The sequence below is a fragment of the Agrobacterium sp. Ap1 genome (assembly GCF_017313375.1).
GTDB classification, from domain to species: Bacteria; Pseudomonadota; Alphaproteobacteria; order Rhizobiales; family Rhizobiaceae; genus Neorhizobium; species Neorhizobium cellulosilyticum.
Map to the genome: position 1 here is coordinate 1 of NZ_JAFLMY010000022.1, position 57,182 is coordinate 57,182.

Here is a 57,182-nt window from a genome sequence, read left to right on the forward strand (position 1 = left end):
GCACGATCCGTCTGGGCGATGATGACGAAGAAGGAGAATTACAAAGATTCCGGTCTCGTAACCGCGTAAGCAAAGCTAGCGATATAGCGAGACCGGATCGTCGGCGTGTGAGGAGATCAGCGAACGGTAAGGACAAGAGATTGGAAAGAGGGGTGGGAAATGCCGCCGGCTCAGTGAGCCTCGAGCTCGTAGAACTGATTTGCGCCAGCCCCGCTTAGCTCCATACCGGCCAGCAGTAATATCCAGACTGCATCAAAGGCCTGATACATGACCGCATCCAATCACACGTTCAAACCGCTCAAAGAAAAACTTGCATGAACGGGGGCATCCATACATGAGCCGGTTAGGCGCATAATTTCCATTGAGAATTGAGCCATGTGAACCTTCCCCCAACGCGGTGAGCGACGGGGGCAACGGAGTGATCCACATGGGACTTTTAAACATCATCCGTCGGATGAAGCTGCGCGAGAAGCAGTCGATCCGCGAGATCAGTCGGCATACCGGTTTGTCGCGCAACACGATTGCGAAGTATTTGAACGCTGGTACGATCGAGCCGACGTTCACGGTACCGGAGCGGCCGAGCAAGCTTGATCCTTTTTCCGACAAGCTGGCGGCCTGGCTGAAGACCGAGGCTGGGAGGTCGCGCAAGCAGCGCCGAACGCTGAAGCAGCTTCATGCCGATCTGGTGGTTCTCGGCTTTACCGGCTCCTACGGTCGGGTTGCCGCCTTTGCCCGTGAGTGGCGGGTTGAGCAGCAGACGACTGGCCGCGGCATATTCGTTCCGCTGTCTTTCCGTGCAGGCGAAGCATTCCAATTCGATTGGAGTGAAGATTATGCCGTGATCGGCGGCGAGCGCACCAAGCTTCAGGTCGCACACATCAAGCTATCGCACAGTCGGGCGTTTCTGGTCAGAGCCTACCTGCTGCAGACGCACGAGATGCTGTTCGATGCCCACTGGCACGGGTTCCGGGTGTTCGGCGGCGTACCTGGTCGCGGCATCTACGACAACATGAAGACGGCGGTCGACCGCGTCGGTCGCGGCAAGGAGCGGCAGGTTAACGTCCGCTTCCAGGCGATGACGAACCACTACGTTTTTGCGCCAGAGTTCTGCAATCCTGCCGCAGGCTGGGAGAAGGGACAGGTCGAGAAGAACGTTCAGGATGCCCGACCACGTTTGTGGCAACAGATGCCGGACTTTCAAGATCTGGCGGCGTTGAATGACTGGCTGGAACAGCATTGCCAGGACCTGTGGCGAGAGACGGCGCATGGCACCTTGTCCGGTACGATTGCAGATGTCTGGGCTGATGAGCGGGCAGCATTGATGGCATTGCCTAACGCATTTGACGGCTTTGTCGAGCAGAGCAAGCGCGTCTCGCCGACATGCCTGATCACCTTCGAGCGGAACCGCTACAGCGTGCCGGCATCTTTTGCGAATAGGCCTGTCAGCCTGCGGATTTATCCCGAACGGCTGGTTGTTGCAGCCGAGGGCAATATCCTCTGCGAACATCCGCGGATCATAGAACGCAGCCACGACAAACCACCGAGGACGATTTATGACTGGCGGCATTACCTTGCGGTTATCCAGCGCAAACCCGGAGCCCTGCGCAATGGTGCGCCTTTCCTGGAATTGCCGCTGGCGTTTCGACAGTTGCAGGACCAGATGCTGCGTCGCCTGGGCGGCGATCGTGAGATGGCCGATATCCTGGCTCTGGTGCTTCATCACGACGAACAGGTTGTCGTCAGGGCTGTGGAGCTGGCTCTGGATCAAGGCGTCGCGACCAAGACGCATGTGCTGAACCTGCTGCATCGTCTGATCGATGGGAAGACGACTGACGGCCCTGACATCGACACGCCACAGGCGCTGACCTTGTTGCGTGAACCCAAGGCCGACGTCGAACGCTACGATGGCTTGCGTGTCCGGATCGTGGGAGGTCGCCATGCGTCATGATCCCGCAAGTGCCGCCGTCGTCATCATGCTGCGGAGCCTGAAGATGTATGGCATGGCCCAAGCCGTCACAGATCTGATCGAGCAAGGGGCTCCAGCTTTTGATGCGGCCGTGCCGATCCTGTCCCAGTTGCTGAAAGCCGAGATGGCCGAACGTGAGGTTCGCTCGATCGCCTATCACATGAAGGCTGCTCGCTTCCCGGCCTATAAGGACATCTCCGGGTTCGACTTCGCCGCCAGCGAAATCAACGAAGCGACGGTGCGCCAACTGCACCGATGCGAGTTCATGGACGGGGCGCAGAATATCGTTCTCGTCGGTGGGCCGGGCACAGGAAAAACACATGTCGCGACTGCCCTTGGGGTCCAGGCGATCGAGCATCACCGCCGGAAGGTCCGCTTCTTCTCGACCATCGAATTGGTCAATGCGCTCGAACAGGAGAAGGCCAAAGGCAAGGCAGGACAGATCGCTGAGACCCTGGTTCGCCTCGATCTCCTGATCCTCGATGAGTTGGGATACCTTCCGTTCAGTGCCTCAGGCGGAGCGCTGCTCTTCCACCTGCTAAGCAAGCTCTACGAGCGCACCAGCGTCATTATCACGACCAACCTCAGCTTCAGCGAATGGGCAACCGTCTTCGGTGATGCCAAGATGACCACGGCTTTGCTCGACCGCCTGACCCACCGTTGCCATATCCTGGAAACAGGAAACGACAGCTTCCGCTTCAAGGCCAGCTCGGCCGCAGCAGCTCAGAAGAGAGGAGAAAAGGCCAATCCCTTGACCAAAGCCTGATCAAAAAACCATACTCAGAGGTGGCTCACTTCTCGGTGGAAAAACCGGCTCAGTTCCGCGTGGAAACCAACAGCGAACGACTAATCGCGTCCGGTGTCGACAAGTTTGCGCGTGGCTGGGAGCACACCAGCGACCATGCGCCGGTCTGGATTGAACTCGATGACGGATGACTTATCTCAGCTGGGTATCTACTCGACAAGCCTTCCCCGGCCGATCTCGTGCTGTGTCCGTGAGCCGACCATCTCGCACCGAAGGTCCGCGCCTTCATGGCGTTTCTGGGTCCTCAACGAGCGACCATAAGCGAAATTTACGAGAGGTTGTCTCGGTAGAAAACCAATATCATGGCGAGAGTGATGATCCCAATCGCTATCAGGATCAGAGCTTGCCTTGACGATGCGCGGTCTCGGTACACCAACGCGGCCGCGCAGACGCAGAGCGACCAGAGACCTGTGACGATTACCAGCAGCCAGGAATACAAAAACGGACCAAGATCGTAGCCTCCACCGCCGATTGACGGTCCGGAGGTCGTGTCGATCTGAGCGCCGATCAGGGTAATCACCGGTATGGCGAGCGCCGACAACCATACCGCTATCGTTCTGTTTTTCATTATCGGTCACCTGATCCAGCTGCGGACCGCTCCGTCAGATTCGACGTATCTCCGTTCCGGCGGCAGTAGGCTGTTCAACTCGACCACCTCGGAAAGCCTGGGCGCCGAAGTATGTAAAAAGGGCCGGAGACGATGTCTCGCTCATACGGCAACTCCCGGAAGCCGGGCACCTCTGTCCACGCCGCCTGGCCGGTGGACGAAGTCAGAGCTGACAGTGCCAACTAATCCAACAGTGGACGCATGAAGGACCTCTCGTAGCTGACGATGCTACGATTGCGCTTGTCCAGTTCGTATGCTGCAATGCACTCGGCGTCACTAGCCATCCTGATCCGGTAGTCCTCATAGGCCGCCAGACTTGGGAAGCTGAACAGAGCCAGCGCGATATTGCTGGCGCCCTCGCTCGGCAGGAAGTAGCCATGATGCGTCCCTCCCATGCGATTGACGAGCGGGATCCAGAGCCGCGCGTATTCCTCGAACTCGGGGAGCTTATGGGGGTCAATAACGTATCTGATGTAGCAGGTAATCAATCGAAAATGTCCTTAGGTTGCGGGTTTGCGACTGCATATGGGTCCTTCTTCTCACATGCGTGGGATACCTCCGGCTAACATGGTAGGGATCGGCTGTCTCGGACTAAAGCCAACCGATTTCATCAGCACTTATCACTGCGCCGCGTCCGGCGAGCTGTAAGCCGCGCGATTGTTGGCTGGAGCAGGAAAGACGGAAGGCATCACAGGCATGCTGCGGACCGAGCGCCGCCGAAAACAACTGCTGCGGATAAGTCTCGCGCGCCCGGCATCAATACCGAGAGGCCTCGGCCTCGAGCGGAATTAATCCTGACAGGAGCTTTGCCGGTATCGCGGGGTTGTCCGCATCGGTAACGAGAAGGAGGTTCAGCGTGTCATTTTTCATTTGAGCGCTGATGCCTTCCACCTTGTATGGCTGTTCGAGTTGGTACGACGAGAGCAACCGCCCGTGTTTGTCAGCGATCCCAATTGCAGCCCCTACGCAGTTGCCATCAAGATATGCATCGCCGGTATCTTCCGCCACGGCGCAGAACACCACGTCGCCATTGGGTAGAGCCGCCGCATCGGTGAAGCAGAGTGGAACGCCCTCGATCATACCAAGATTCACTGGCGTGATGGCGGATGGCGCAAATGTATCTGCATCCAGACCTCGCAAAGCTTTGAGAGCCGGCAGCAGCGGGTAACGGATGATCGCGTTTTCATTATGTTTCTTGTTGCCGCGCTGAAACAGAAGAAGCTCATCGCCAACCACGGCTGCTCCCTCGATGTTGAGATCGGCGAACGCTTGATGAAGCGGGCCAAGCATCGGAGCCATATCTATCTGCTCAGGTGAACCGCTGATCCCACCCAGAGGATCAAGGCCAAGGAGAATACCGCGTCCGCGGTTTGGCCGCGATGCCGAACCTAGAGCCAGCAGAGCACCGTACGAAAAGCCCTCGAAGGGTGGGACGAAGACGATTGCCTCCAGGTCCGGTTTTTGGCGCTTTCGCTCGGGTTTGGCTATGGGCAAGTCGCCCGCAAACAAGCGGATCCGATGACCTGGCTCATTGTCACCCGCGGAAAACACACCAAGACATAGCTCGTCATCAGCAACGACGTAGATATGCGAGCCAACGCAGACCAGACCGCTCGCAGCGCTGATGTAAGGCGGCTGCAGGTCCGATCTCTCCGGAGAGACGTCTAGTTCTCGAAGTTCGTTCGTTACGATCATCGGTCTTTGCTATCACCATGAAGGCCCGGGCTCCATGGGCTGCGATGCGTTATCGAACCGATCATTCATCCGAGGGTGCTATTCTCATATCCATCTTGCCCGCGGCCACAGCCCTGTCACGTCCATCCGCTTTGGCGTACAGCAAGGCCGCATCTGCGCGAGACACGAGCGTTTCAATCGAACCGCCGTGTGGCGATGACGCGATGCCCAGTGACACGGTTACGGTTCCTAACGTGCGGCCCGCGTGGGCGAGTGTGACGCTGCTGATTGCCCGTCTCAGGGTTCCAGCGAGTGCCTCTCCTTCGTCTTCGCTTTGGCGCGGGAGTAGCACCGTGAATTCTTCGCCGCCGTAGCGGCATGAGATGCCGTTATCGCCAATGATGTCGCGGATGGTTTGACCGACATACTGCATGACCATGTCGCCCGCGTCGTGACCATATTCGTCGTTGAAGCGCTTGAAATAGTCGATGTCGATCATCAGACAAGTCAGCGAATCCAACCCATGTTCATCTGCCCACCGCTGTAGCGTCTCGTCCAGATGGCGGCGATTGAACAGGCCGGTCAATGGGTCGCGGATAGCCAGAGATCGGAGGTTCTCCCGCAGCTGGAGGTTGGCAATGGCAAGCCCGACATTCTCGGCAATCAGCTCGAGATAGAGCCTAGATTGTTCGAGGTGGATGGCTGCTCCTTTACCCTCCTCCAGGTAGATCAGGCCGATCATGTCGCCCTGAGCAGTGAGCGGAACGCACAAAGCAGCCGTGCGTTCACCTTCCATGTGCTGGCAGGGAACGTCGCCGTCGGACAGGCCGCTTGCATGGGGTCGCCCGCGCCGCAGGCCCCAGCACTCTGACGCCGGAAAACTATCTGGCGAATAATGCGGTGCCAGCCATTCTGCGGCCCGATCAAGCACGGTCTTGCTGTTGTTCAAGACGTAAAGGCCGCCGGCGATGCTCGGAAAGATCTGGGGTGCGAAGCGCGCAACGATATCGGCGAGTTCGCTTTGGTTCTGGCACGCCTGAAGGCGGTGCATCATCTGCAGGATCAGATCTTTTGTACGCTGATCAGCTTGCCGTTCCGCATCAAGCCGGTTCCTTTCGATGCCATTGGCGCGAAAGATTTCGATGGCGGTGTTCATTTCGCCGATTTCGTCACGACGGCTGTCGGCTGGGACCTCGACCGTGTAATCCTGTTTCGCTAGTCGTCCGACGATGCCCGTCATCCTTATGAGCGGCATGGCGACGCGTCGTCTCAATACGAAATATAGCACCGCGAGGAAAAGAGCGCCGGTCAGACCGAGCATGGTCTTGGCGACCAAACTCCACCAGTCGCTACGCTCCCGCACAGCATCCAGTTGAGCACCAGTGCGGGCCGCGGTCAGGTCTCGCAGGTGAGAGACCGTGCTGAGCAATTCCGATTGGAGTCTTTCATGTTCAGGCCCGAATATCATCGCTTGAGCGGAACCTCTTTCGCCGCGCTGATACGCCTCCACTGCCTCGATCTCGATCTTATCGAGTTCCTCGGCACCAGCCTCGATCTTTCTCAGCGCATCCGCCTCTGCAGACGGCAGGCCAACCGACAGAAGCTGCTCGGCGGCCGCTTCAAGGCGACGCTCGGCTTCCTCATCTCGCTGGAAGGCCAGGAGGTGGCGCTCCTCTCCACGCATCACGTAGAGCCTCGCGTCATCGCTTCTGACCTCCGCTCCGAGCGCAAGCTCCTCCGCAAGGGAATCAAGCTTCAGGTGTTCTTCGACTGCGATCCGCTCATCGACGGCGCTACGGACTGACATGATGAAGGCGGCGCCGGATAAAGCCGTCAATACGACCGTTACGCCGTAGGCCCAGTTGGTGATGGTGCTTATTCTCATTCGCTAATGATACCACGGGATGCTTGAACGAGAATTTAAGGAGAGAGCAGTCCAGCTCACGGCAAGGTCCTTCGCAACAACCGGGAAAATCGGCAGGAACCCGATGGAATGAGGTCTTAGATTGAGGAGTGGTTGGGTTCGAAGGGATGAGGCATGCAAGATCATGCGTGCAGTATTTTTCTTCTCGGCTGCTTACGCTGATCGGCAATCCGATTTCGCAACGCCTCAAGTTAGTCGATATTAGCGGGCAGTTCAGCATCTATATGGCGGCCTCGACGCAGACTATCGTACGATAAGAGGTTTTCCGACCACTTCGGACAGTGGCCCGAGCACCCGCTGCAACTTGATCACTTGGCGCCTCATCCGGAAGATCCGCCGGATCTGCTCGCGCTCCAGAAACGAGATCAGCACGTGCTTTTAGCCGAGCCATGTCTAACGGAAATCAGGTGATGCTTTCCGACAAAGATGCAAGTCTCCCCCTAGGCGATCTTGTCGCCCTCCAGATGTGCCGTCTTGATGACGACAAACAGCTGGTCGCCATAGATGTCGATCTTCGGGACCTGCCTGCCATTTAAAGCGTCTTCTACGGCAAGCGGATGAAGGCCGAACATGGCCCGGAGACTTTCCATCTCATCGGCTGTCGGCTCGGCAATGCCGATCCAGACGAACTCGCCGTCGCGAGCTTCAAAGCTTTGCTGGGCGAGCAGCACTTCCTCGGTCCGCTTGCCGTTCCGGTAGATGTAGGATGCAACGACTGTCATTGATATCTCGGAAACAGGAGTGAACGACCGGTTCGAAAAACGCGGGAAGGTCACCCATCTCGATCTTCCGTGCGTGGACGAGAACGCCAAGCCCTTTTTTCGCGACGTCCACGATCATGTCAGACGGGTCGAAAACGTTGTCGGCGGGCTTCGTGACGTCATAACCTCGGTGTTCGAAGCGTCCAATCTTCTTGAACAGCAGCGGCAGGGGACAATTACTCGCCAGCTTGCCGCGTGGGCCGCTATTCTCGCCGTGCCGACCGCAATTGCCGGCATCTACGGCATGAATTTCGAGCACATGCCTGAACTCGCAACACAGTACGGCTACTATGTGGTCCTCGCCGTGATCGCGGCCATATGTGCTATCCTCTATGCACGTTTCAAGAAAGCAGGATGGCTGTAGGCAAGCTGCAGGCTGCGGGAAATAGGGCGATACTTCATTGGAGAGGCGTCTCTGCCATGTACTTCGGATCCTTTTCCCGGCGGAAAGACCGAGTCCATGATGGCGGTCTTGAGTGGGCGCGAACTTACGACCCGCAGTTAAATCGCTGCAAGGATCGGCTCCGCGTCATCGAATGAATGACTAATCGGTACTTTGCGCCGGTTTACGCGCTTATTTCCCACCAATGGCTATACCTGCGGATTGACTTCACGTAATGGCGGAACACATGCTTTTGCGCCTGACAGAGGAGAACCCGATGGCCGACGAGACGATGACTGAGACCACTGCCACGACCGAAGCGCCGGCCGTCGCAGCCGCTGAAAAGAAGACACGCAAACCTCGCGCTACAAAGGCTGTCGCCGAAATCGCCACCTCGGAAATCGCCGCGTCACCTGCCGAACAACCAGTCAAGAAGACGCGTGCAAAACGCGGTTCGAAGACTGCTCCAGTCAAGGCCGACAAGACTGTTACCGAGCCGAAGAAGGTCGCCACCCGCATGCCGCGAGCGAAGGCAGCTACGGCCCCCGTTGCTCCCGTCGACGACATCGCCGACCTCATCAAGCTTGAGGAAGAGAACAAACAGCTGCGTAAGGAGCTTTCCGACAAGCTGCGTTCTGAGAATGCCGATCTGCGCAACCGCCTCGGCAAGGCTTGACGCTTGACACCGTCAACACATACGCGAAATCGCCAGGCCCGAATGGCCTGGACAATCTGAATGACTGCGGCAGTATCCTGTCGCCATGCCGAGGGCGAATGCGATGAGAACACCATGGAGATTTGTTGCTGACCTGGTGTCGCGCAACCCGAAGGTGGATAATCGGGAAGATAATCCTGCAGCTTCCCCTGAACCCATCGCTCTCGAACATCAACCGGCGACCGCAGAAGCACATCCAGAGATCGAAGTGAAGCCCGCGGAGCAATCCATTGAGATCGCTGCGAAAGAACAAGTCGATGCCGCTCGCCCCAGTTCGGACGCCAGCTTCGAGCCCATTCAGATTTCCGAAGACGCATCTGCACCGGCCGGGGATGAAGGCTCTGCCAATTCTGCGGATGCCAAAGATGCAGCACTCATAGATGCACCGACTGAGATCAAGGAAAATGTCGCTGCACAAGAACAGACGCCGACCGCAGATGCTTTGCCCAAGCCAGTAGCCATACCGGAACTCAAGCGCCGGAAAACGGCCCGACCGGTTTTGAAGCAATCGGCACCATTGAGCCAAGTGGAGGACAACGCGTCCGCCGTCCCGAAATCGCTTATCAATGAGATGGCCGATCTCGATGCGGAGGTCTATGCTTTGCGGCGCCAGCTTGCCGAAAAGCTTTCCGCGCAGAACGCGCAACTGCGCGAGATGCTCGCCAGGTTTGATGCAAGATAACCGGACACGGTGCGACTGCGGATCAACGGCGTTGAAGCCGTTCGCTTAGCCAGGCATTTTCTTCGCGTAATTTCGTAACCAGTAAGCGTCTCAACTGGCGGTTCTCTTCCTCAAGCTGAAAGAGATCTGCCAACTCCTCATCGACTTCAGAAAATGAAGCTGGCTTCGGCTTCGCCAACATCGGCTTAACCGGTTTACGGCCTGCGCCAGCGCCCGCTTGTCGAACGCGGCGGAGTTTATGCTTGGCACCACTTGGTTTTGCTCTAGCAGGCTCTCCCGTTGCATCACCCTCGGCTAAACTTCTTACGTCGGTAGCGCCGACCGCTGCTTCGGCATCGATCTGCGCATCATTGTCAACGGGCGCTCCGAGATCGATACTCTCGACGGCTAGTTCACCATCTCGTGGCGAGATGATCTCCTTCGCAGCATTGGTCTCAGCGACGATGTGCTGTTCCGAGTGCATTGAAAAAACTGCATCTTTGGCTGGACCGTCAATTCCGAGCGATTGTCCTGGCAGATCCGTCTCAACCGCTCTAGCAACGGACTTGAGATCGAGATTACCCCAGATGGAATTGGCTTGCGTAGTCACCGACCTACGCCGGCCAGACTTGTATTCGATGACAAAATTGCGCTTTGGTTGTTTCATGAGTCAGTTCAAAAAGCTTGCGGAACGCGACACCAACGACCGTCGGCCTGCGATGATTTGCAATATCTACACGATGTCAGGCGTCTTCTCCATATTGGAGATCACGTTGGGTTCCACCCAAGAGAAAATAGGCAAAGCTGTTTCCCGTTGGCCGTGGTGCATTTTGTAATCGTCATCCATTACATCCGCTAGCTGGCGACGAGAACGCCGTGCGTTTCTTCGCCTTGATAGGTACAGAACCTACGACCCGCGATTAACAGCGCTTCAAGCTTTCAATCAGAGGAAAGCCTACTCCACCGCGCTATAGACCATCTCCGATTGGTGTACTCAGGGCGGGAACCCGCTGGACCAGGCTATCCCCTAGTCTGATTTTCCGGATCCGGCGGGCACCTTAATTTGCTGCGTGAAATCGACCAGCAGTCTTAGTGGTCGCTTTTGCACATAACAAATAGGAGGGTCCCTTGAGACTTTACTACTATCCAGGCGCATGCAGCCTTTCGGATCATATCGCTCTCAGAGAAGCAGGTGCCGTGTTCGAGATCGAAAGTGTCGACTTGCAGACAAAAATCACTTCCTCTGGTGACGATTTCACGAAGATCAACCCGAAAGGATATGTGCCAGCACTCGTCTTGGACAACGGAGATATTATCAGCGAAAACGTCGCGATACTGGACTGGATAGCGTCGAGCTACCCCGAGCTCGGCGTCGAGGGCAATCTCGGTCGCACACGCTTGCTCGAAGTGCTGGCTTTCATCTCTTCGGAGTTGCATCAGGGGTTTGAGTCTCTCTGGTCACATCGAAGCGCAGACGAGATCGCTCGTGCAAAAGCTGCCCTAGTCCCCCGATTTGGCTTTTTGTCGGAAAGCTTCAAGGGAGCGTTTCTGTTCGGCGAGAAGCCCACCGTTGCGGACTTCTACCTTTTCGTGATGCTATTGTGGGCAGAGCGCTATTCGCTAAGCTTGGAACCCCATCTCGTCGACTATCGCGAAAGGTTGAAATCGCGCTTGAATATTAGCGTGGCAATGAAGGCAGAAGGCCTAAACCAATAACATCGCCGCTGACGCGAACCTGGCTCATGCCGCGCCAGGCGCGCGTTAGCTGTGTTTCCGCGTCCCTTGTTTCTGCATTGATATCCACCGCCCAGACTTGCAGCCAAAGCCTATAAAACTGGCCCCGGGCGAACTGCTAGGCTGCAAGATTTTTGGCCGCAGGAGTGGGCCAAAAGCTCTGCAAGGTTTGCCTATCGCCGCCTTCCAAGCAGGTTCCGCTTTTGGGAAGTCCAGACCAATACAGGTCCGCTCGAGTCCTTCGACGATAAGGCGTTATCGAAACGTAAGATCGTTAGGGCTACGATGGAGCGTCGCCAGAGATAGCAAGTTCGCCATATTCGTTCGCGACCGTAGTCAGCTGGAGGTTCCGTCAATCCTCCCCCACCGGCTGACGTCTTTGTCCGCTGAAGATGATCCTGTGCGGCTGTACCCCGTCTTCCACATCGAGCGCCCCGTTCGATGCGCTCCAGTTCGACCAGTGTTCGCCGCATACCTAAAGCGTCCCATATGTCGCCTATGTTCGAGCTGTATACAGCTTTCGTCGTAGGCGCTGATACTCACGTAGAGCTCAAACGCTGCCCCGCCGAGTTTAGAAAGATTGCGGCTGGCGACATTGACTGTCTCCTTGCCGCCGAATCCATCACTCGTTAACGGAGCAAACAATGAATCTGGAATTGACCGGAAGTATCAAATCATTGCGGGACGAATTGGTCCCGTCTCGCTATGTCATCAACATCGGTGACATTGAAGTGATCATCATAAGTGATGGCATTTTGACGCCCCCCGCTGAGTCAATGGCAACTAATGCTGATGCAGGATCACGCAACGCCTGGCTTGATGAGCGCTTCCTTGATCACGACGCTTTCGACTGGGCGTTGAACGCTGTCGTAGTCCGCAGTGGCGACCAAACGATTCTCATCGATAGTGGACTGGGAGAGGAGTACCCGAACTTTCCTCGTGCCGGCCATTTCACAACGCGACTTGAAGCAGCGGGTGTCAGCCTTGAGTCGATAACAGACGTTGTGCTGACCCACATGCATTTTGATCATGTGGGAGGGCTTCTCGTACGGGGCGTCAAGGACCGTCTACCAAGTGGCGTTCGTGTTCATCTCTCTGCAGCCGAGGCTGCTTTTTGGAATGCCCCGGATTTTTCGCGCACAGCGATGCCTCCGGATCTTGCAGAACTCGCTCGTGGTGCCTCAAAAGAATTCCTTTCCGTCTATGCAGATAACCTTATGACATTCGAGCAAGAGGTTGAGATTGCACCAGGCGTGACCGTTTCAAAGACGGGAGGCCACACGCCCGGTCACAGTGTGGTTCGCATCTCTTCCAAAGGCGAAAGACTGATGTTTGGCGGGGATGCATTATTTCCCGTGTCTTTCGATCATCCGGAGTGGCACAATGGTTTCGAACACGACCCCGAAGAGGCTACGAACGTTCGACTTCGGCTCATGGAAGAACTGGCAGGGACGGGTTCTTGGCTTGTCTCTACACACCTACCGTTCCCGTCGCTGGGACGAGTGGCGCCATCTGAAAAGCTCTACCGCTGGGTGCCGGCGCCCTGGGACTACTAAGGTAAATAGACACTGACCTCTCTTTGCCGCCCTGGGGGTATCCAGGGCGGCGTTTCTTTTTTAGAGGCGAGCCACAAGGGCGCTACACGTATTCAAGATCCTTCTTGCTCAACCTGTTTCGGGTGTTGTGGCCCTTCCCGCACGAGCAATTCTACCTGGTGCGGATAGAGCAAGGTCCTCCCATTATAGATTGCTCCCGAAGTGCCGAGAGATAGCCTCATGAGCTGCCGCTCACTCTTTGCACGTGTTCGAAATTGGCAATCACGCGATACTTATAGCAACTCCGCAAGGTCTCGCGCTGATCGATTTCAGTAAAACTACTTCCGTTAATGGCTCACAACGGAGATAAATATGATTGAGAGCTTTTCCTCGACTCGCCCCTTTATCAATAACCGCCTCCCCGCGCCGGCGATGCCGTTCCGCCGTGGCTTCTTGGTTGCCGGCCTCTCTGCGCCAATTCTTGCAGCAGCGCCATTGAGCGCTTCTGCAAAAACAAACGAGAAAAGGGGTATGAGCACCAGTAGTGCGAGCGAAAATATCAATTACGTGACCACCACCGATGGCATTGAGATTTTCTACAAAGACTGGGGGCCGAGAGATGCTCAGGCGATCGTCTTTCACCATGGGTGGCCACTATCATCGGACGACTGGGACGCTCAGATGTTGTTCTTCCTCGGCAAAGGTTATCGCGTGATTGCGCATGACCGCCGCGGTCACGGGCGTTCAGGCCAACCCAGCGACGGTCATGACATGGAGCACTACGCAGCAGACTTCGCCGCCGTCGCAAAACATCTGGATCTTCGAGACGCGATCCACATCGGTCACTCCACGGGCGGAGGCGAGGCCACCCACTACGTCGCCAGACATGGTGAACCCCATGGGCGAGTCGCGAAGCTGGCTCTTATCGGTGCTGTACCTCCGATCATGGTCAAGACGGTGAATAACCCTGGCGGGCTCCCGATTGAGGCTTTCGATGATCTTCGTACCCAGCTTGCCGCCAACCGATCCCAGTTCTATTTCGATCTGCCGAGCGGCCCATTCTATGGATTCAATCGGGATGGCGTTAAACCGGTCGATGCGATCATTCATAACTGGTGGCGGCAGGCAATGATGGGCGCTGCCAATGCACACTATCTCGGCATCAAGGCGTTTTCGGAAACCGATTTCACGGAAGATCTGAAAATTATCACTGTGCCGACACTTGTCTTACACGGTGATGACGACCAGATCGTTCCGATCGCCGACTCTGCACCCCTCTCCGCCAAGCTACTCAAGCACTCCACACTCAAGACATACGCAGGCCTGCCGCACGGAATGTGCACGACGCACGCCGATGTAATCAACGAAGACCTGCTTGCTTTCGTTAGAGGCTGAGCAGCGCCGGGAGGCGGCGCATGACCCGTGCCGCCTTCTCTACTCTCATTGACTTAATCCTATGAAAAAGTCTGGTATCATAGCGATGAAAGCTAATCGACCTACCATTCGGTTTGAGCGCCTTCACTATTGACGGGGATGCTATACGAAGTCGTTAAGTCGCTACGAACAACAGCTTAGATGATATAATCCAACGACTGATACCTTCTGCGCCTCCTGTTGCATATCATCCTTCTACGTCTCCAACAAAGAGCCGAAGGAAGGATACACTCGTGGCTCACACGACGACCAAGAAATACACGTCCGATATTGAAAAGAGCGTCCTTGAAGAGGACGCAATGGACGCTCCCGATCAACCTGCGCCGCCAGTTCAGGCAGACGTCGAAATGGAACGCGTCCTGCGAACCGCGCCGTTGACATCCTTTAGCGTGCACGATCCCTTCGAAACCCGGCTTGCCCGCTGGAAACATCAACCGTTCCATGATGTCGTGAAACCGATGTCCGACCATGTCGTGATGACATATCTCGGCGCGATGCAGCGTCTTGAGCGCAAATCTGGGCGGGACCACCACTCATCCGTGGGGCGGCGGGGCACAATAACTTTCATACCAGCCGGATCCAGCTCACGCTGGGACATACATGGCCCGATGGATATTGTGCAGGCTTACATGGCGCCCGAACTGCTCGAGCAGATCGCCAAGGAATGTCCTGGCCCCACGACCTCCCTGATGGAAAGTACGGCGCGACCCGACAGCTTACTGGCAACGCTTCTCGAGAGGTCGATTGAGCCTTCAGTTGAACCGGCATATCTGGAAAATCTATATCGTCAGCAGCTAACGACGTTGATTGCAATTCACGTCGTCAAAGCCCACCGAGATATCGCTGATTCCTTCAGGAACATCTCGGGGGGGCTTTCTCCATACGTCTTGCGAATGAGCCTCGAACGGCTCTCCTCGGACGATGATAAAGACGTCTCGCTTGGGGCGCTCGCAGGCGGAGCGAACCTCTCGCGTTTTCATTTCTGCCGGGCCTTCAAGAAAAGTACAGGTGTCAGCCCACATGAATGGCTACGTCAACGGCGGATGGAGCAAGCGATGGCGATGCTTCGCGATCCGCGTTTACAGGTAACCGAGATTGCAGAACGACAGGGTTACGCGACGCTGACGGCTTTCAGCCTCGCATTCAAACGTCATACAGGCATGACACCCAGCGAATGGCGAAGGGCTGCCCTGTGACGCCTTCTGATAGATCTCAGACCAGCGTCATGCCGCCGTCAACGTGAAGCTCGATCCCATTGACGAAACTTCCAGCATCAGATGCAAGAAACAGCGCCGCGCGCGCAAGCTCCTCTGGCCGACCCATGCGCCCGGCCGGGATAAGCGACGCCATATGCTGCTCAAAGTCCGGGAGCTGGTCTTCAGAAACGCCGAGCTTGCCCAAAATTGCGGTCTCAACAGGTCCGGGGCTCAATATGTTGACCCTGATTTTCCGTGGTTTCAGCTCGATTGCCCAATTTCGAGCGAAGGCAGAAACCGCCGCCTTGGATCCCGCATAGACACTGTGATCAGGCAGTACCTTTGTTGCGGCGAGCGAACTTGTGACGATGATATTGCCGCCATCCCGGATCAACGGCGCCATCGCCTGCACTCCGAAGAAGACACCCCGCGTGTTGATGGCGAAGTGCTTGTCATATTCTTCCGGCGTCACCGTGCTGGAGGCCGTGAGAGTGATGACGCCGGCATTGGCCATGTAAACATCAAACTTACCGAATTTCTCGGCAATCATTTCGGCCAGTTTCTGGTGATGCTCCAGATCGGCGGTATCACCGACGAAACCCACAGCTCCGCGACCAATTTCGTCGACTGCCCGGGCGACTATATCCGCCCGCCGGCCAGTGATGATGACTTGCGCGCCTTCATCGGCAAAGAGTTGAGCAGTGGCTTTGCCGATCCCGCTATTGCCGCCGGTTATGACGGCAATTTTGTTCTTGAGATGCTGCATTGTTCTGTTTCCATTGAAATTGAGCGGAATCCAATTGCCGATGCGCTCTCACGCACGGGCTTGGATCTTTCTTGTGAAAACCTGTGCCATCGAACGTTGCGATCGACTGGCAATCGGAAAGGTCGCCACAGACATCGCACGTCTGCGGGGCAAACACCGAATGTTCACTAAGCGACTGACCGAATAGGAAGTGCCGTATGCGATGAGGTCTTCGACCAATCGCATACGGCACCAAGCTTTAAAGCTGTTGGATCAGTAATCCCAGAAGACGGGGACCCAACGGAAGGCTTCGCCGTCTGTCGCCACTCGGCCAACCGATGGAAAAGGCAAGTGCGTCGCAACCAGCTGTTCGCCGGTGTCGGCCAGCTCCCTCAGAAGCTTCAACCGGACCCGGGCGGCCTCCTCCGGGTCGTGCTCGAAGCCATTGTACCAGTCGGGATGATCAAAACCGACCGCGAAGATCGCATCGCCAGCGAATGTCAGCCGGTCGCCGCCCGATGAAAGACGCACGACACTGTGCCCTGGCGTGTGTCCGCCTGTACGGTAAATGACGATCCCCGGTGCGACTTCATACTCATCTTCGAACGAGTTGATGAGGTCTCGATATTCTGCAGCGAACTTCTTGGCTGCGGCGCGGAGTGCGGCAGGAAACCCCTGCGGCATATTCACATGCGTGAAGTCCGGATTTTCCCAGAAGTTGAGTTCGGCAGCCGCAACGTGAATTCGAAGATCGGAACGCAGCCGTTCCTTGACACCTTCCACGAGGAGCCCGCCGACATGATCCATGTGCATATGAGTGATGATGATGTCGGTGACGGATCCGAGATCGACACCGGCCGCTTCGAGCCGCCTGACCACCTGCCCGGCCCTCGGCAGGTTCAGATCCGGGTCAAGTCCAAGACCGACGTCGATGAGTATCGTCTGCTCGCCGTGGCGGACGAGAACGACGTTCAACGACCAGTCGAACGCGTCCTGGGGCAGGAACATTTCGCCAAGCCAGGCCGCACGCTCGGACGCTTGCGCATTGTGCCCCAGCATCTTTGTGGGAAGCGGAAGAACGCCGTCGCTGATGACCAGCACTTCGATCTCACCGATCTGAACGGCGTAACGCGACGGAACGAGTTCTTCCGTTCTAACTTGATCGGCGCGTAAAGCGTTAACTGCGCTCATGCTTGTCTCCTATTGATCTAGAATACGTGGAATTTTCACAGTGCTTCGTCGTGGAGTGCTCCCGTATTGCGATGTCTGAGCATCCGGGATGACGAGCCTGCGCATCAGATTGTAGGTTCGTGCCCGCCGGCGGTCGATTAGGCCCTCTACGAGGGCGGCCTAGCCATTGGGCTATAGCGAGTATGCATTCCGCTTAGACTATCACCGTAAGTGCCAGTGCGCGGTGAGCTGAGGGCACTCTCGCCAGGATTTAGCTATGCGTTGCCAGCGCTCTTCGGATCGACTCCAGCAAGGCGTGACCATCGAAGGGCTTTCGCAAGATCTTCTCAGCGCGGGATGATTTTCGATCCGACTTCTCGTGCCTGCCGCTTATTAGAAATATTGAAATGTGAGGATGTTTTTCCTCGACACAGGCCTGCAATTCGAAACCGTCCATATCCGGCATGCCGATATCGGTGATCAGAACGTTGATCTCGTTAAGACCGGCAGCCAGAAACGCAGCGGCAGACGAGAAGGTCCGTGGGGTAAACCCGGCTGATTCCAGGAGCTCTTGGAGAGACTCAAGCACTTGTGGATCATCATCGACAACTGCAATCACTGCCGCGCGTTGGTTCATATTCTCCTCCATAGACCGCGGCATGCCCCGTATTCGCTATCGACCGGTCTGCTATCCAATTGAAACTGTTTGCGATGCAAGGTTCGGGGCGAGCAATAAGAACGCACTGAACGCTTGCAGTTAACCGATGGGATCCAGTGCGGCTCGCAAGGTGAAAATGAAGATCGCGCCCTGGGGTTCATTTTTTTCAGTCCACAATTGGCCGCCGTGTGCTTCGACAATCGAACGAGAGATCGAAAGACCCATCCCCATCCCTTGGTCCTTGGTCGTGAAAAAGGGTTCGAAGATCTTGGTTGGAAATTGAACGCCTCGACCGCAATCGCTGACGGACACTTGAACCAAATCCGCGTTTCGCCGAACCTTCACCGTCACTGTTTTTCTATTCGACACGGAGGTCATTGCATCCATTGCATTACGGACGAGGTTCATGACGACCTGCTGGATTTGGACGCGGTCGAAGGGGGCAAGTATCAGGCCGACTTCTAGATCGATCTCAATACGTATACCGCGACGCGAAGCTTCGGAGGCCAAAAGATCTCGAATTTCGAAGATAATCTTGTCGAGGGAAGTGCTGTCTCGCGTATCTCTATCCTGCTTGAACAGAGCGCGGATACGGCTGACCACATCGGCGGCCGAGTTAGCGCTGTGAATGATGCGATCGACCGTTTTTTTTGCTCTTTCGATGTTCGGCGGGTCCATCGTCATCCAGCGCTGGCAGGCATTCGAATAGTTCATCACTGCAGCCAGTGGCTGATTGACCTCATGCGCGATAGACGCAGACAACTCCGCAAGACTTGCAGCCTGGCTGGCGCGCGCCAAGCTGTCCTGCGCCATGCGGAGGTTTTCCTGGGCCCAGACCTCTCCGTCGATGTCGAGGCAAATCACATTCCATTGGACGATGTCTCCCGCATCGTTCCGCATCGGAGCTGCTCGGGTCTCTACCCACCGATATTCTCCATCATGTCGTCGCAGCCGATGTCGCCGGGCATATGGCTCGCCCGTCGTCAGGCAATGATGATATTGTTCCTTGACGCCAGCGACATCGTCAGGATGCACACCTGAATCGAGAGTTCCATCGAGGCGGGTTTTCCCGCTGCCATCCAGCGCATCGAGATTGTAACCCAAGAACTCTCTAAGCTGTTGGCTGCGGTAGAGCGGCTCTCCGTCCGGCCCCGCACAATCGATCATCGCGGGTAATGTTTCCACCAACTGCCATAGGAAGCGTTCTCGCTCGCGTAGCGCCTCCTGGGCCTTCATCTCTTCCTCAATATCGATCGACGCAATATACCATTGAACGATTGCGCCATCTTTTCCTTTCAACGGTTGCGCCCGCGCCTCGATCCAGCGGTAGCTTCCATCCGTCAATATCCGGCGAAAACGGTTGATGAACGGCTCACCAGTTACAAACCCGTGCTTGGCCTTGGCGAACATGACAGGAAGGTCGTCTGGATGAACGACTTCCCGGGCCAGGGCATCAAAGTCTTTGACATGAGGAGACGGCGTCCCTGCCTGACTCAAGTACCGTTGGCTCGCATAGGTCATTCGACCTGAAGGCGAGAAGCTCAATACGTTGAACGGAACAGCCTCTAGCATTTGCTCCAACTGTTGCTTGCTTTGGTGAAGCGCCTTATCCGATCGAACCTGATCTTCGATGTCCTGGGATAGCCCGTACCACTGGATAATCTTGCCGTCGTCGCCGCGAAGCGCTTCCGCCCGTCCTGCGACCCAACGATAAATGCCATCCTTCCCGCGGAGGCGGTATTTTAAGGAAAATGGGTCGCCAGTTTTAAACGAGTGCTGAAGAGTCGCGGCGAAAGCTTCCGCGTCTTCAGGGTGGACCAAGGCTTCGATAAATGCAGAAAGCCCCTTTTTCTCCGAAGTGTCATAGTCACCGACGTCCAGTCCGAAGAAATCGACGACCCGTTGGCTGAAGAATACCGGATCACCTTCCGCACTTAGTCGCCACAAGTAACTCGGCACCATGTTGACAAGCTGTGAGAACTCCCGCTCCCGGTTCCGAAACGTTTCGACGCTGTCCTCTAATGTGCGTAAAGCGAGCTGATGCTCTCTTGAAACGGCGGCGACCACGAGTGCCGAAAAGGCTGAAATCGCCAGGAAGAGCTGGAGCATGACCTGCCGATGCTTCTCCGTCAGTTGATCGTCGATGACCTGGTCGCTGTTCGATACGGTGAATAGAACCGTGAACACCGCGAGTATGGCGAGTGCCACGGCGGCGCCTTTGAATTCGAAGCGGACTGCAGCCCAGAGCAAGGGCGGCATGATGATGTAGGCGAATGGAAGATAGCCGCTCAGTGTCAATGCGGCGAGAGCGAGAAGAACGAGGCACAGCGCACCAGCTTCTATCAGACGTTGGATCGAAATCCGGTTGGCATCTCGCCAGCTCTGAAAAACCACCAGCGCAAGCGGAGCAACGATCAGCACTCCGGTCGCGTCTCCAATCCACCAAAGCGGCCAAGCCGTAGTAAAAGATTGCGACTGAATGTCGAACCATGCAAGAGCTGCGCTTCCAACCGTCGCGCTGATGATCGGCGCCACCCCTCCTCCGAAAACGATAAGGGTCACGACCTCCTTCAACGTCTCAAATCGGTGGCCTCGCCCGGCGACGCGATGCACAATCCAGGCCCCGCTCATCGCCGCCAGCGCGTTGCCTATGTACATCACAGCTGCAGCGACAAACGGGCTATGAAACCACAAAGCGTTCGCAGCGAGTTCGGCGCCTGCGCCCGATACAATCCACCACGGCCACGTACCTTTCCCCGCAAACAGGAGTGTTGCGATAAAGAGGCCGCCGGGCGGCCATACTGAGATGCCCGTGCCTGGCACGACCGCCAGCATTTGAGCAAACCCACAGCCAAGGAGATAGGCGAAAAAGAATAATCCTAGATACCGTGCATCCGGTGATCGGGACAGGAAAGGCTTTATTGCCTCGACCATCCGCCGAGACAATGTACCGTCGTTCAAGGGCCCACCAATATCCAAGACCAACGCTCCCCTTCAGCCAGAACATCAAGGTCCGGTGACAATCGGACTTGATCAGTGTTCAACGGCTAGAGGGAAATGATAGCTTGAAAAAATCGATGGCGAACCTGTTCCGAAGGCTAGGTTTTGATTAGTTGGTGAAGATTGTACGGATCGATCTCAGAAGAGCGTGCGGCGTATGATCATCTTTCGCATCTGCATGAGCGACGCGCCGGGCTTCTTCCTCATGCATCACCAGCCTTGCAGCAATCTCGTTGGCCAGTTCAGGCCGGCTTCTGAACAGATCTGAGAGATCATCGCGACTAATCTCCCATATTTTCACGGCGGATATAGCCGTAAGGCTGCAGTCCTTTAGTGATGATGACAAGCTCGCGTCGCCATAGAAATCACCCGGTGAAAGGCGTCTTTGCTCCAATCCATCATGCATCACCGCGACGACACCGGAATCAATCACGAAAATCGAGGAAGGTTGCTTGCCCTGGGGCATTATCGAGGCGCCCTGTGCAAAGACCCGCGATCTGACAGACTGGGCAAGCAGATCCTTGTCTGCCCTGGCGAGTGTTGCGAATATTGTATTTTGGTCGATGAGCTCGATGAACCGCTCTTCGGCGGGCTGGTGCGGATCGGCTCCGCTTGTTGTATCCGCGAAAAGCAAAGAAGACGCGGACGGTGCGAGTTGCAGGCCGGCCGCCCTACAATGCCGATGAAGCAGATCGATGATCTCGTTTCGAGCTTTTGCCATCCGCATAGGATCCTTAACACGTGCATAGATGTCCGCGTCGACGGCATTGGCATCGATACTTTTCAGGGCGACCATCGGCGCCGGATCTTTGATAATCAAGTTGCAGCCGGCCAGAGCAGTGTTAAGTACAGCCTCGATCGCCGAGGGTGTTCTTGTCGGCTTGATCCTCACATTCAATTGCAGAAGATGCGTCTCTGTCGGCCGGCTGACATTAGTGAGGCCGAGCTTGGCCAGTGCACTATTCGGCAAAACGACGACATTATTGGCTATCGTCAATATTTGTGTCGAGCGCCACGTGCTGGCGACCACTCGCCCCTCCATGCCGTCGTTAAGGCGTATCCAGTCTCCGAGTGCAAATGTGCGACCAAGCGTTAGAGCGATGCCGGAGAAAACGTCGCCCAAAGTGTTTTGCAGAGCAAGCCCGAGCGCGATGGCAATTACACCGGAGGTCGCGATCAAGGTTCCAACCGGCAACCGAAATACGAATGCGAGAGCCGATAGCGTGACGCACAAATAGACGCCGCCGACAACAATGTCTTGGAGAAGCCGCGCTTCACGCGGCCGGCCTTCGAGCACGAGATAAATGCGCACAAATCCGATGACGGCCCAGGAGAGGTGCAACCACCATAGCATCTGCCCAAGAATGACGAAAAACGTATGCTCATCACCCGATTGAAAACCACCTGATTGACCAAGCGGGATCCGCCCGAAAACAAGGACCGATGTCATGGCGCCGAAAAATACGATTTGCACGACGAGCCGCAGGTTCGAGCGGGCCGGACCAATAAGCTTCCAGACGATCATTCCGGCAATGCCGAGAATGATAAGCCATGCAACAGGATCGCTGGCCAGATCACCATATTGAACTTGTGGCATATCGATTTTTCCCCGAACCTGTAGTGGATTGCTGAATGGGTGTCGTGCTTGTGTTAAATCCGGGGCGCTACACTGGCAAAGGAGCCGTCAGTAGCCGATCCCGGCGATATAATTCTCCATCATTTTCTCCTGCAGCTGCTCTTGTTCGTAGAGCACTTTCAGAACATCCCGCATATCGAGTACTCCGAGAGGTTTAGCCTCGGCGCTGAGAACCGGCATGTTTTGGAGGCGATTACTGATCATGACTTGCCAGGCCGCCTGCAGATCATCCGCCGGATGACAGGCAATGATTTTGGGGCTCATGAGCTCTTCGACCGAGTTCGACCGTCCGTGATCGGCAATGTGACGGATGAGATCGGATTTGCTGAGCACACCCTTTGCTCTGCCATCGGGTGAGCAGACAATCGCGAGCCCGATGCCGGGAATGGTGAGAGTTGCAGCGGCGTTATGCACCGTGGCCGCTACATCTATAATCTTCAAGCGAGCCGAGATCATCGGGTAGAGTTTTTCGATGCGCATCGCATTCTCCTGACGAGACCGCGCAGCTGCCGGATCCGTCTTCTATTGCGAAATGTCAACCGGAGTGGCGCGGCGGCAGCACCACTCCGGTTAGCCGGCGATCGTCGTGCTCAATGCGGGACAATCACCGAAATCGCCCGCGGGCTGCGCCGCGCGGACGGATTGTTGGCAAACTTACTTCTCGTAGTTCGTGAGATTGGTTTCGGACGTATCGACCACGAAGACCGCCAGAAGACGCGCACGTTCGGTCTTGCTTGCGTTTTCGCTAACCGCGTGGTGATCGCCCGGGTATTCAGAAAAGTTCTCGCCCGCATGGTAGACTGTGACGGGCCCGCCGTTGACCTGGCTGGTGATCGCACCTTCCAGGACAGTCGCATAGATGAAAGCCGAGTCCGGATGGGTGTGTGCTGGAGAGGAGCCACCGGGTGCATATTCGACGAGCACACCCTTCAAGCTTTTTCCCGGAACATTCGGAAGCGGTTGGTCATATACGACCTTCACATCCTCGCCTACAGCGTCATGGGCTGCAACAGATGCGGCCAACGACAGCACGCATGCACTCGCGCAGATGAGCAGTTTCAACATGGTCAGTTTCCTTATTCGTGAGAAGTCCGTCTGGACGATTTCGGTGCCAAGCGGACCTGAGACAGAGCCACTTACTTTTGCTGTGCCGAGTTAGATTTCAGCCAGTCCTCGAAGCGGATATCGCCGAGATGAGCGCCGGCATCCGGTACCAGCGTCCGGTCGTCGATCTCGACTTCGAAGTAGCGGGCCGTCGGATCAGCCGTGACAGTGCGTGGATCGTTTGTCGCCTTCAGATACAGCGCAATGAACTCGTTCATCGGTCCGCGGTCCGGGCCGGCGATCTCGGTGATGGAGTTCATCGGTTGGCCGACCGCGACCTTTGCCATCGCGTCCGCTACGTTGTCAGCCGCGATGGGCTGGAATGCGCCTGTCGGTGCCCGAACGATCGAGCCCTCGGTTGCAGACTGTGCGATAGCACCGACAAACTCGAAGAACTGGGTCGCATGAACGATCGTGAAAGGGATGCCGGATTTCTGGATATGCTCTTCCTGGAGGAGCTTTGCACGAAAATAGCCCATTGCCTGCATCCGGTCGGTGCCAACAACCGACAATGCAACATGATGGCGCACCCCGGCCTTCTTTTCCGCCGCAAAGAGATTGCGCCCTGCCGCTTCGAAAAAGTCCATTGCTGCCTTTTCCTCGAACGAGGGAGAGTTTGCCAGATCAATCACGACCTCTGCTCCGGCAAGAGCTTCATCCAAGCCCTCTCCGGTAACGGTGTTCACGCCGGAATTCGGCGAGGCGGCGAGGACGTCGTGTCCCAGCTTGGAAAGCCTTGCGACGGTCTTAGAGCCGATAAGCCCTGTGCCTCCGATGACGACGATTTTCATGTAGGATCTCCTTGTTAGAGTCGTGTGAATGATATTCAGTTGGAGCCGTGGACAGGCGTGGCCTCTTGGCTCTCTCGCGCTGCTTGCTCGATAATCGAGACCACTTCCTTCGGCCTCGACACAATCAGAGCGTGCGAGGCGCCGTCGAGTACGACAGTTTTCCGGGCATGGGCGCGTTTCGCCATGAAGCTCATGACCGCTGGCGGAATGCAGAGGTCGCGCGCACCGTAGATCGCGTAGGACGGCAGCAGCTTCCAGGATGCTCTCTTCGTCGGCTCAGCCAGTGCGGCTTCGGTAACCGGTCGTTGCGTGACCGCCATCTGTTCGGAAATCGGCTGGGGAACGTCTGCCGCGAATTGATCGTGGAACAGGTCGGGTCGGATATAGAGATCCCGGTTCCCATCCGGCAATGCAACGGTGTTCAGCGTCTTTGGCAGCGTACTTCCTGGAAATTTCGAAGAAAGGCTGCTGCTCGATTCTCCTACGTCGGGTGCGAAGGCTGCGACGTAGACGAGCGCCTTGACGTTAGGGCTGTCGTTCGCAGCCTCGGTGATGACTGGCCCTCCGTAGGAATGACCGACGAGAATGACCGGCCCCGGCACTGAACGCAGATAACTTGCGACAGCTGCGCCATCGTTGACGACGCCACGTAGCGGGTTGGCCGTAGCAATGGTTTTATACCCATCCTTGTTCAGCTCATCGATGACGTGGTTCCAGCTCGACGATTCTGCGAATGCGCCGTGTACGAGCACGATCGTCGGCTTGGGTGAAGCATCCCCGGCAAAACCGAAGGCGCACGCCGCAACACTCATTACAATGCTGAGTAAAAGAGTTTTGATCGCGTTCCGCATCTGCTTCTCCCATCGAACGTTTTCGCTGAGGGGAGATTGCGCGATAATGCTCCTTCGGCATATCGAGCCTTGGACGAGGTCATATAGTCCCAAAGGCGAGGTCGCGCACCTCGTATGAATTGAACATCCCGCACCATAGTGAGTGAAGCATCGCGGCACGTCAGGGAGGCTTACACGGTCGGCAGCTATAGAAGGATTTCTGCTATAATAAACTGAGACAATAGCCAGCGCGCGGGCCGACCGATATCGATCGGCAACCGGCCTGATGTGATCAGGAAAAAATTAGGAAGATAATGGTATTGAAGAGGCGTCCCGTAACGAGGACGGCAAGGCGTCCCAGACTCGGATGAGTTCCCCCACCGAAATGGTCTGCATCTTCCTCATGACGTTGCTACGGTGGAGCTTGACGGTAGCCTCGCTGATGCCCAGATCAAAAGCAATCTGCTTGTTGAGCCGACCAAGCGCTACCTCATAGAGGATCTGCTTTTCACGCGGCGTCAAGGTCGCAAATCGAGATGTGTGCTCATGCGTATTTACCGCAAGCTTGCGTTGCTCGACATCTCGTTTAATCCCAACAACCACTGCATCGAGCAAGGTCTGATCCCGCACGGGTTTGGTAAGAAAATCGACTGCCCCCGCTTTCATCGCCTGCACTGACATGGGAATGTCGCCGTACCCGGTGAGGAACACAATCGGTTTGGTTTTACCCTGCTCGCAAAGCTGGTGCTGGAGGTCAAGGCCGCTTGATCCCGGCATTCGTACATCCAGAACCAGGCAGCCTGGCCGGTCAGGAAGTGCCGCGGTCAGAAGCTCACGTGGCGATGAAAAACAAATCACGTCCAGACCGACGGATTCAATCAACTCCTGCAACGAATTCCGAACGTCCGCATCGTCATCGACAACGATTACCAGCGGGCTATCGGCGATAAGAGCCGCCGCCGTCATTGCCGGTCCCTCCGGCGGGTGTTCATCGCTTTCTTGTCATCATCAGAAACTGGACAATCACTCATGACCCTTCCCCACAAATCCATAGTCAGAATGCCATTTCGTTGGAGGCGGATTGCTTTCGCGCGCAGCACTTCCATTGGCGCGGAGCGCTAATTCAAGGTCGATCCGCCGGGGCCTTTTGAAACGGCTCTGCTTTCTATCCACCGATCGATGTCCTCGTAGAATTCTGCAGGCGCCTTACGGCCAAATTCCTCGGCGATATCGGCTAAAGACTGACTTGCCAAAGCCTCGCGCATCGCTTTCTCTGCACGCAACATCACGGCATGGATTGCACAAACGCCTTTTGTTGCCCAACGCGGAGGCTTCCCGTCAAAGGCCGCACAGCGACCGCGAATCTCCTGACAGTCGAAAAGAGGTTTTTTTCCCTCGATCGCATCCACGACCTCCAGCACACTGATCTGATCAGGCGATCTAGCTAGCCGGTACCCCCCCTTCACCCCCTCAAATGCGGCTACGATGCCGGCACGCTCAAGCTTCGGGAAGGTTTTCGCCAGAAAACTGGGAGAAATTCCTTGTAAGTCAGCGAGATCCCGGCTGCTGAGAGGCTTGTCTGGGGATCCCATCAGCCACATCAGGCAATGCAAACCGTATTCAACTCCAACCGTCATATGAGCCATAACGCGGACTATATTTGTCCGCGTTCATTTTGGCAAGTGTCAAGTTGCCGTCTCACTTTTAGCTATCTGCACTCAAGGTTGAAATCATGTGATCCCGTAGGCTGGCAGGGTCATAGTAATCCGTGTGCCGACACCAGGCTCGCTTTCAAGCTGGATGTCGCCATCCGCCGCCTGCACGAAAGTTTTAACGGCGGACAGCCCATAGCCGCCGTCGCGCGATGACCGTGTTGTGAACAAAGGTGTGAAAGCCCGCTCGAGCGTTTCCCGCGTCATACCCAGACCATCATCGGCGACTACGATTTCAACGCCAGCGACGCCAGCCGCAACTAGCGCCCGTGCAGCTAGCAGTATCGTGCCGCCGTCCGGCATCGCATCACGCGCGTTGACAATCAGGTTCAAAAGCACCGTCTGGAAACCAATCACATTGCATGCCAAGCGAGGCAGGTTTGGCTCTGCCTGAACTTCGAAATGAATTTCGGGCTCCCAGATTTTTTCAAGCAAGGCTTTCAAATCGAACAAGCAAGTTCCCACACAAACACTATCGATCGGCGTATAGCCACCGCGAGCCGATCGAAGAGACTGGCGAACGAGACCGCCGGCACGTTCCAGCGACGCCTGAGCGCTCAAAATGATTTGCGAAGCCCGCTTATCGCGAGAAATGCAGCGACTACGCGACAAAATATTGAAAGCGGATGTCGCGACCTGAATTAGATTGCCGAGATCGTGGATGACGGCTGCCATAGGCTCGTGGACAGCGTGTGTTTCATACGCGGCATTTGCCGAAAGCGTCGGCCGAGGCTCTGCAGGCGAGACTGGCTCTGATTGCAGCATTTTGTCCTCCGGATCTACTGTGATGGCTCGTTACATACGGAACTGCTCCGAAGCCTAGAGGAAAAGACGCTTTGTATCGACCTCGCAATCGACCCAAGCAGACCATACGGAAGGCTAGGTTCCCTACCGCTTTCGATGTTGCCCAGCACGGACCTACCGATAGGGGCTATCGTGCCTAGCAATTTGGTGAGGTGGCGCACTCCTTAGGAGGATGAGGCCCTACGCCCGTCCAGATGGGCGATGACGTCAAAGCAATGCATCATCCTGCAACCCACCAATCGCCATATCCGACGGCGCAGGCTCGTGAGTTCCATATGAAATTGCTGCTAACACTCATTCTCATACTTTGCTCGAACCCAATCGCTGAGGCCACGGTGACCATTTCCAAACTCGATGATGAGCGGGCAAGTACGTTTGAGCAGCCGACGATGCCTACATCTTCGACATCAAACCTTTTCTCTCAAGCCGCTCCCGCACCTGACGAAGATGCAGCTGTTGGTATCGTAAGCTGGGAGAAGCGTACGCGGGCCAGGATACACGCGGTTCTTTTAGCAATTAGCCTCATTCCGCACGAGGCGCGCCGCGCGCTAGAAATCCTTGTAAGTGACGTGACGGAAAATGGTTATTTGCCAGTCTCCGCTGCCTTCGCCCTGCTGGTTGCCGCAGGCGCGGCGGCGGAGCGATCAGTACGTCGGAACCGGCTGAATCACTGGGATGGACTGGAGCAATACCTCCCATCACTTGTCCTCTCGGTGCTCATTGCACCACTCTATTTTATCGTGAATCTTCCGCTCTCCGTCCGTCTCATTGCTGGCTCATATCTCCTTTTATTCGTGGCCTACCGCTTTGCTTCAGCCTTGGTTGACCATGTAGCGCTTTACCCAGTCCGCCGGAAACTCAAGACCGTGATCGGCTTGTCGCTGTTTACCGCCGCCGCAATTATGGTAGGCGACGTGCTGCTTATCGATCCGGACGTAATCACAGCGATCGAGGTCCTGGCTTCCTGTGTGATATTGATGCTCGTCATGAGGTTGACCTGGACCACGGCAGGTCGCGATGCGGCCGTGAACACGGCGCTATCACTCTATACCGTGGGCGCTTGGCTCCTTTGGTGTTTGGATGCGCGCGCGTTTTTCTGGTTGAGCGTATATCCAGCGCTACTTCCACCAATCCTGCGCTCGATTACGCGTGTCGTGCAGGACGTCGCCTGTAGAAAGCTTCATATTCCGGTTTCAAACAGCCGGACGATCTTGCTTGTGCGCGGAGGGAGGGCATTCGTTCTAGCGTTGGCTCTTGCATGGCTCGCGTTTGTCTGGGAGACCGACATCAATTTCCCGGGTCACGATATCCCACTAGTTCATCGCGCCCTTTACGGTCTCGTGCGGGGAGCGCTCGTGCTTCTCGTCGCTGACATTATCTGGCACCTCGCCAAGGTCGCCATAGATCGAATGCTCGCCCAGCAAAGCCTGTCGTCGGCTGAACCGCACGAAAATGGTGAAATTGAGCATTCCACGCGTCTGCAAACGTTACTCCCGATCCTACGAAACGTGCTCGCCGTCGTCATTTTTGTCGTTTCGGGCCTGACGATCCTCGGACAGATCGGCGTCGATATCGGGCCGCTTGTCGCAGGAGCGGGTATTATCGGAGTGGCAATAGGCTTTGGATCACAAGCGCTGGTACGCGACATTATAAGTGGCTTTTTCTATTTGTTCGACGATGCTTTCCGGGTCGGCGAATACATACAGGCGAAGGATTATCGAGGGACCGTCGAGGGTTTCAGCCTCCGCTCTGTCAAGCTAAGGCATCATCGAGGTCCGATTTTCACTGTTCCCTTTGGAGAGCTGGGGGCCGTGGAGAACATGAGCCGCGACTGGTCCAAGACCAAAATACTGGTCACCGTTCCTTATGACACGGATCTCGAAAAAGTTCGCAAGATCGGAAAGGCTATTGGCCAGGCGTTGCTCGCGGACCCGGAAGTGGGCCGTTTCTTCCTCGAGCCACTAAAGCTAAAGGGTGTCGAAGATTTTGCCGAGTATGGAATCGTGATCAGCTTCGCGATGATCACCGTGCCAACCGCCCAACAGAGCTTCATCAAACGCACAGCCTACGCATCGCTCCGGAAAGCCTTCCAGGAAAATGGGGTGACTTTTGCCCAGCCGACAGTCAACATCGGCGGAAAGGATTCTCCGGATCTCATAGCTGCCAGTTGGGAACACCAGCGAGCAAAAGCATCAGGCCAAGCGAACGGCTAAAGTTGTCGACTAATGCAGTAGAACGTTTCTTCCGCCTTGATGAGATCCGAACCAGCGACCTGTTATTCGCTCTCGCTAATCACTTGATACCTCGACGCCGGTGTGTTGGCAAATGGCGCCGACACTACCGGAACCTATGTCGTCGTCCCCTGATGTTTGTTTCAATCTCGTGTCTCCCGCGGTCTTTCCGAGCAGCTTCACAGGGCCAAATTTGCTTCGAAGTGAGAATTAAGGTCGCGATGAAAACGCCGGCCGGTGGCCATATGGCGACCGTAATTTCCGGCACGATTGCCAGCGCGTCGGCAAATCCACATCCCAGGACATACGCGAGGAAGAATAGTCCCAGGTGCAGAAAGCTGGGGCGGCACGACCATACGGACATCATCTGCTGCTCCTCGCGGACTAAGGAAGCATTATGCGCCGCATATTCGATATAACACATGTTCGTACGGCTTGGCAGATGGATCCAATGGAAGTGATGCACGAATGGCAAGCGTACCCTCGTGCAGACGGCGACATATGTAGACGAAGGCCGCCAAATCGGTACTCAGTACGTTAGCGAGCGCGGATTCCATTCAAAAAAACATCAACCGCAGACATGACGATTCTCGAGATTTCCTCATCGGAAGGAGGCTCGCGCAGTCCAAGTACGACCTGCAGATGTGTGTTGTCCCGGAGCATGGCGACGAAGTGACCGGCGGCACCGGCACAGTCATCCACCTTGACATCCCCGCGATCGCGCGCGCGCACTAGCACCTCAGCCAATTGCGAAGCTGCTCGACCGGGCCCCTGGTCATAAAGGGATCGGGCGAGGTCCGGAAAACGGCTAGCTTCAGTTACGGCTATGCGGTAGACGGCGACCACGGTCGACGTCATGTAGATCTTCATCAGACGCTGCCCGAACGAGATGAGCGTGTCATGTAAACTACGACCACTTGTCTCCTCGAGCGAAAGGCTGGACAATGCGATGTCCGCGTTGCTCGTGACGATAGCCGTGAACAATCCCTCCTTGCTGCCGAACTCGGTATAGATGTTTCTCTTGGAACCGCCTGCCCGTTCGATGATCGCATCGATACTTGTCGCGGAATAACCCTGTTCGAAGAAGACTTCAGCAGCCGCTTGCAGCAGTGCCTCCCTACGGCCAGATGAGCGGCGAGAGTCCAAGGGTATCATGTGATGCTACTCCAATTCCATTAGATTGCGTGGTAACCATCATTACCGCGTCTGTCAAATGACGCGCTTTGCTTCAACGGGTACTGACTACTTGGTCAAAAGCCCGCACCACCTATGCCTCAGTATAGTCACGGTAGACTTAGCTAAGGCTCTCCTCATCCCCAAACCCGATATCGTGCGGTCCCGTTCGACGGCATCATTGGATTGTGCGGATCCGAGCCGGCGGGGAAACGTCTCTCGGTCCTTCCCTGTGGTCATCCACATCAACGACCATTGACTGGTAATTCAAGTTACCATAACGATGGTACTGACCATTACCGGAGGCCACTATGGCTACGACGAAGAAGAAAATGATCGGGACGACCCTGTGCCTCGGCGCCGTCGTACTGGCGGCCGCAGGATGGACCTGGGCCAGTTCCAAGAACCAGACTTACACAGACAATGCCTACATCCGCAGCAACGTGACGACCTTGGCGCCCAAAGTTGCCGGATATGTCACCGTCGTCGAAGTTGAGGACAACCAGTCCGTGGAAGCTGGTGACGTCCTGTTTCGTATCGATGACCGAGACTACCAGGCTCGCTTTGCACAAGCGGTCGCCAACATCGACGCGGCCCAGGCGCGATTGGTGAATGTTGATGCCGAGACGGACTTGCAGCAGGCACTCATTCAGCAGGCCAATGCGCAAAAGCAATCGGCTTCAGCAGAGTTGAACCGGGCGATCAAGGCTTCTGAGCGGCACCGCCAGCTGATAAGAAGCAATATCGTCAGCCAGGCGGACATTGATGAAAGCGATGCGGCTCGCGAACGGGCCGAGGCGGGAGTTACCGCAGCTGCCGCAAGTGTAGTGGCCCAACAGCGGCGAATTGCAGTTCTGTCGACCCAACGCGAGGCAGCGACAGCTGCTGTGGCTCAGGCAAAAGCCGCTCGCGATCTCGCCCAGATCGATCTCGACAATACGGTGGTGAAAGCCCCGATCTCCGGCGTCGTGGGCAACCGTCAGGTTAGAGTCGGCCGGCTGGTGTCGCCAGGCGCTTCACTGCTCGACATCGTCCCGCTGTCTGACCTGTGGATCGTAGCGAATTTCAAGGAAACGCAACTCGAACACATCTACCCGGGTCAACGAGCAGTTATTACCATTGATGGTTATTCCGAGGAAACAATCGAGGGGGTTGTCGACAGCTTTGCGCCTGGTAGCGGGTCCGCGTTCAGCCTCTTTCCCGCTGACAATGCCACTGGCAATTTTGTGCGCGTCGTTCAACGGGTGCCGGTGAAGATCCGCTTCTCCGCTAGCAACCCGACTGCGCGCCTCGTCCCTGGCCTATCCGCAAAGGTTAAATTGGTCCAAGGAGCGAGATCGTGACGACGGCACCCGTTGCCATAACTGAGCGCGAGCGCACGACGCCGGGCACCTTGCTCGTCGTTGGCATCGTGCTCGCAGCCCTGACGGAAGCTGTCGCCAGCACCGTTCTTTCGTTAGGTCGCGGCGACATTATCGGCGACACCTACGCCACTCCGGATGAGTTCGCATGGCTCGACATCGGGTATACGGCGGCAAAGCTGATCGGGTTCATCCTGGCGTCATGGTTCATGACACGGATGGAGCCCCGCCGCCTGGTCATAGCAGCGACATTGATCATGGGCGCAGCATGTGGCATCGCCGCCCTCACCAACCGCCTGGAATTGCTTACTGCTCTGCGCGTCTGCCAGGGCATGGCCGGCGGTGTCTTGCTTGTGGCGGGTCAAACGCTGATTTTGGTGAGCTATCCGCGATACCAACAACCTATCTTACAGGCGCTGTTTGCGATGGGTTCCGTTGTTGCTCCTGCGACTATTGCTCCAGCGCTCCAAGGTTGGCTACTTGATAGCTACTCATGGGTGTGGATCTTCCTCGGTGTCGTTCCATTAAGCATCGCCGCGATCGGTTGCTTACTGATAACTGACGGGATTGCGAACCATGAACAAGACCCCTCCCCCTCCCCCTTCGACTGGGCCGGCGTGTCGCTTATCTCGATATCATTTTTCTGTCTTACCTATGTTCTAAGCCAGGGAAGCCGTTGGGACTGGTTCGAACAAACGCACATTGTCTGGTTGACCACCCTCGGCACAGTGACTTTGCTGATATTTCTTGCGCACCAGATGACAGTGGCGAAACGCGGCGTGATCAATTTCACCCCATTCCGCTCGGATGACTTTGCTTTCGCTTTTATCGTGAGTTTCGTAGCGGGGGCTGCATTATTCGGGAGTGCCTACCTAATCCCTTCGTTCGCGGTTGCAGTTCTCGCCTTCACTCCGACAGATGCCGGTCAGCTTCTTTTGCCGAGCGGAGCAGTCTTCATCGTCGCACTTACACTCACAGCCTTGATGATACAGTTTCGGAGGGTACCGCCTTTTGCCACGGTCCCTTTTGGTATTTTGCTTATCATGATGGCGATGTGGATGTTGTCTGGATCAACCAGTGAGAGCGGTGCTGACGACATGATGCTCGCCATTCTCTTACGAGGGTGCGGTCTAGGTTTCCTCTTCCTGTCGATCACTCTTATTGCGTTTACCAACCTTCAGAGGGATATTGCGCTGGGGATAGGCCTGTTCAATACCGGTCGCCAACTCGGCGGGTTGATGGGTGTCGGTGGGCTTCAAACACTGATCGATCACAACATCACCACCAATATCACCGTTCTTGGCTCTCATCTTAGCACCGGCTCTCCCCAGCTTCTAGAACGTCTCGCAACCACCGTTAACTCTCTCACTGATCGTGGTATGGATGCGGCCGCTGCGAGCCGAGCGGCAACGAGCCTTTTGGCGAAGGCCATAGCCGGCCAATCAACAGTGATTGCGTTCGATACTGCGTTTATCGCAGTTGCCGTCTTGTTTGTTGTGGCTGCCCCAGTCCTCGTGGTCATCAAGATCGGTCTTCATCGCCTGATGCAATCCTTCGTTGACCGCCCCGCCATATAGACTCATACTCTAACGCTGCGGCACTGTTGAACTCGAAATCCTGCGGCCAGAGCCCGTCGGATGGGTTCCATCTATCGCACCCGACGATGCTCGATACGCTCTTCGTAATACTCAGCGAGTTACGGGTTCCAAAGTTGCTGTTGCGGCTCGGAACACATAGGTGCCCGGCCCGGCATAATGCGCCGCCGAGGGGTCGTCGATCTGGGTGTGGAATCTGGAATAGAGCGCGACCATCGCCGTGAAACGGGAATGCCGAAATCCATCCGAGGCCGTGAGTTCGGAGATATCAACCACGCGGGCGCCATACCGTTTTGCCGCCGCTTGGACCCGCGGATCGTGTACGTCGTCCGCCCCGACGCGCCTCCCCCCGGTAAAGAACCCGGATACCGCGAGCGCTCCGTCATCCTTTGATACCAGGAGCGTTAACGGACGTTCCAAACGGCCAATAGCCTCAAGCTGCCGGATCATGTCGGCGATGTCGATATCTGGCGCAGCCAACACGACGCTCTCCAGCCTACTAACCGTCTTGCGGCTTTTTCCTCTGCCCATCTCGGCTAGGGTTTCCATCGCAAGCCATCCTCCCATGCTGTGTGCAAGAAGTGCTATTCTGCCCTGTCGTTTACGAACCAGTATCTCGATCGTCTTCGCCAGACCGGGGCCCGATCCCGCTGCCGCTTCTTGATCGGCATTGTAGCTTAGTGTGCTCCCCCGAGATGGCCAAGCGAACAGGACTGCGGTTCGCCTATCGCTAGAGTCCGCGGCGATTTGAGCCAAGCGAAGGACGGTCTCTTGGTAAGTGTTGTTGTATCCATGCACAAAAAGGCGGACAGAACTGTCATGCGTACCGGAAACTGCCTCGGAAAATTCCTTTTCGCTCAGGCGTTCGGACGTCAGCGTGACGAATTCCCGACCGGGATCCGGAGGTACGCTGGGCCACTCTACCACATCCGCTTTGTGCGTCGGCGGGATCGATATCACGTGCTTCATGAAGCGAAGCGTTGGAGATAGCGCGCTGTTGAATGTTTGGGGGGATCCTTCATCTGTGGCTCGGACGGTGGAGACTAAGACGGTAACCCGTCGATATGGAGGATCCGAACCCACACCCCGAGGTTCAGAGATGCATGCACCGAGTGCGAAAACCGCGAATACTGCGAACGCGCGATTGAGGCATTGCAGTCGCTCGGCAGCAGACCCCACGGCCCTTCGCTGCGTCTCAATCGTCACGTTTTCTGTCCTCCTGATCTCTGACCTATTCGGATCTGACGGCGACAATATTCGTATTAATCGTAACGAACCGAAACCGGATCAAGGAAGAAACGGGCCTATGCCAAGGCATAGACGAATCTAGACCTTCCGCCAGTTCAGTATGGCTTTGCCTCAGATCGACCTCAGCCTCTCTAGAAAAGATTAGTCCCTCGTGGTGAGTTGGCACGTGCCGCCGCTCCTCTCATTCTCTCACAACCGTGGCGGCCTACCTTCCAGGCCAACGGAGACATGTAAAGGAGACGAAAAATGAAAAAAGAAGTGCCCAACAAGGGACTGGAATGGACAAACTTGCTGCTCGGGTTTGGACTGGTAAGCGCCGCTTTGATGTCCATGGGCGCACCGGCAGCAGCGTGGAACGCTGGCTTGGTTGGATTGTTGATCGCGGTATGCTCCGCCATGGCACTGAGCCGCTACGGCGACTGGGCGGAGTGGTGCAATCTCACTTTGGCCTGCTGGGTGATCAGTGCGCCATTCTTGCTGGGTTTTGGCTCTGCGGCAGGCGCAATGTGGACTCACGTCCTCATCGGGCTGAGCGTGGCGACCATCGCCATCATGCAGCTGATTGGAAGCGTCAAGGTCCGTAACAACACGCCACCCTCCAGGCGCTTCCCAGCCGAATGAGGTTCAGCATAACTACATCGGCGGAAGCACGATGACTGAGGCCGGCACGGATGATCCATGTCCGCTTCGGCTGATCTAAAACAGGAATGGACCGGGATAACGGCGCGTGCCCGGTCCGCTTTTCAAGTCAACGAGGCCGAGATGTATTTCTCTTCGTTCGTCTATGTCCTCCTCATCGTGGATACTCTGGGTATCCTGGGCATCATCGTCTGGCACGCGCAGGGCTCAAGACGCCCAACCGCTCGCGTTGTCGTCCAGATCACCTTTTTTGTTTCGACGACATTGGTCATGATGAGTGCTGGGATCTCACCGCACAGCCTTGGCGCGGACCAAGACACTCCTGAGCTTCTTCCGTGTATTCCCGCATCTTCTGGTGGGTACATCTCGCCTGGGCGAGCATCGGGTTTGTTCGGCTGTATATTGTCCTCGACCGGCGCCCCCGGGAGGCGAGGCTTGTTCAGGATCTGATCGTAGCGGGCGTATACCTGGGGGTTAGCCTTGCCATCGTTGGGTTCGTATTCGGCGCGCCTATTCGAACTTTGGTCGCCACCTCTGGCGTTGTTGCGATTATTCTCGGCCTCGCTCTGCAAAACACACTTAGCGATCTATTCTCAGGCATAGCGCTCACGCTCGGTAGGCCACTCTCTATTGGCGATTGGATACAGCTGGCGGACGGAACAGAAGGCCGCGTGGTCCAAAACAACTGGAGCTCCACGCAAGTTTTGACACCTGCCAACAATTTCGTTGTCTTGCCAAACAGTACATTGGCGAAAATCGGCCTAACCAATCTTACTCGGCCAGACGAAACCCATCTCATAGTTCTCGCAGTTCGAATCGCCGTCGGCAGGCGTCCGTCCGAGGTGGAGAGCGTACTCAAAGCAGCGTTATTGACCTGCGAAAATATCGTCCAGACGCCCCCTCCGATTGTCGCACTAAAGGGTATCGACGCCATCGCCATCGACGTTGAACTGCAGTTTCGGATCACAGCGCCAGCTGGCCGAACGCCTGCGCGCAACGAAGTCACAGATGTCGTCCATCAGCATTGCTCTGAAAACAACCTCTCGCTCGGCCCCTCAGCACAGAATTCGCTGTTCCTCCCGCGTCACCGGACGACAGTCGAACGAGTCGGCGACCTGAAGGGTATCGAACCGGCGGCCACAATACTAAAAACCGATACCACTGAAAATCCTTACCTTCACCTTCAACGTATTGATATGAAGATCCCTCATATCGCGCGGGCCACAACCGGCCTCGGCTTATCCCGCGGATCTGGCCCAACGCCCTGGGCAAACTAATCCACGTGGCATTTCGGCTGAGAGGAACCTTCTTGCGATCATCATCACTTCTTGGCAGTAATGATCTGGGCGCTTATCCCACCTTCGATTGGGCCTGGTCCGAAACGAGCGGCGAGCGCTGATTCAATGGCCTCGGTTACCGCCTGCAATCCGCCAGGTTCACGCGCCAAGATTTCGCCGGCTAGCGGAGTACCCTGACAATACCCAATCGCTGCGCTGCCTGCGGTTGTCGCTCGAGCTACCTTTGTCACAGTTTCGGCAACAGCTGTTGTGAAACCGGCTTCTAGCAGCGCAGCGATGATCGCCTGCGTGTCATAATAGCCGTGTGGCGTGCGCTCCATGAAGCGCGGGGGGTCTTCTGGGTAGCGCTCGGTAAGCACTTGCGTGGCAACGGTCACGAACGCATTGGCCGAAATCTGGTCCCAGACCGCAAACAGGTAAACGCCGCCGTCCTTCAGCACCCGGCGTACCTCTCGGTAGCTCTCCAACTTATCAGCAAAAAACATAACGCCGAACTGGCAGACAACCACATCAAAGCTGTCATCTTCAAAGGGCAGCGCCAACGCGTCCGCCTGCCTGAATGTCACCTGATCACTAGCGCCCAGCAGGCCAGCAGCGAGATCGAGCATCGGCTGATTGAGATCGGTCGCGATGATCCGGGCGGAGGGTGCTAGCCGTGTCGCAAGCACCCTTGTCACCACACCAGTTCCTGCGGCGATCTCGAGTACCTTCCGGGGATCGAGGGACGCAGTGCGTTTCGCCATTTCCTCCGCATAAGGCTCGAAGATCATCGACACCATATGCTCCTGGTAGAGGGCCGGAATGGCGCCCGCGAAGACCTTGTCTGTTCCTGTCATGACAACCTCGTCCTGTTGCGAAGAACTTTACGCCTAGTTCTCCTCTGGCGGAAGGCTCAAAGGACGGTCCGGCTCCCCAAGAACCGTATTCTCGACCACCACATGTAATTTGCTTGAATTGAGGTTCGACGGCCCCGTGTCTGAGGCACCTTGTTGGATGGATCGGGTGTTTTTGCCGCCCAAGGTGCTGCAAAAGACCTCCAAAACTGCAGGTCAGCCAACCCGGTTTTCAAGACGAAATCGATCTTCGCTCGAAAGAATCGACAGTAAGATGGCCAGCCCGCTGACGCCGGTTGCACAAGAATAAAATTGACTCGCGATCACTTTAGGAGCCAGCTGATCCAGGTTGAAACGGGGGAGGAGCCCGACATGCCGACTTTCATCATAGAGCGCGATATTCCTGGTGCCCACAAACTGACCGCGGAAAATCTTTGCGAAATCTCAGCCAAGTCGAACGATGTCGTTTCGAACCTGGACATCCCGTACAAGTGGATCACTAGCTATGTCGCTGGCGATAAGATCTATTGCGTTCATGAGGCTCCAAGTGCTGATGACATTCGACGGCACGCGGAGTTGGGTGGCTTTCCAGCGAACAAAATTACAGAAGTGTCCGCCATCATTGGACCAGAGACCGCAGCTTCTGCAGCCTAAGCTTGTCTTCCGACTGTGTAAAACTCGCAATACCATCTCTGGAGCGTCGCAGTTCTCAACCTCACCGCGTCGGTAAAAAAGAGCGTACGAGATCAGCGGCGAGGAGGAGCCGCGTTCGCCTTGAACGGATCCGAACCGTCGCCGATTAGATGGGATCATCCTGAGTTTCCGAGCTACGGCGTCATGCACTATGCGCACTTTCGTCACGTGCCGATGTTGGGGAGGCACGTAGCGTCCCAGCCCACATCAAGCACGTGCGGGGCCGCCCGTCAGACTTGCAAAACCACACGCCCCATTGTTTCGCCTGCTTCCAATGCCCGGTGCGCGTCACCGACGCCCTCAAACGAAACGACGCGGTCGATGTGCGCTCGTAGTTTGCCCCGATCGACCATCTCGGCGACTGCATCCAGGACCTTTACCTGCCTAAGCCTGTTCCTGTGATCCCTGGCTATTTGTGGTAGACCGATATTGACGAACGAGATGTCGAGGTTTTTCCATTCGGCCAGCGCGTTTCCGCCCATTGGCCAGTCCGAAACCACGGTGTTCACTAACTGGCCGTACGGCGTGACGTGTTCGAAGCTTCGAGCGAAGTTCCCATGCCCGACGAAGTCGAACACGACGTCAGCGCCGTCCTTGCCACTCCAGGACCTCAGCTTCTCGTTCACATCCTCACTCCGATAACGGATCGCCAGTTCGGCACCCATCGCAAGGGCGAACTTCGCTTTGACTTCATTCGATACCGTGGTGGCAATCCGGGCCCCGATAGACGCGAGATACTGAATGGCGATATGCCCTAAACCGCCCGCGCCTCCATGCACCAGGACATGGTCGCCCACCTTCACGTTCCCTTTGTCGAAGACGGCTTCCCAGGCGGTCAGCCCGACCACCGGAAGCGCAGCGGCCTGCACGAAGTCCAGGCTTTTCGGTTTCTTGGACACGTATGCGCCGTGGACAACCTTGTATTCCGCATAGCTGCCGGGATTACCCGGATAGCCGCCGTCGATGTACCAGACTTCGTCTCCGACCATGACCCCGTTAACCGCTTGACCGATCTCATCGACCACGCCAACTCCATCGATACCGAGGATCGTCGATGATCCGATCTCGGCCCCAGGGTCATGCCTTTCTCCGCTCTTCCTGTTCTGCCAGTCTGCGGGGTTGATGCCCGCGGCCCGTATTCGCACGAGGACATCGGAGGGTCCTATTTTCGGCTTGGCTATCTCCCGGACCTTCAGGACTTCAGGTCCGCCTGGAGCATCCATCACCAATGCCAGCATTGTATCAGACATCGCGCGCCACCCCGTCGCTATGCTCGATCGCTTTGATCAGCCTGTGGAGTTTGACAGCATCGCCGAACGTCGGACCCTGGCCAGTGCCAAACTGGAGGTCGGAAGCAAACAGTTCGTAGAGCTTCCTCACGTTCCCCATCAGGACGTTTTCTTCAGGTCCGAAGTCGTCAGGCACGGAGATCGGGTGAAGCGTCTCGTTTGCCTGTGCCCCCATGAGCTTGAAGCCGCCTATCCCCACGTAGCCAACGGGGCTTGTCAGCAACAAGTCGCCTCTGGTGCCGTTAATCTCCACATGGAAATTGGTCGCACGTGACAGCCCGCCGCGGAAATGGCTCGTCACCAGACCGCCAGAGGTCAGCTTACCAGTAAAGGCAACCTGATCGGCGACGTCGAGCGGGACAATTTCCCTGCTATCGATCATCCGTATACTCGGACGACGACTGACCAATGTCCCCGACACGCTGAGAAAATCCTCATCGAGGGCGAACAGTAAGGCATCGATAGTGTGGGCGAACGGCACGTGCAGCATGCTTGCACCTTTGGAGGGGTCCAGCGTGTATCGGAATGCCTCCTCCAATTCTTCCCCCCAGGTTATCCCCGATCCGATGACAGATGCCGAAAGCACCTCGCCGAGATAGCCCTGCTTGATAAGACTGCGCATGTGACGAAGTGTCGGGTTCGCGCGGGTCTGAAGGCCGATCATCGCCGAAACACCTTTTTGCGCGGCCAGCGAGTTCATTGTTTCAGCATCCCGCAAGTTCATGCCGAGCGGCCATTCGGAAAACACCGACTTCCCGGCCTCGAGCGCGGCGGTCACGAGTTGAAGGTGTTCGGGAACCCTGACGGTGACCACCACGAGGTCCACTTCAGGGTGATGGACAAGCTCTTCAGTGGACGAGACCGCGTGGTCGAAGCCGAACTTTTCGGCGGATGCTTTTGCGGTTTCGATCCGGCTGTGGCTCAGCGCCGAAAGGCGGTACTGAGGCAGGCCTCGCAGTGCGGGAACATGCGCGGTCGAGGCCCATCCCCGGTCAGTGTTAACACCTATGATACCAACTCTAATCGGTGAATGGGTCATTGGACGCGCTCCTTGGAAGCGATTTCCAGGATGGTTCGACGGAGCTCAAGCCTGGCGATCCGCCACTCGCCGCCTTCCAGGTGCCAGGTTTCATGGTAATGCCCGTACCCGTGCATGCTGGCGGGCCGTGTCTGGTCGACGCGCGGGAAAACCAGATAATCCTCCATCGACCAGATCGCGTTCACCTCGCGGTCGGAAACCCGTTCCATTTCGGCGTTGTGGACCTGATGGATCGTCCGCGCGCCTTCGAGATAACGGGCGCTCGTCGTCACGAAATCGTCCAACGACGCGAAGGCGTGTATCGTTTGCCCTTCGGTATCCATGAAGCGGATGTACGGCTCATTCAGGAACAGCTCCTGGAACTCGTCCCATTGTTTGGTGTCGATGTATCGGCAGTACCGAGCTTTCCTCGTTTCGATCTCGTGGAATACTTGATTGTCGTCTTGCATTTGAAGTCTCCTTTCTGATGCCTACATAGGACGCTCGCTCTGGACGGTTGAGATCGATCAGTCCTGTATTCTTGTCGAATCGTCCAATGGTCATCAGTTCATGGATACGCTTTCCAAAATCTTCGCCGCCCCGCGTATAAAAGGCGCCAAGTTCACCTGTCTGGAAGCGAGTGCGCCGTGGGGAATCTCTTCCCCGGGCGAGCGCGTCGTGAAATTCGTCCACGTTGTCGAAGGGGCGGCTGTGCTGACGACGCCCGACAGGGTCGAACCAACGCGGCTTCTAAGCGGGGACGTTTTCATCTTGCTCGACGAGACCGCATATAAAATCTTCGATAACGAACGCTCCCTCCTGATCGATTGCGTCGATGTCGAGCGCGGCCGGGTCGGAGACCGAATAGAGTTCGGCGGCGGCGGAGCCACGACGACGTTCATCAGCGGATCATTCGAAATCGAGCGGCTTGAGCGCGACTCCGTCCTTGAGGTGCTTCCGCGCTTTCTGCACCTCAAGAAAAGCGAGGGCCATACGACCGCTATCGCGTCGGTGCTCGAGATGTTGGCGATCGAAACCGCTAGTCCAGGCCTCGGGGCCGAGGCTGCCGTCGCTCGCCTTTTCGAGTTGCTGTTCATCCACGCCATACGCGCACATGTCGAAGACAGCAGCAGCCCCAAGCAGGGTTGGCTGGCCGCGGTGTCCGATAAGCGCCTGAAGTCTGTCATCGAGGCAATCCATGCCGACCCCGCAAGGGACTGGACCATCGAAAGACTGGACCGAACCGCAGGCATGTCTCGGTCCGCCTTCGCCGTGCACTTCAAGAGCGTCCTCAGGCAAACACCCGTGGAATATCTCACAAGCTGGCGTGTGCATTTTGCCTCCACAATGCTTCTGAAATCGTCCGCACCGATTTCGGAAGTCGCCCGTAGGGCGGGATACGGTTCGGATGCCGCATTCAACAAAGTGTTCAAGCGCATCACGGGACACACTCCAGCCATGTTCAAAAAGACAAAGGGCGAATCGCAAGATCAGAAGACAGGTCAACTGGTCTAGATCGACCGTCGTGCAGTTGAGGAATGTCTCGCCGCATTGGCAGTCACGTCGCTGATGAAGTTATGCAGACCGTGCTTTCGCTCGATCGCACCCGCGTGAGCGCGCCTCGACCGCCCAGCCCATGAACATCACCTGCTGAAACGTATTCATCCCCGATCTCCCAGGAGATCGAGGGCCATCTCCCACAGTCTATGGGCGTTGGCACTGTTGAGGGCATATTCGGCCACACCTTCTAACTTCAGTTGAGGGCGACGGGGGACCATCGGAGCCTCAGCGCAGTTTTCGAAATAGCGCCCGTTCGTTCCTTCCACCAAGGGGGATGCCGCGAGCAGCACCGATGTGGCCGCGCCTTCCTCCGGAGTCTTACGGAGATGTTCGGGCGTACGCAGGCCTCCTGTGTGACGCTGCAGATTGGTAGCGATAGCTCCGGGATTGAGCGCGTTCGACACAATGCCGTCATCGGCCCAACGATCCTTGATGGCTACGGAAAGTAGTGTGCAAGCGGTCTTCGATTGGGCGTAGGCAAGGAGCGGATCGTAGGGAATGAAGTGGAAGTGCGGGTCGTCCCAGAATACCGGACCGAAGAGGCTGCCGCTGGAACTCACGGAGACCACGCGCGCTCCCTGAGCCAGTGCAAGGGAGCGGCGAAGACCGACAGTCAGAGCGAAATGCCCGAGGAAGTTCGTCGCGAACTGCATTTCCCAGTCCTGGGATGAGCGCTGGAGGTCCGGCAGCGCCATGATGCCCGCATTGTTGACGAGCGCATGCACTGGACCTTCCCAATCGTCGACGAAGCGGCAGACCGAGCTTAGGTCGGCGAGATCGAGTTGACGGACCTGGATGGCGGGATTGGCCGTCCTGATCCGGAGGTCCCTGGCGACCAACTCGGCATCGTCGGGACGACGGGCGGCAATGACCACGGAGGCTCCAGCGGCTGCGAGGGCCGCCGTCGTCTCCACGCCGATCCCGCTTGCGCCCCCGGTCACAATCATCGTCTTTCCCTGCAGATCGACACCGAGCAGAACGTCCGACGCTGTCGAATGGAATGCGAATGGGAATTGAAGCATTTCAGCCTCCTTAGGAATGATGTCGCGGCCGGCTTGGCTAGCCGAACGTCACTCGGTTATCTTGACAAAACCCTGCTGGACGAGCTGGATCGTGCGCGCCATTGCATCCAGGTTGATCTTGATGCGGGGTAGGAGATCGGCATTGCCCCAGCCGTTCACCTTCGCAGTCGCGCCGCAGAGCTCGACCTTCACGCCGATGTCTATGAGGTCGGCGACAAGCTTCTTGTACGGGTTCCCGGTGGCGATGTTGCGCGACGTGTTGTAGGCGGCGTCGTCAAGCGTGACGTGGCCAGCGTTGGTGTGGAAGACGACGATCACCTCTGACGCGGCTTTCCAGTTCGCGATGTCGGTCGTGATCAGCTGAAGGTGGAATAGCGCTGCGGGCAGGTCGCCTTCGAATTCGAGCCCGCCGATGCTGTGGACTGATTTGACTTCCCGCAGTTCAACCGGAATATCGATGAACAAGGCGGTTTTTGTTTCTGACATGATCGTCTCCTAATAACTGGAATTTGTTGAGCGGATCGGTTCGGGACGCCCCGGCGGGGCGCCCCGATGGCGCGTATGGGCTTGGGAGGAGCGCGCCAGGAAAGGGAACAATCAATTGTGCAGTTCTTTGCGGCTACACGCCCTCGTATACGAGCCGCGTGAAGAAGCCCGGATCAATGACGAAGTTGCCCCACTTGGCATCGAATGCCGCAGTCGGCTTGGCGGCTACCGCCTCGTCGCGAGTCCTACCCTGACGCTTGAGCGTCGCCACGTTCTCGCGGACACCGACCAGCATGTCGCGAAACTCACGCAGCTCTTTGCGGTTGCTGACCGGGTTTCCGTGGCCTGGAATGATAATCGTCTTGTCCGTGGAGTTGGCAAGGTTCGCCTCGGACGCAGCAATCATCCCGTCGATGCCGCCGCCCGTTGAATGGTCGATGAATGGATATATCCCGTTCCAGTAGGTATCGCCGGCATGCAGGACGTCCGCCTCGGCGAACATCACCGAAATGTCGCCATCGGTATGCGCCGGCCCGTAATATTTCAGGACAAGGGTCTCTCCATTGAGCTTGAGCGAATGCTCCTTTGAGAAGACGTGTTGCGGCACGCCGTTACGTTGGAGCGGGAGGAAATTGTAGTCCCAGTCTTCGACCCGTTGAACCTGAGACAGATATTTGCGGGTGTTCTCGTGCGCGATAATCTTGGTCCCGTCAGAGCCGATCCAGGCGTTTCCGTCAGCGTGGTCGAAATGCCAATGGGTGTTGATCAAATGTGTGACTGGCTGTGGCGAGATTTCGGTGAGAGCCTTCGTCATCTGCTCGCGGGATACGCTAATCCCGGCGTCGACCATGACGAGGCCGTCGTTTCCGTCCATCACGGCGATGTTGCCGCCGGAGCCCTCGAGGACGGTGATGCCGTTCCTGAGTTTATGGGCTGAGATGACAGACTTGGCGGCACTGTCCTTTATGAGGCTCACGAGGCCGCGGGCCTCCGCATAGGCTGCGCGGGGACTCATCCAGCCGCCCGTGGCAGCGAAACCGGCCGCGCCGATGCAGCAAAGGCAAAACCCACGACGGGAGAGCATGTGTTCGGACTTCATGACATACCTTTCCGAAGCCGGTCTCAGGCGAGCCGACCGCTTTCGAGCTGGAACTGATAAGATGGAGGGCAGGACTGGAATCCTGCCCAGGCGGTCAGGCTTTGATGAAGGCCAGAATGTCCGCATTGATCACGTCCGCATGGGTGGTGAACATCCCGTGCGGATAGCCGTCATAGACCTTGAGTTTTCCGTTCTTGAGCAGCTTGACGGAGAGTTCGGCGGAGTCTGCAATCGGCACCACCTGGTCGTCGCTGCCGTGCATCACCAGGACCGGGACGTCTATGGCCTGCAAGTCCTCGGTGAAATTGGTCTCAGAGAAGACCTTGATGCATTCGTAGTGGGCGTTCGCTCCGCCCATCATGCCTTGACGCCACCAATTGCGGATCGTCCCTTCGGCAATCTTGGCACCAGGACGGTTGAAGCCGTAGAACGGTCCGCTGGCGATATCTAGGTAAAGCTGCGCCCGGTTGGCGGCCAGAGCTGCTCGGTAACCATCGAACACCTCGATAGGAGTACCGCCAGGATTGTCAGCGGATTTGACCATCACAGGCGGAATGGCGGAGACGAGAACCGCTTTGGCGACCCGGCCCTTGCCGTGGCGGGCGACATACCTCGTGACTTCGCCGCCTCCCGTCGAATGGCCGACGTGGATCGCGTCGCGAAGGTCGAGCGCCTCAGCGAGGGCTGCGACATCGGCCGCGTAGGTATCCATGTCGTTGCCACCTGATGTCTGGCTCGAGCGACCATGGCCCCGTCGGTCATGCGCAACGACGCGGAATCCCTTGCTGAGAAAGTACAGCATCTGATTGTCCCAGTCGTCGGCGCTCAGCGGCCAGCCGTGGTGGAATACAATCGGCTGCCCGCTACCCCAGTCCTTGTAGAAAATCTGCGCGCCGTCCTTCGTCCTGATGCTGCTCATGGTCTCATTCCCTTCTTCAATGTCTGCTGTGGTTGAGTTCAACGACACCGTGGCGGCCATAGCCTCCAGAGGGAGCGTCGTGGCGAGTGCGAGAGCAGTGGCTCCGATCAGGACATCCCGTCTCGTCGCAGTGGGCATTGTCATTGTTGCGTCGACCGAATTCATGTCTCTTACCTCCGCGGGACGGACACAGGTCCTCTTTCGGCTTCCGGGTGTCTGCTGTCCGGATGCCGGGTTTTCTGCTGTGTCGAGATTGCGAATTGTCAGCCCAGGACCGGAGCCGCCGTTGCCCATTCTTTTCGGGTGGTTGGCGTGCCATCGATCATCTCGACAATGTCCTTGGATTTCGAAAGCGTCGTCATCAAAGACTTGGGTCCTTCGAACGGCCTGCCGCCGATATGCCACCCATCGGTGTGTAGTTCCTCGATAAGGACCCACACGACCTCGCGGAAGGCCTCGGAGCCTTCGAACTTGACCATGACGTCGGTCAGGGCCTTGGCAAGGGCGTGTTTCTCTTCCGGCGTGAAGACGCCGTCGACCAGTTTCACATTGACGAATGGCATGGCATCTTTCCTTTGTTCAGAGATGTGAAGGTGGCTCTAATCGGCGACGTCGATCACGATTTTGCCGTTGGCGGTCTTATTCTCGATTTCGGCGTATGCTTCCGCGATACTCTCGAAACTGAAGCGGCGTGGATCGACGAGAGGTGTAATCTTACCGGCTTCGGCTAGCCGCTTCGCTTCTCGCAGGATTTGCCCGTGATGGGCGCGCCCTTCCCCCGTCAGGATCGGCAGGAGCGTGAAGACGCCCGAGTAGCTTGCGGCACGGAAGGAGAGCGGGCCGAGTGAATGCGTGCCCCAACCGAGGCAGCTGACGACATGGCCGAAGCGAGTCACGGCGTTGAAAGCGGCGTCGATCCCAGCTCCGCCTACGGTGTCGTAGACGATGTCAAACCCGCGTCCGCCCGTATGGTCTTTCACATACTCTTCGACGGTCGTCTGATGGCGGTCGATCGCCGTGGCGCAAAGCTCTTCGATCTGGGTTTGCTTGGAGGCCTTGTCGACCGCGAAGACGTCAGCTCCGAAAGCCCGGGCAATCTGGATCGCGACGTGACCGACACCGCCTGCACCAAGCACGAGTACCTTCTGACGCGCTTGAACCTGCGCGCGATCGACGAGGCCTTCCCAAGCGGTGATGAAGACCAGCGGCAGCGCGGCCGCCTCGCGCATGGTCAGGTTCGTGGGCTTGGGGGCAAGCAGGTCCGCATCGACAGTGATGAAAGTCGCGAGCGAACCCTGGAGACCACCTACGCCCCCCGTCAGGCCGAACACCTCGTCCTGTGGCTTGAACGCGGTCACGCCGGGTCCGACGGCTTCGACAATCCCGGCGACGTCCATGCCGAGGATGGCTGGCAGTGGATGGCGGGCGTGGGGAGCCTGGCCGCTTTTGATCTTGAGGTCGAGCGGATTGACGCTGCTGGCCTTGACCCGAACCAGAACCTCGCCTGCCGCGGGCGCTGGGCAGACCATCGTTGTGCGGACGAGGGCGGAATTGGCTTCGTTCAGAACGAGAGCGTCCATGGTGGTGGCTTTTGTGGTCATCTGGGTGCCCTTCATGCGGTGTCGACGACTATCCGGCGACACGCAGAAGATGGCAGAGCGGCCCGCTCTAAGGCCAGTGAATCGTGGTGAAATCTTGTGGCCTATAGGTTCACGGAGACGCAGGAGAGGTCAGGACATCTCAGCCAAAAGAGTCTTGGCCGCCACCACGTCGGCCGAATCGAAGCCCTCGGTGAACCGGTTGTATACCGACGCCAACGCCGCACGTGCCCGAGCGGTGTCCCCTTGTTCGCGTATCAACCTTGCCATACTGGTTGTCGCTCGCAGTTCCCAGGACAGGGCATCCTGCGTCTCCGCCAACTGGATCGAATAGCGATAGCATTGTTCAACGAGATCCAGGTCCTCGCCCCCTCGTCTGAGCACATCACCTTTCAGACGGTAGAGTTCCGCAATGCACCAGAGCTCGCTTGTTGTTTCGCTGTCACTAATCGCCGCCTCGACCAAAGAACGCGCTTCAACATATTGTCCGAGCGAGGAGAGACCTTCTGCCAAATATCCAAGAAATCTGACCTTGTAGAGGTTGAAAAGCTTTGCCTGACGCAGTTCGGCTAATCCGTTTCGGAGGAGAGGCACCCCGCGCTCGTGTGCCCCCAGCTCGATCAGCAGAGCTGCCTTCCAACAGCGGCTGAACACCTCCCATGGGCCGAGCGAATTCGCCGACGCCACGTCGAAAAGCTCTGTTATCGCAGAATCTGCCGCCGCCAGGTCCCCGACGTGTACGAAGACTGGGCACGACCAACGCGCCAGGGCTTCACATAACGAGATCGCATGGCCCGAACTCCGCGCTGCCTGAACGGCCGTACTTACAGCGTTCATGGCCTGCTCTGGAAAACCCTGTATCCAGAGCAGCTGAGCGGGCTGAATTCGTGCCGAGACCGACTGGCCGAACCTGAAACGCACTGAGTTCGGGGACGATGTTTCAGCCGAGACATCGTGCGCCAACATGAGATCCGCATGATGACGAGAACCCCGAAAATCACCCATGCAGAACAGGGTCATGCTGAGCATGCGGTCACCGATAAAACGATCAAGCCCACTCTTGGCAATAGCGACGAAACGTTCTGCGCTTTTCAAGGACGCGCGATATTCACCCATACCCACCTGCGCTACCCACAGGCCCCAGAGCGCTTCCGCCTGAGCGTCGAGGTCGCCCAGTTCTTCCGATACCTCCAGTGCCTTGGCAAACGCGGCTATCGCTTGCGGCGCAAAACCGATCTTGAAAGCTTGAGATAGCCCGAGCGCTCTGTAGAGCTGCATGATGTGACGCACGTGCTTGTTTCTTGTCACTCCGGGGGCGATGCCCAGCAGCGCGCGTTGGACGTTGGTCAGGCACTCGTCGACGAGAGAAAGCTGATACCAAATCGGAATGGCGGCGACGGTGACCTCAAGGCCAACTTCCAGATCGCCCTGGTCCGAGCACGCCCAGTCCAGAACGGAGCGCACGTTGTTGAGATGGATTTCATACCGCGACAGCCATTCTTCGCTCGACAGGGATTCGACTTCCTCCTGCGAATGTTTGAGGATTTCGAGTAGATAGGCCGCCAGTTGCCGCATGACGGCATTGAGTTCTCCTTCCTCGCGAACTTTGTCCAGGACGAAGGCCCGTGTCGTGTCGAGCAAACGATATCGCGCGGCAGTGCGCTGAGCATCGACGGCAACCAGGGATTTCGCGACGAGGTCCGCAAGATGACCCGGTATATCGCGCTCGGGGGCGGAAGGGTCAGACGCAATCGCAACAGCCGCTTCCCGTCCAAAATCGCCAGCGAACACTGCGAGTCGACGTAGGACTCTTCGCTCCCCCTGCGACAGCGCCCCATAGCTCCAGTCGATCATCGCAGCCAGGGTTTGATGGCGGGGCAGAGCGGTGCGCCGTCCACCTGTCAGCAACCGCAAGCGATCGTTCAGAAGTTCCGCGATGCCGCGCGTGCCAAACGCCTCCACCCGTGCCGCCGCGAGCTCAATGGCGAGTGCGATGCCGTCGAGTTGGCGGCATATGTGCGCGACGACAGGCGCTTCGTCATCATCGAAAAGGTAACCGCTTCCAGACGACGCCGCTCTATCGACGAACAAGCGAATAGCAGGGAACTCCAACGCGTCGGCGGCAGTCAAACCCGCGGCCGACGGCGGCATATCCAGCGGTGGGAGCCGATAGACACTTTCACCTTCCACCCGCAAAGCCTCTCGGCTGGTGGCAAGAATGCTGATTTCCGGAGCCTGACGGAGTAGGGTTTCAACGAGCCGAGCAGTGGCTTCGAGAACGAGTTCGCAACTGTCGAATACGAGGATCATGTGCTTTGCACGAAGGTATTCGACCAGGGACCCGGTCGGATCGCGCGATGTCTCAGGGAGACGAAGCAACGAAGCCAGGACAGAAGGGACGAGTTGCGGATTCGTGACCGGTGCCAGGTCAACGTAGCACAGACCATGCCTATGCAATGAAGCCAGATGTTCCGCTACGCAAAGACCTACGGTTGTCTTTCCTATGCCGCCTGGTCCGACGATCGTCACCAGCCGAGACCTTAGGAAACGCCCTTCGACGATCATGATTGGCTCTTCACGTCCTATGGCTTGGGTCAGCTGTCTTGGAAGGTTGTTCGGCGGGGTTGTCGCCTCGGGTTCTTCTTGGACGCGGGAACGGACGAGAGGCGCAACGAAACGGTAGCCGCGTGAAGGAACGGCGGCGATGAAACGGGGGGCCGCTTGATCGTCGCCGAGCACTTTGCGGAGCAATGCGATCTGCGCTCTGAGGTTGGATTCCTCCACCGTGGCGTTTGGCCAGGCCCGCGCGGTCAGTTCGTCCTTCGTTACCAGTTCACCCGATTGCTCGGTCAATGCGATGAGTATTTCGAGAGCTCGGGAGCCAACGGCGACGGGCTCGTCGTCTTTCAGCAACAGATGCCGCACCGGATAGAGGACGAACGAACCGAAGGCGGTCGCTTCACCAGCCGCGAGCGTGACATTCGGTGGCGCTTCCCCTTGCATTAAGTGCTTCTCTGATGACTGGGCGCTTCGAGCCCTAAGTATGAAGTAAAGTCTCGGTGAAAGGCAACGTTAGCTTATCGAAATACTTAAAGCCGGCGACCGCTCGAACCAAAATTGTAATATACGAGAGGGATGAAGAAGGGCGTCGATCTATTATTGCGCAACTTCTATGTCCCATGCCATTGGCGCGGAGAACGCACAACGGCTAGCCATGGTATGTCAGGGTCTTGTAATGTCGATACCGGTCAGCCTCGCGGTTGCCTGCCATAACAACTCGGCTCTTTGCGGGTCGATCGCGTAGGGTCTTACCCCGAAGGAACTGTCCTGCTCCACGGGTGCGACATCACAGTTTTCGCAGTACACGCCCCCTATCGAGTCCAGCATTGGCGAGGTTGCGCACCAGACGGTCGTCGCCGCGCCTTGCGCCACGGTTTTCATATCCCGTGTGGGATCAATGATGGGTGTGCCGTCCGCCGCAAGAACTCCAAAAGCATCAAGTTCCGCGCGCGTCAGGTGCTGGATCCCCGGCGTGATTATCATTCCAGGGTGTACAGAAAACGCGCGGATGCCATGGTGCCGCCCCCGCTCGTCCAGCGAGACAGCAAGAAGTGCATTTGCTGTCTTTGACTGGCCGTAGGCCATCCATTCGTCGTAGGGACGCCGGACGAAATCAAGGTCGTCGAGATCGACGTCACACAAGTGATGTGCTCGAGACGAGAGGACAACTACTCGAGACTTGGGTGCGGCAAGCAGTGCAGGCCACACCAAGGCGGTGAGCCGAAAGTGTCCAAGATAGTTAGCGGAAAAATGGCCCTCATGGCCATCGATGTCGCGAATTAGCGGCTTTGCCATCACACCCGCATTGAGAATCAAAATATCAAGTCGGCTTTGGCGCTTGAGAAATGCTGCGGCGAATCTTTCAATTGACGGGCGGTCGAACAGATCAATGTGCTCCACCTCCACGCCAGCAATCCCCTCCAAGGCGGCTCGGGCGGCCACCGGGTCTATCGCGGTTACGCAGACACTTGCGCCGCGTGCCGCCAGCACTCTAACTGTCTCCAGGCCCAGACCGGAGGAACCACCGGTTACCAATGCAACCCGGCCTGTGAGATCTACGCCAACAGCAGCTTCCGCCGCAGTTGCGGCAGGTCCGAAAGCCGTGTGAAGGGAGGTTTGAACTGCTCGCATCTTTGCCCCACCCTTTCAATTGCGGGTCGCTAAATCACATGGAACCTAAAGCCCGTTTCCGCTCGATGTCGCCAGTCGATGTTATACAGGCCAGCACCGGATTTCGCTACGCTCCGACGAATTCCTGATCGACCTCGCACCTCATCTACTGTGTTGTCATTAAGTGATCGGGCGTGTCGACGAATTCTAGCGGCGGTATCCAATCCGGGCAGGCATCGTCCCTTGTACCGGTCGCGACACTGTCTCGGCATCTCTGATCCGGCGCACTAGTCCCGATTTGCAGGTCTTTGGCGGGATGACACAGACCCTTCCAGATTTCTTTCGCCTTGATAGGAATCGAGCCAACGACCCGCAGATCGCTAAGCACCTTAATTAAATGTGATAGGCCGTACCGACCCCTCTACACGCATTGTCTTTCTGGGCAGGGAGTAGGCCGTCGCAAGGCAGCGGCTCGCCGCAATTTTCCGCTGGATCGGCAGAATGAAAATAGGAACAAAGAGTAGACAGAAATTCATCTCTATAGGATAGGTAAGCGGCAAGACAGCGAACCCACGCGTGCACGATTCGGGAGCTAGCCGTGACCTACGTTACCCATCGCGACCCTATCGACACTTCCGTCCTCCGCAAGGAGAGAGGCGCGTTCTTCACGCCTCCAGCGATTACCCGTTTCATCTCCAGATGGGCCATTCGCGCGCCAGAGGATCGCGTGCTCGAGCCTGCTGCTGGCGACGCTGCATTTCTGGTTTCCGCGGTCGAGCGCCTTCGTGAACTCGCTCCACGCGGGCGATCGTGCCCGATGGTTCATGGCGTGGAGATACACACCCACAGCGCAGATGTTGCCCGCAAGCGGGTCGCTGACGCCGGGGGCGAGGCCGATATCCAACTCTGGCTTTAGCTCGGAGCGTGGCAACGTGTTTCCATCGTCGCATCCGCATTAATCTCCTGCACTCCTGCTGTTATCGGTTTCACTAACCGCTTATCACGAGCCCGTGTGCATCAAATGGTCTTAACAACCTACGCTGAGGCAGGCCGTGCCGGGGCGCCCGCCCGTAATCCTTCCATAACAAAGTCCATCAGCCAACCCAACCGGGGTTTCCACTCATCGTTGAAGTTGATCTGCCAAATACCGGCAATGGCCAGAAAAAAGTCATCAGCGGTGATGCCGGGGCGAATGGTGCCCGCCTTCTCATTTGCATCAAGTAAGGACTGGGCTGCAGCGACCACCGGGGCATAACTCTCCTTTCCTGCACAGTCCCCCAAACTCGACATCTCGCGTATTGCATCGGCCAGGCCAGCCTTGGTCATGGCGTACTCGGCAAGACGAGCCATCCACTCACGCAAAGCTAGGTCAGGCGGGCGGCTCTGAAGCAGATGTTCGGCGTATTTTGCAACCTGCAACATCTCATAGCGATAGACCTCCATCACCAGTGCCTCTCGCGTCGGAAAGTGTCGGTAGAAGGTCCCTTGTCCTACGCCAGCCTTCCTAGCGATCACGCTTAGGGGAACGTCTGCAGAATAAGGCAGCTCCGCTAACGCGGCCTCCAAGATGCGCTCTCGGTTCAGTAACGCGTCCGCACGCGCACGACGCTCAACCTTTTGTGACTCTTCCATTTCTGCTCCTTCTCGAAGCGTATATTGCTAAGTGGACAACTGTCCGTTAGTATCACGGCTTGCGGACAATTGTCCGTTTCAACTTTACCCGTCCCGACAATCTGGAGAAGCATATGAAGCGGTCTGGCAATACCATCCTTATCACCGGTTCCACCGCAGGCATAGGACTTGGTCTAGCGCTGCGATTTCATGAGGCGGGCAACAAGGTTGTCGTAGCGGGGCGGCGCAAAGCGTTGTTGGAGCAGATCGCGGCCAATCATCCGGGCATCGAGGCTATTGAGCTCGATGTAGCCGATGCTACGTCCATTGCCCGGGCAAGTGAGTTCTTAGCCGCGCGGTATCCCGACCTGAATGTCGTGATTAACAACGCGGGCATCATGCGGCGCGAAGATGCGATGGCTGCCGATTCACTTAGGGATGCAGAAGAGACCGTCGCGATCAACCTCTTAGGCACCATTCGGATGAGCTACGCTTTCTTGCCGCAACTTGCGAAACAGAAAGACAGTGTCCTCATCAATGTCAGTTCCGCATTGGCATTTGTTCCATTCCCCATAGCGATGACATATAGCGCCACCAAGGCAGCGGTTCATTCGTTCACCGAAGGCTTGCGCGTGCAACTCGCCAACACCTCCGTACGCGTGGTTGAACTGGCGCCGCCTGGTGTACAAACGACGTTGTTCGGCGATGAAATCGATGAGCATGCTATGCCTTTGGAAGACTTCCTCAACGAGACGCTCGCGCTTTTGCATGGCGAACCCACACCCCGGGAAATAATTGTGGAGCGGGCCAAATATCTCCGCAATGCCGAAGCTGCTGGTAACTACGAAGCAGCCTTGGCAATGCTGTCCGCCTGGCAGGACCCGAGTTGAAGCATTGGGTCATGAAGCTGGTCACTGCAAAGCAATAAAAATTGACCACACCCACCGGTGGCTGGTCCGGCTGAGGTGCCGGGCCCCGCGAAGTTTCGCGAACGGCTCACGGATCAGTTCACCCAACCGGCAAGATGCTGCGAACGGGGTAGTCGGGAATCAACATGACTAGGCAAATGATCATTGGGATGGTCTTGAACGCCGGTTACGGCACACAACCCGGCGCATGGCGGATGCCGGGTGTGGACCCGAGGAATTACACGAGTTTCGACAGTCAGGTGTGGTACGCTCAAGCCGCTGAACGGGGTAAGTTTCAATTCCTGTTCGCCCCGGATTTTCCTGCGTGGCAAAACGCTCTCGAGAATGAGGCTCCGTTGAATATCAACGAACCGCTTTTGACGTTCGCTGCCGTGGCGCGCGAGACCCAGCGGATCGGGTTGGTTGCCACCGGGTCCTCTACGTTCAACGAACCCTTCAATTTGGCTCGACAATTCAAAGCGCTCGACCTGATGAGCCACGGCCGAGTCGGATGGAATGCCGTACCCTCCAGCGATTCTAATGTCGCAGCCCTCTACGGACAAGCCCTGCCCCCACGACACGAGAGGTATGAACGACTGCATGAATTCATTCAGCTTGTACAGGCATTATGGGGCAGCTGGGGATTGGACGCGTGGCTGCACGATAAAGTATCCGGCCGGTTCGCTGATTCCAACAAGCTCCGGCCGATCAATCTGAAAGGGCGCCATGTGGCCGCTGGCGGACTGCTTCCGCTCCCGCCTTCGGAACAGGGCCAGCCGGTGATTTTCCAAGCAGGCGGCGGCGCCCAGGGGATGGAGGTTGCGGGCCGCTATGCCAGCGGCGTGATCGGCGCCGTCTTCACAATCGAGGATGCACGCGCTCAGCGAAGCGCCCTTCGGAACGCCGCCGAAAAAGCTGGGAGGAACCCTGACGAAGTCAAGTTCTTCGCTGGTTTGATGACGACAATCGTGCCTAATCGACGCGAAGGCTTGGACCGACGAATTGCGCTGAGCTGGCAGACGTTTCCGCAACGCGTCCTGTATCTAGGTCAAATGTTGGGCCTGCGGCTCGACCCAGGCCATCTGGACGCACCGCTTACATCGGAGCAATTGGCCTCCGCTCGTCCGTCGCCCGGCGACCCTCGTTCGGCGCACGCCCTCAAGATCGCACGTGAAGGCTGGATCCTGCGCGACGTTCTCGCCCATGGCGTGATCGATTATCACCCAGCGATCGTCGGCCCGGCCGTTGAAGCCGCCGATCATATGCAGGAATGGTTCGAAGCCGGCGCCGCTGATGGCTTCTGGCTGTCGCCTGACGTGTTTGAGGACGGAATCGATGCGTTCGTCGACGGCGTGGTTCCGATACTCCAGGAGCGCGGACTTTTTCATTGGGATTATGAGGGCACGACGCTGCGAGATCATCTCGACGCGCCCGCTCAATACGGGCTCGACCCGCGGGTCATTGGCTGAAAGATCTTTCCGGAGCTAGGAGGCGCATGAATACCTAAAAGAATCCTCGAAATGCAATAGCGATGACTTCATCGCGCTGTTCATGGAGAACCAAAGTGTCCGAACCCGCACTTTTTCACGACGTTGTTCGTAATCGCCATTCCGTCCGCAGTTTCCTACCCTTGCCTGTGCCCGACGCGCTGATCCGGGCGGTGGTCGAAGATGCGCAGCATGCGCCGTCGAACTGCAACACGCAACCATGGCAGGTCCACATCGTTTCCGGTGCAAAGCGCGATGCGCTGAGCAGGGCAATCCTTGCCGATGACGATGCCGGCCGCTACACGCCCGATTTCGGCTTTGCCATCGATGACTATCCAGGCGCGTACTGGCAGCGGGCCCGGGATCAGGGCGCGGCGTACTATCAGGCGCTTGGTGTCTCGCGCGAAGCGTACGAGGAGCGGCGCACCGTGGCGCGGTTCAATCTTGGATTTTTCGGGGCGCCGCATGTCGCCCTGCTTTTCATGCCGGATGTGGGCGACAACGTGCGCGTCGCCGGTGACATCGGCATGTACGGGCAGACATTCCTGCTGTCACTGACCGCCCATGGACTCGGCGGGATCCCGCAGACGATGCTTGGCCTTTATGCCGGGACGATCCGGCATGTGCTGGGCATCAATCCTGCGTCGAAACTGCTATTCGGCATGTCGTTCGGCTATCCCGATGCCGACGCCGCCGCCAACCGCTACCGTATCGGCAAGGCCGCTATCGAGGAAAGCACCACCTTTCACGCCTAAGCCCGGCGCCGAGCGTCGATAAGCACTGAAAACGGAGAAGTTATCATGAAAATAGGAATTCTAGGGACGGGCAATATCGGAAAGACGCTCGTCCGCGAACTGGCAAAAGCCGGCCGTGACATCAAGATCGCAAATTCACGGGGGCCGGAATCCATCGAGACCGAAATAGTGGCTTCCGGTGCCAGACCCGTCACGGCCGAGGAAGCAATGAGGGATGTCGATGTGATCATTCTATCGATTCCGTTTGCAAAGCACTCAGACATCAAATCGCTTCTCACGGATGTCCCAACGGACACGGTAGTGATCGACACTGCCAACTATTACCCCATCCGAGACAACAAGATC

At 57.0% G+C, this 57,182-nt stretch carries 52 protein-coding genes and 5 pseudogenes (1 of these 57 running past the window's edge); 23 read left to right on the forward strand and 34 right to left on the reverse strand.

Annotated elements, in window-relative coordinates; genetic code table 11:
* The first annotated feature begins 427 nt into the window (after positions 1-427).
* The 3 genes and pseudogenes from istA to JZX87_RS25720 all read left to right on the forward strand — a co-directional run.
* On the forward strand, positions 428-1,948 hold the full coding sequence (gene istA, locus JZX87_RS25710; RefSeq protein WP_206828748.1) for an IS21 family transposase: 1,521 nt from the start codon (positions 428-430) through the stop codon (positions 1,946-1,948).
* Entirely contained in the window at positions 1,938-2,732 is a 795-nt protein-coding gene (gene istB, locus JZX87_RS25715; protein ID WP_137396213.1) for an IS21-like element helper ATPase IstB, read from the forward strand. Before istA ends, istB begins: the two co-directional genes overlap by 11 nt.
* Positions 2,733-2,803: 71 nt before the next feature.
* A pseudogene (locus tag JZX87_RS25720) lies at positions 2,804-2,902 on the forward strand (exodeoxyribonuclease III); the annotation flags it as partial.
* Positions 2,903-3,039: 137 nt separating this feature from the next.
* Here the strand turns inward: JZX87_RS25720 and JZX87_RS25725 are convergent.
* Entirely contained in the window at positions 3,040-3,339 is a 300-nt protein-coding gene (locus JZX87_RS25725) for a hypothetical protein (RefSeq protein ID WP_206828749.1), read from the reverse strand.
* Positions 3,340-3,560: 221 nt separating this feature from the next.
* The gene (locus JZX87_RS25730) at positions 3,561-3,866 is read right to left on the reverse strand and encodes an NIPSNAP family protein (protein ID WP_206828750.1); all 306 of its coding nucleotides are present in this window, start codon (positions 3,864-3,866) and stop codon (positions 3,561-3,563) included.
* A 137-nt stretch (positions 3,867-4,003) separates the two neighbouring features.
* On the opposite strand from JZX87_RS25730, the pseudogene JZX87_RS32065 reads away from it, so the two are divergent.
* Positions 4,004-4,117: pseudogene (locus JZX87_RS32065) on the forward strand (DUF6428 family protein); the annotation flags it as partial.
* A gap of 17 nt (positions 4,118-4,134) precedes the next feature.
* On the opposite strand, the gene JZX87_RS25735 reads toward JZX87_RS32065, so the two are convergent.
* The 3 genes and pseudogenes from JZX87_RS25735 to JZX87_RS25745 form a co-directional block, all read right to left on the reverse strand.
* Positions 4,135-5,073, reverse strand: a complete 939-nt coding sequence (locus JZX87_RS25735; protein WP_206828751.1) for a DUF6929 family protein — start codon at positions 5,071-5,073, stop codon at positions 4,135-4,137.
* A gap of 61 nt (positions 5,074-5,134) precedes the next feature.
* The gene (locus JZX87_RS25740) at positions 5,135-6,937 is read right to left on the reverse strand and encodes a diguanylate cyclase (RefSeq protein ID WP_206828752.1); all 1,803 of its coding nucleotides are present in this window, start codon (positions 6,935-6,937) and stop codon (positions 5,135-5,137) included.
* A 300-nt stretch (positions 6,938-7,237) separates the two neighbouring features.
* A pseudogene (locus tag JZX87_RS25745) lies at positions 7,238-7,698 on the reverse strand (CorA family divalent cation transporter); the annotation flags it as partial.
* Between the two features lie 43 nt (positions 7,699-7,741).
* Here JZX87_RS25745 and JZX87_RS25750 point away from each other — a divergent pair.
* From JZX87_RS25750 to JZX87_RS25760, 3 genes and pseudogenes are all read left to right on the forward strand, one after another.
* A pseudogene (locus tag JZX87_RS25750) lies at positions 7,742-8,101 on the forward strand (CorA family divalent cation transporter); the annotation flags it as partial.
* A gap of 295 nt (positions 8,102-8,396) precedes the next feature.
* Positions 8,397-8,795, forward strand: coding sequence for a SyrB-like regulator (locus JZX87_RS25755; RefSeq protein ID WP_206828754.1), 399 nt, complete (start codon positions 8,397-8,399; stop codon positions 8,793-8,795).
* Positions 8,796-8,898: 103 nt separating this feature from the next.
* Complete coding sequence (locus tag JZX87_RS25760; protein WP_206828755.1) at positions 8,899-9,516, forward strand: hypothetical protein; 618 nt, start codon at positions 8,899-8,901, stop codon at positions 9,514-9,516.
* A gap of 22 nt (positions 9,517-9,538) precedes the next feature.
* Here the strand turns inward: JZX87_RS25760 and JZX87_RS25765 are convergent, their stop codons facing one another.
* A complete protein-coding gene (locus tag JZX87_RS25765; RefSeq protein ID WP_206828756.1) occupies positions 9,539-10,162 on the reverse strand; it encodes a hypothetical protein in 624 nt (207 codons plus the stop codon).
* A gap of 461 nt (positions 10,163-10,623) precedes the next feature.
* On the opposite strand from JZX87_RS25765, the gene JZX87_RS25770 reads away from it, so the two are divergent.
* From JZX87_RS25770 to JZX87_RS25785, 4 genes are all read left to right on the forward strand, one after another.
* Positions 10,624-11,211: a glutathione binding-like protein gene (locus JZX87_RS25770; RefSeq protein ID WP_206828757.1), complete on the forward strand. Its 588-nt coding sequence runs from the start codon at positions 10,624-10,626 to the stop codon at positions 11,209-11,211.
* 662 nt (positions 11,212-11,873) lie between these two features.
* The gene (locus JZX87_RS25775) at positions 11,874-12,785 is read left to right on the forward strand and encodes an MBL fold metallo-hydrolase (RefSeq protein WP_206828758.1); all 912 of its coding nucleotides are present in this window, start codon (positions 11,874-11,876) and stop codon (positions 12,783-12,785) included.
* Positions 12,786-13,322: 537 nt separating this feature from the next.
* Positions 13,323-14,159, forward strand: coding sequence for an alpha/beta fold hydrolase (locus JZX87_RS25780; protein ID WP_206828796.1), 837 nt, complete (start codon positions 13,323-13,325; stop codon positions 14,157-14,159).
* A 272-nt stretch (positions 14,160-14,431) separates the two neighbouring features.
* On the forward strand, positions 14,432-15,394 hold the full coding sequence (locus JZX87_RS25785) for a helix-turn-helix transcriptional regulator (protein WP_353654259.1): 963 nt from the start codon (positions 14,432-14,434) through the stop codon (positions 15,392-15,394).
* Between the two features lie 16 nt (positions 15,395-15,410).
* Here JZX87_RS25785 and JZX87_RS25790 read toward each other — a convergent pair whose 3' ends face one another.
* The 12 genes from JZX87_RS25790 to JZX87_RS25845 all read right to left on the reverse strand — a co-directional run bounded on the left by JZX87_RS25790 (position 15,411) and on the right by JZX87_RS25845 (position 27,805).
* Positions 15,411-16,160 (reverse strand): SDR family NAD(P)-dependent oxidoreductase, encoded by a 750-nt coding sequence (locus JZX87_RS25790; RefSeq protein ID WP_206828759.1) that lies wholly within the window; start codon positions 16,158-16,160, stop codon positions 15,411-15,413.
* 252 nt (positions 16,161-16,412) lie between these two features.
* Positions 16,413-17,330 carry an MBL fold metallo-hydrolase gene (locus JZX87_RS25795; protein ID WP_206828760.1) on the reverse strand — a complete coding sequence of 306 codons (918 nt, stop codon included), beginning with the start codon at positions 17,328-17,330 and terminating at the stop codon, positions 16,413-16,415.
* A gap of 250 nt (positions 17,331-17,580) precedes the next feature.
* Positions 17,581-17,946, reverse strand: coding sequence for a response regulator (locus tag JZX87_RS25800; protein ID WP_206828761.1), 366 nt, complete (start codon positions 17,944-17,946; stop codon positions 17,581-17,583).
* A 120-nt stretch (positions 17,947-18,066) separates the two neighbouring features.
* Positions 18,067-20,901: an MASE1 domain-containing protein gene (locus JZX87_RS25805; protein WP_206828798.1), complete on the reverse strand. Its 2,835-nt coding sequence runs from the start codon at positions 20,899-20,901 to the stop codon at positions 18,067-18,069.
* Positions 20,902-21,076: 175 nt separating this feature from the next.
* Positions 21,077-22,492 carry a mechanosensitive ion channel domain-containing protein gene (locus JZX87_RS25810; RefSeq protein WP_286195073.1) on the reverse strand — a complete coding sequence of 472 codons (1,416 nt, stop codon included), beginning with the start codon at positions 22,490-22,492 and terminating at the stop codon, positions 21,077-21,079.
* Between the two features lie 159 nt (positions 22,493-22,651).
* A complete protein-coding gene (locus JZX87_RS25815; protein WP_206828763.1) occupies positions 22,652-23,083 on the reverse strand; it encodes a CBS domain-containing protein in 432 nt (143 codons plus the stop codon).
* A gap of 174 nt (positions 23,084-23,257) precedes the next feature.
* Positions 23,258-23,668, reverse strand: a complete 411-nt coding sequence (locus tag JZX87_RS25820; protein ID WP_206828764.1) for a cupin domain-containing protein — start codon at positions 23,666-23,668, stop codon at positions 23,258-23,260.
* A 71-nt stretch (positions 23,669-23,739) separates the two neighbouring features.
* Positions 23,740-24,498 carry an SDR family oxidoreductase gene (locus JZX87_RS25825; RefSeq protein ID WP_206828765.1) on the reverse strand — a complete coding sequence of 253 codons (759 nt, stop codon included), beginning with the start codon at positions 24,496-24,498 and terminating at the stop codon, positions 23,740-23,742.
* Between the two features lie 35 nt (positions 24,499-24,533).
* Positions 24,534-25,349, reverse strand: a complete 816-nt coding sequence (locus JZX87_RS25830) for an alpha/beta fold hydrolase (RefSeq protein ID WP_206828766.1) — start codon at positions 25,347-25,349, stop codon at positions 24,534-24,536.
* A gap of 282 nt (positions 25,350-25,631) precedes the next feature.
* Positions 25,632-26,294, reverse strand: a complete 663-nt coding sequence (locus tag JZX87_RS25835) for a response regulator transcription factor (protein WP_206828767.1) — start codon at positions 26,292-26,294, stop codon at positions 25,632-25,634.
* 152 nt (positions 26,295-26,446) lie between these two features.
* Positions 26,447-26,965, reverse strand: coding sequence for an RrF2 family transcriptional regulator (locus JZX87_RS25840; protein ID WP_286195074.1), 519 nt, complete (start codon positions 26,963-26,965; stop codon positions 26,447-26,449).
* Between the two features lie 93 nt (positions 26,966-27,058).
* Complete coding sequence (locus tag JZX87_RS25845) at positions 27,059-27,805, reverse strand: sensor histidine kinase (RefSeq protein WP_206828769.1); 747 nt, start codon at positions 27,803-27,805, stop codon at positions 27,059-27,061.
* 233 nt (positions 27,806-28,038) lie between these two features.
* On the opposite strand from JZX87_RS25845, the gene JZX87_RS25850 reads away from it, so the two are divergent.
* Positions 28,039-30,057, forward strand: a complete 2,019-nt coding sequence (locus JZX87_RS25850; protein ID WP_206828770.1) for a mechanosensitive ion channel family protein — start codon at positions 28,039-28,041, stop codon at positions 30,055-30,057.
* A 202-nt stretch (positions 30,058-30,259) separates the two neighbouring features.
* On the opposite strand, the pseudogene JZX87_RS32070 reads toward JZX87_RS25850, so the two are convergent.
* Both JZX87_RS32070 and JZX87_RS25860 read right to left on the reverse strand, forming a co-directional pair.
* Positions 30,260-30,442, reverse strand: a pseudogene (locus JZX87_RS32070) (MASE1 domain-containing protein); the annotation flags it as partial.
* Between the two features lie 170 nt (positions 30,443-30,612).
* Positions 30,613-31,230 (reverse strand): TetR/AcrR family transcriptional regulator C-terminal domain-containing protein, encoded by a 618-nt coding sequence (locus JZX87_RS25860; RefSeq protein ID WP_206828772.1) that lies wholly within the window; start codon positions 31,228-31,230, stop codon positions 30,613-30,615.
* Between the two features lie 329 nt (positions 31,231-31,559).
* On the opposite strand from JZX87_RS25860, the gene JZX87_RS25865 reads away from it, so the two are divergent.
* Together JZX87_RS25865 and JZX87_RS25870 are read left to right on the forward strand one after the other, a co-directional pair.
* Positions 31,560-32,591, forward strand: coding sequence for an HlyD family secretion protein (locus tag JZX87_RS25865; RefSeq protein ID WP_206828773.1), 1,032 nt, complete (start codon positions 31,560-31,562; stop codon positions 32,589-32,591).
* Positions 32,588-34,186 (forward strand): DHA2 family efflux MFS transporter permease subunit, encoded by a 1,599-nt coding sequence (locus JZX87_RS25870; RefSeq protein ID WP_206828774.1) that lies wholly within the window; start codon positions 32,588-32,590, stop codon positions 34,184-34,186. The genes JZX87_RS25865 and JZX87_RS25870 overlap by 4 nt, the downstream gene beginning before the upstream one ends.
* Before the next feature lie 111 nt (positions 34,187-34,297).
* Here the strand turns inward: JZX87_RS25870 and JZX87_RS25875 are convergent, their stop codons facing one another.
* Positions 34,298-35,173, reverse strand: coding sequence for an alpha/beta hydrolase (locus tag JZX87_RS25875; RefSeq protein ID WP_206828775.1), 876 nt, complete (start codon positions 35,171-35,173; stop codon positions 34,298-34,300).
* 525 nt (positions 35,174-35,698) lie between these two features.
* Between JZX87_RS25875 and JZX87_RS25880 the strand changes: the two genes are divergently transcribed.
* Both JZX87_RS25880 and JZX87_RS25885 read left to right on the forward strand, forming a co-directional pair.
* On the forward strand, positions 35,699-36,073 hold the full coding sequence (locus JZX87_RS25880; protein ID WP_206828776.1) for an SPW repeat protein: 375 nt from the start codon (positions 35,699-35,701) through the stop codon (positions 36,071-36,073).
* A 353-nt stretch (positions 36,074-36,426) separates the two neighbouring features.
* Complete coding sequence (locus JZX87_RS25885) at positions 36,427-37,368, forward strand: mechanosensitive ion channel family protein (protein ID WP_353654260.1); 942 nt, start codon at positions 36,427-36,429, stop codon at positions 37,366-37,368.
* A 44-nt stretch (positions 37,369-37,412) separates the two neighbouring features.
* Here the strand turns inward: JZX87_RS25885 and JZX87_RS25890 are convergent, their stop codons facing one another.
* A complete protein-coding gene (locus JZX87_RS25890) occupies positions 37,413-38,225 on the reverse strand; it encodes a class I SAM-dependent methyltransferase (protein ID WP_206828777.1) in 813 nt (270 codons plus the stop codon).
* A 369-nt stretch (positions 38,226-38,594) separates the two neighbouring features.
* Between JZX87_RS25890 and JZX87_RS25895 the strand changes: the two genes are divergently transcribed.
* Positions 38,595-38,876: a DUF4242 domain-containing protein gene (locus JZX87_RS25895; RefSeq protein ID WP_206828778.1), complete on the forward strand. Its 282-nt coding sequence runs from the start codon at positions 38,595-38,597 to the stop codon at positions 38,874-38,876.
* A 269-nt stretch (positions 38,877-39,145) separates the two neighbouring features.
* On the opposite strand, the gene JZX87_RS25900 is transcribed toward JZX87_RS25895, so the two are convergent.
* The 3 genes from JZX87_RS25900 to JZX87_RS25910 are packed head-to-tail and all read right to left on the reverse strand — an operon-like array spanning position 39,146 to position 41,692.
* Positions 39,146-40,165 (reverse strand): zinc-binding dehydrogenase, encoded by a 1,020-nt coding sequence (locus tag JZX87_RS25900; RefSeq protein WP_206828779.1) that lies wholly within the window; start codon positions 40,163-40,165, stop codon positions 39,146-39,148.
* Entirely contained in the window at positions 40,158-41,243 is a 1,086-nt protein-coding gene (locus JZX87_RS25905) for a Gfo/Idh/MocA family protein (protein WP_206828780.1), read from the reverse strand. The genes JZX87_RS25900 and JZX87_RS25905 overlap by 8 nt, the downstream gene beginning before the upstream one ends.
* Positions 41,240-41,692, reverse strand: coding sequence for a nuclear transport factor 2 family protein (locus JZX87_RS25910; protein WP_206828781.1), 453 nt, complete (start codon positions 41,690-41,692; stop codon positions 41,240-41,242). The genes JZX87_RS25905 and JZX87_RS25910 overlap by 4 nt, the downstream gene beginning before the upstream one ends.
* Positions 41,693-41,792: 100 nt before the next feature.
* Here JZX87_RS25910 and JZX87_RS25915 point away from each other — a divergent pair, with 100 nt between their 5' ends.
* Entirely contained in the window at positions 41,793-42,737 is a 945-nt protein-coding gene (locus JZX87_RS25915; protein WP_206828782.1) for an AraC family transcriptional regulator, read from the forward strand.
* Positions 42,738-42,883: 146 nt separating this feature from the next.
* On the opposite strand, the gene JZX87_RS25920 is transcribed toward JZX87_RS25915, so the two are convergent.
* From JZX87_RS25920 to JZX87_RS25955, 8 genes are all read right to left on the reverse strand, one after another.
* Positions 42,884-43,729 carry an SDR family NAD(P)-dependent oxidoreductase gene (locus tag JZX87_RS25920; RefSeq protein WP_286195077.1) on the reverse strand — a complete coding sequence of 282 codons (846 nt, stop codon included), beginning with the start codon at positions 43,727-43,729 and terminating at the stop codon, positions 42,884-42,886.
* 123 nt (positions 43,730-43,852) lie between these two features.
* Positions 43,853-44,290, reverse strand: a complete 438-nt coding sequence (locus tag JZX87_RS25925; protein WP_206828784.1) for a DsrE family protein — start codon at positions 44,288-44,290, stop codon at positions 43,853-43,855.
* A 133-nt stretch (positions 44,291-44,423) separates the two neighbouring features.
* Positions 44,424-45,389 carry an MBL fold metallo-hydrolase gene (locus tag JZX87_RS25930; RefSeq protein ID WP_206828785.1) on the reverse strand — a complete coding sequence of 322 codons (966 nt, stop codon included), beginning with the start codon at positions 45,387-45,389 and terminating at the stop codon, positions 44,424-44,426.
* Between the two features lie 94 nt (positions 45,390-45,483).
* Positions 45,484-46,308: an alpha/beta fold hydrolase gene (locus JZX87_RS25935; RefSeq protein ID WP_206828799.1), complete on the reverse strand. Its 825-nt coding sequence runs from the start codon at positions 46,306-46,308 to the stop codon at positions 45,484-45,486.
* A 263-nt stretch (positions 46,309-46,571) separates the two neighbouring features.
* Positions 46,572-46,871, reverse strand: coding sequence for a tautomerase family protein (locus tag JZX87_RS25940; RefSeq protein WP_206828786.1), 300 nt, complete (start codon positions 46,869-46,871; stop codon positions 46,572-46,574).
* Between the two features lie 36 nt (positions 46,872-46,907).
* The gene (locus JZX87_RS25945) at positions 46,908-47,909 is read right to left on the reverse strand and encodes a zinc-dependent alcohol dehydrogenase family protein (RefSeq protein WP_404946703.1); all 1,002 of its coding nucleotides are present in this window, start codon (positions 47,907-47,909) and stop codon (positions 46,908-46,910) included.
* A 129-nt stretch (positions 47,910-48,038) separates the two neighbouring features.
* Entirely contained in the window at positions 48,039-50,909 is a 2,871-nt protein-coding gene (locus JZX87_RS25950; protein WP_206828787.1) for an ATP-binding protein, read from the reverse strand.
* 219 nt (positions 50,910-51,128) lie between these two features.
* Positions 51,129-52,097 (reverse strand): SDR family NAD(P)-dependent oxidoreductase, encoded by a 969-nt coding sequence (locus JZX87_RS25955; RefSeq protein WP_206828788.1) that lies wholly within the window; start codon positions 52,095-52,097, stop codon positions 51,129-51,131.
* Positions 52,098-52,674: 577 nt separating this feature from the next.
* Between JZX87_RS25955 and JZX87_RS25960 the strand changes: the two genes are divergently transcribed.
* A complete protein-coding gene (locus JZX87_RS25960; protein ID WP_353654261.1) occupies positions 52,675-52,992 on the forward strand; it encodes an N-6 DNA methylase in 318 nt (105 codons plus the stop codon).
* A gap of 119 nt (positions 52,993-53,111) precedes the next feature.
* On the opposite strand, the gene JZX87_RS25965 is transcribed toward JZX87_RS25960, so the two are convergent.
* Entirely contained in the window at positions 53,112-53,708 is a 597-nt protein-coding gene (locus JZX87_RS25965) for a TetR/AcrR family transcriptional regulator (protein WP_206828789.1), read from the reverse strand.
* Between the two features lie 113 nt (positions 53,709-53,821).
* On the opposite strand from JZX87_RS25965, the gene JZX87_RS25970 reads away from it, so the two are divergent.
* The 4 genes from JZX87_RS25970 to JZX87_RS25985 all read left to right on the forward strand — a co-directional run.
* Entirely contained in the window at positions 53,822-54,577 is a 756-nt protein-coding gene (locus JZX87_RS25970) for an SDR family oxidoreductase (protein WP_206828790.1), read from the forward strand.
* A 176-nt stretch (positions 54,578-54,753) separates the two neighbouring features.
* Positions 54,754-56,064 (forward strand): NtaA/DmoA family FMN-dependent monooxygenase, encoded by a 1,311-nt coding sequence (locus tag JZX87_RS25975; protein WP_286195076.1) that lies wholly within the window; start codon positions 54,754-54,756, stop codon positions 56,062-56,064.
* 95 nt (positions 56,065-56,159) lie between these two features.
* Positions 56,160-56,837 carry a nitroreductase gene (locus tag JZX87_RS25980; RefSeq protein ID WP_353654262.1) on the forward strand — a complete coding sequence of 226 codons (678 nt, stop codon included), beginning with the start codon at positions 56,160-56,162 and terminating at the stop codon, positions 56,835-56,837.
* A 45-nt stretch (positions 56,838-56,882) separates the two neighbouring features.
* Positions 56,883-57,182: the 5' portion of an NADPH-dependent F420 reductase gene (locus JZX87_RS25985; protein WP_206828793.1), read on the forward strand. Its footprint extends 450 nt past the window's final position; only the first 300 of its 750 coding nucleotides appear in the window; it begins with the start codon at positions 56,883-56,885; its stop codon lies beyond the right edge, outside the window.

Excerpts from the sequence above, each read along its gene's own strand:
- JZX87_RS25890 (WP_206828777.1), bottom strand. The coding sequence starts at position 38,225 with ATGACAGGAACAGACAAGGTCTTCGCGGGCGCCATTCCGGCCCTCTAC.
- JZX87_RS25955 (WP_206828788.1), bottom strand. The coding sequence starts at position 52,097 with ATGCGAGCAGTTCAAACCTCCCTTCACACGGCTTTCGGACCTGCCGCA.
- JZX87_RS25880 (WP_206828776.1), top strand. The coding sequence starts at position 35,699 with ATGAAAAAAGAAGTGCCCAACAAGGGACTGGAATGGACAAACTTGCTG.
- JZX87_RS25865 (WP_206828773.1), top strand. The coding sequence starts at position 31,560 with ATGGCTACGACGAAGAAGAAAATGATCGGGACGACCCTGTGCCTCGGC.
- JZX87_RS25765 (WP_206828756.1), bottom strand. The coding sequence starts at position 10,162 with ATGAAACAACCAAAGCGCAATTTTGTCATCGAATACAAGTCTGGCCGG.
- JZX87_RS25835 (WP_206828767.1), bottom strand. The coding sequence starts at position 26,294 with ATGACGGCGGCGGCTCTTATCGCCGATAGCCCGCTGGTAATCGTTGTC.
- JZX87_RS25950 (WP_206828787.1), bottom strand. The coding sequence starts at position 50,909 with ATGCAAGGGGAAGCGCCACCGAATGTCACGCTCGCGGCTGGTGAAGCG.
- JZX87_RS25945 (WP_404946703.1), bottom strand. The coding sequence starts at position 47,909 with ATGACCACAAAAGCCACCACCATGGACGCTCTCGTTCTGAACGAAGCC.
- JZX87_RS25900 (WP_206828779.1), bottom strand. The coding sequence starts at position 40,165 with ATGTCTGATACAATGCTGGCATTGGTGATGGATGCTCCAGGCGGACCT.
- JZX87_RS25810 (WP_286195073.1), bottom strand. The coding sequence starts at position 22,492 with ATGATCGTCTGGAAGCTTATTGGTCCGGCCCGCTCGAACCTGCGGCTC.
- JZX87_RS25795 (WP_206828760.1), bottom strand. The coding sequence starts at position 17,330 with ATGAGCGCAGTTAACGCTTTACGCGCCGATCAAGTTAGAACGGAAGAA.
- JZX87_RS25725 (WP_206828749.1), bottom strand. The coding sequence starts at position 3,339 with ATGAAAAACAGAACGATAGCGGTATGGTTGTCGGCGCTCGCCATACCG.
- JZX87_RS25755 (WP_206828754.1), top strand. The coding sequence starts at position 8,397 with ATGGCCGACGAGACGATGACTGAGACCACTGCCACGACCGAAGCGCCG.
- JZX87_RS25815 (WP_206828763.1), bottom strand. The coding sequence starts at position 23,083 with ATGCGCATCGAAAAACTCTACCCGATGATCTCGGCTCGCTTGAAGATT.
- JZX87_RS25840 (WP_286195074.1), bottom strand. The coding sequence starts at position 26,965 with ATGACGGTTGGAGTTGAATACGGTTTGCATTGCCTGATGTGGCTGATG.
- JZX87_RS25970 (WP_206828790.1), top strand. The coding sequence starts at position 53,822 with ATGAAGCGGTCTGGCAATACCATCCTTATCACCGGTTCCACCGCAGGC.
- JZX87_RS25805 (WP_206828798.1), bottom strand. The coding sequence starts at position 20,901 with ATGGTCGAGGCAATAAAGCCTTTCCTGTCCCGATCACCGGATGCACGG.
- istA (WP_206828748.1), top strand. The coding sequence starts at position 428 with ATGGGACTTTTAAACATCATCCGTCGGATGAAGCTGCGCGAGAAGCAG.
- JZX87_RS25845 (WP_206828769.1), bottom strand. The coding sequence starts at position 27,805 with ATGCTGCAATCAGAGCCAGTCTCGCCTGCAGAGCCTCGGCCGACGCTT.
- JZX87_RS25740 (WP_206828752.1), bottom strand. The coding sequence starts at position 6,937 with ATGAGAATAAGCACCATCACCAACTGGGCCTACGGCGTAACGGTCGTA.
- JZX87_RS25790 (WP_206828759.1), bottom strand. The coding sequence starts at position 16,160 with ATGCAGCATCTCAAGAACAAAATTGCCGTCATAACCGGCGGCAATAGC.
- JZX87_RS25930 (WP_206828785.1), bottom strand. The coding sequence starts at position 45,389 with ATGAAGTCCGAACACATGCTCTCCCGTCGTGGGTTTTGCCTTTGCTGC.
- JZX87_RS25735 (WP_206828751.1), bottom strand. The coding sequence starts at position 5,073 with ATGATCGTAACGAACGAACTTCGAGAACTAGACGTCTCTCCGGAGAGA.
- JZX87_RS25760 (WP_206828755.1), top strand. The coding sequence starts at position 8,899 with ATGAGAACACCATGGAGATTTGTTGCTGACCTGGTGTCGCGCAACCCG.
- JZX87_RS25910 (WP_206828781.1), bottom strand. The coding sequence starts at position 41,692 with ATGCAAGACGACAATCAAGTATTCCACGAGATCGAAACGAGGAAAGCT.
- istB (WP_137396213.1), top strand. The coding sequence starts at position 1,938 with ATGCGTCATGATCCCGCAAGTGCCGCCGTCGTCATCATGCTGCGGAGC.
- JZX87_RS25775 (WP_206828758.1), top strand. The coding sequence starts at position 11,874 with ATGAATCTGGAATTGACCGGAAGTATCAAATCATTGCGGGACGAATTG.
- JZX87_RS25925 (WP_206828784.1), bottom strand. The coding sequence starts at position 44,290 with ATGTCAGAAACAAAAACCGCCTTGTTCATCGATATTCCGGTTGAACTG.
- JZX87_RS25800 (WP_206828761.1), bottom strand. The coding sequence starts at position 17,946 with ATGAACCAACGCGCGGCAGTGATTGCAGTTGTCGATGATGATCCACAA.
- JZX87_RS25875 (WP_206828775.1), bottom strand. The coding sequence starts at position 35,173 with ATGAAGCACGTGATATCGATCCCGCCGACGCACAAAGCGGATGTGGTA.
- JZX87_RS25905 (WP_206828780.1), bottom strand. The coding sequence starts at position 41,243 with ATGACCCATTCACCGATTAGAGTTGGTATCATAGGTGTTAACACTGAC.
- JZX87_RS25940 (WP_206828786.1), bottom strand. The coding sequence starts at position 46,871 with ATGCCATTCGTCAATGTGAAACTGGTCGACGGCGTCTTCACGCCGGAA.
- JZX87_RS25860 (WP_206828772.1), bottom strand. The coding sequence starts at position 31,230 with ATGATACCCTTGGACTCTCGCCGCTCATCTGGCCGTAGGGAGGCACTG.
- JZX87_RS25935 (WP_206828799.1), bottom strand. The coding sequence starts at position 46,308 with ATGAGCAGCATCAGGACGAAGGACGGCGCGCAGATTTTCTACAAGGAC.
- JZX87_RS25820 (WP_206828764.1), bottom strand. The coding sequence starts at position 23,668 with ATGTTGAAACTGCTCATCTGCGCGAGTGCATGCGTGCTGTCGTTGGCC.
- JZX87_RS25830 (WP_206828766.1), bottom strand. The coding sequence starts at position 25,349 with ATGCGGAACGCGATCAAAACTCTTTTACTCAGCATTGTAATGAGTGTT.
- JZX87_RS25915 (WP_206828782.1), top strand. The coding sequence starts at position 41,793 with ATGGATACGCTTTCCAAAATCTTCGCCGCCCCGCGTATAAAAGGCGCC.
- JZX87_RS25895 (WP_206828778.1), top strand. The coding sequence starts at position 38,595 with ATGCCGACTTTCATCATAGAGCGCGATATTCCTGGTGCCCACAAACTG.
- JZX87_RS25920 (WP_286195077.1), bottom strand. The coding sequence starts at position 43,729 with ATGATTGTGACCGGGGGCGCAAGCGGGATCGGCGTGGAGACGACGGCG.
- JZX87_RS25965 (WP_206828789.1), bottom strand. The coding sequence starts at position 53,708 with ATGGAAGAGTCACAAAAGGTTGAGCGTCGTGCGCGTGCGGACGCGTTA.
- JZX87_RS25825 (WP_206828765.1), bottom strand. The coding sequence starts at position 24,498 with ATGAAAATCGTCGTCATCGGAGGCACAGGGCTTATCGGCTCTAAGACC.
- JZX87_RS25850 (WP_206828770.1), top strand. The coding sequence starts at position 28,039 with ATGGGCGATGACGTCAAAGCAATGCATCATCCTGCAACCCACCAATCG.
- JZX87_RS25975 (WP_286195076.1), top strand. The coding sequence starts at position 54,754 with ATGATCATTGGGATGGTCTTGAACGCCGGTTACGGCACACAACCCGGC.